General features: G+C 55.2%; 64 protein-coding genes and 1 pseudogene (1 of these 65 running past the window's edge). 9 read left to right on the forward strand and 56 right to left on the reverse strand.

Going from position 1 to position 57263, the window contains the following annotated elements:
• Window positions 1-84 precede the first annotated feature (84 nt).
• Together BAA01_14980 and BAA01_14985 are read right to left on the reverse strand one after the other, a co-directional pair.
• Complete coding sequence (locus BAA01_14980) at window positions 85-1362, reverse strand: aspartate kinase (GenBank protein OUM85956.1); 1278 nt, start codon at window positions 1360-1362, stop codon at window positions 85-87.
• Window positions 1363-1876: 514 nt separating this feature from the next.
• Window positions 1877-3679: an excinuclease ABC subunit C gene (locus BAA01_14985; protein OUM85957.1), complete on the reverse strand. Its 1803-nt coding sequence runs from the start codon at window positions 3677-3679 to the stop codon at window positions 1877-1879.
• A gap of 231 nt (window positions 3680-3910) precedes the next feature.
• Here BAA01_14985 and BAA01_14990 point away from each other — a divergent pair, with 231 nt between their 5' ends.
• Complete coding sequence (locus tag BAA01_14990; protein OUM85896.1) at window positions 3911-4669, forward strand: hypothetical protein; 759 nt, start codon at window positions 3911-3913, stop codon at window positions 4667-4669.
• A gap of 9 nt (window positions 4670-4678) precedes the next feature.
• Here BAA01_14990 and BAA01_14995 read toward each other — a convergent pair whose 3' ends face one another.
• From BAA01_14995 to BAA01_15035, 9 genes are all read right to left on the reverse strand, one after another.
• Window positions 4679-5209 (reverse strand): hypothetical protein, encoded by a 531-nt coding sequence (locus BAA01_14995; GenBank protein OUM85897.1) that lies wholly within the window; start codon window positions 5207-5209, stop codon window positions 4679-4681.
• 214 nt (window positions 5210-5423) lie between these two features.
• Entirely contained in the window at window positions 5424-6113 is a 690-nt protein-coding gene (locus BAA01_15000; protein ID OUM85898.1) for a cytochrome C assembly protein, read from the reverse strand.
• 1 nt (window position 6114) lies between these two features.
• Window positions 6115-6795 (reverse strand): hypothetical protein, encoded by a 681-nt coding sequence (locus BAA01_15005; GenBank protein OUM85899.1) that lies wholly within the window; start codon window positions 6793-6795, stop codon window positions 6115-6117.
• Window positions 6796-6798: 3 nt separating this feature from the next.
• Window positions 6799-7512 carry a hypothetical protein gene (locus tag BAA01_15010; protein ID OUM85900.1) on the reverse strand — a complete coding sequence of 238 codons (714 nt, stop codon included), beginning with the start codon at window positions 7510-7512 and terminating at the stop codon, window positions 6799-6801.
• Between the two features lie 11 nt (window positions 7513-7523).
• Window positions 7524-8519 carry a hypothetical protein gene (locus tag BAA01_15015; protein OUM85901.1) on the reverse strand — a complete coding sequence of 332 codons (996 nt, stop codon included), beginning with the start codon at window positions 8517-8519 and terminating at the stop codon, window positions 7524-7526.
• The gene (locus tag BAA01_15020) at window positions 8512-8829 is read right to left on the reverse strand and encodes a c-type cytochrome biogenesis protein CcmI (protein ID OUM85902.1); all 318 of its coding nucleotides are present in this window, start codon (window positions 8827-8829) and stop codon (window positions 8512-8514) included. The genes BAA01_15015 and BAA01_15020 overlap by 8 nt, the downstream gene beginning before the upstream one ends.
• A gap of 31 nt (window positions 8830-8860) precedes the next feature.
• Window positions 8861-10864, reverse strand: coding sequence for a hypothetical protein (locus BAA01_15025; protein ID OUM85903.1), 2004 nt, complete (start codon window positions 10862-10864; stop codon window positions 8861-8863).
• Between the two features lie 21 nt (window positions 10865-10885).
• On the reverse strand, window positions 10886-11332 hold the full coding sequence (locus BAA01_15030) for a hypothetical protein (protein OUM85904.1): 447 nt from the start codon (window positions 11330-11332) through the stop codon (window positions 10886-10888).
• A 177-nt stretch (window positions 11333-11509) separates the two neighbouring features.
• Window positions 11510-12202 (reverse strand): hypothetical protein, encoded by a 693-nt coding sequence (locus BAA01_15035; protein OUM85905.1) that lies wholly within the window; start codon window positions 12200-12202, stop codon window positions 11510-11512.
• Between the two features lie 169 nt (window positions 12203-12371).
• Between BAA01_15035 and BAA01_15040 the strand changes: the two genes are divergently transcribed.
• Window positions 12372-13238 carry a cation transporter gene (locus tag BAA01_15040; protein OUM85906.1) on the forward strand — a complete coding sequence of 289 codons (867 nt, stop codon included), beginning with the start codon at window positions 12372-12374 and terminating at the stop codon, window positions 13236-13238.
• 86 nt (window positions 13239-13324) lie between these two features.
• Here BAA01_15040 and BAA01_15045 read toward each other — a convergent pair whose 3' ends face one another.
• Together BAA01_15045 and BAA01_15050 are read right to left on the reverse strand one after the other, a co-directional pair.
• Entirely contained in the window at window positions 13325-14158 is an 834-nt protein-coding gene (locus BAA01_15045; GenBank protein OUM85907.1) for an MBL fold metallo-hydrolase, read from the reverse strand.
• A 188-nt stretch (window positions 14159-14346) separates the two neighbouring features.
• Entirely contained in the window at window positions 14347-15696 is a 1350-nt protein-coding gene (locus BAA01_15050) for a Ktr system potassium transporter B (GenBank protein ID OUM85958.1), read from the reverse strand.
• A 178-nt stretch (window positions 15697-15874) separates the two neighbouring features.
• Between BAA01_15050 and BAA01_15055 the strand changes: the two genes are divergently transcribed.
• Window positions 15875-16876, forward strand: coding sequence for a tRNA dihydrouridine synthase DusB (locus BAA01_15055; GenBank protein ID OUM85908.1), 1002 nt, complete (start codon window positions 15875-15877; stop codon window positions 16874-16876).
• Window positions 16877-16975: 99 nt separating this feature from the next.
• Here the strand turns inward: BAA01_15055 and BAA01_15060 are convergent, their stop codons facing one another.
• Complete coding sequence (locus tag BAA01_15060) at window positions 16976-17572, reverse strand: hypothetical protein (protein OUM85909.1); 597 nt, start codon at window positions 17570-17572, stop codon at window positions 16976-16978.
• Window positions 17573-18063: 491 nt separating this feature from the next.
• Between BAA01_15060 and BAA01_15065 the strand changes: the two genes are divergently transcribed.
• The 3 genes from BAA01_15065 (at window position 18064) to BAA01_15075 (ending at window position 20763) form a co-directional block, all read left to right on the forward strand.
• A complete protein-coding gene (locus BAA01_15065; GenBank protein ID OUM85910.1) occupies window positions 18064-18534 on the forward strand; it encodes a cytochrome C oxidase subunit II in 471 nt (156 codons plus the stop codon).
• 49 nt (window positions 18535-18583) lie between these two features.
• Complete coding sequence (locus tag BAA01_15070) at window positions 18584-20230, forward strand: cytochrome C (protein OUM85959.1); 1647 nt, start codon at window positions 18584-18586, stop codon at window positions 20228-20230.
• Window positions 20231-20370: 140 nt separating this feature from the next.
• A complete protein-coding gene (locus BAA01_15075) occupies window positions 20371-20763 on the forward strand; it encodes a hypothetical protein (protein ID OUM85911.1) in 393 nt (130 codons plus the stop codon).
• A 59-nt stretch (window positions 20764-20822) separates the two neighbouring features.
• Here BAA01_15075 and BAA01_15080 read toward each other — a convergent pair whose 3' ends face one another.
• Window positions 20823-21143 carry a branched-chain amino acid ABC transporter gene (locus tag BAA01_15080; GenBank protein ID OUM85912.1) on the reverse strand — a complete coding sequence of 107 codons (321 nt, stop codon included), beginning with the start codon at window positions 21141-21143 and terminating at the stop codon, window positions 20823-20825.
• A gap of 2 nt (window positions 21144-21145) precedes the next feature.
• A complete protein-coding gene (locus BAA01_15085) occupies window positions 21146-21892 on the reverse strand; it encodes a branched-chain amino acid ABC transporter permease (protein OUM85913.1) in 747 nt (248 codons plus the stop codon).
• Window positions 21893-22035: 143 nt separating this feature from the next.
• Between BAA01_15085 and BAA01_15090 the strand changes: the two genes are divergently transcribed.
• Window positions 22036-22464 (forward strand): hypothetical protein, encoded by a 429-nt coding sequence (locus BAA01_15090; GenBank protein ID OUM85914.1) that lies wholly within the window; start codon window positions 22036-22038, stop codon window positions 22462-22464.
• 185 nt (window positions 22465-22649) lie between these two features.
• Here BAA01_15090 and BAA01_15095 read toward each other — a convergent pair whose 3' ends face one another.
• The 34 genes and pseudogenes from BAA01_15095 to BAA01_15260 all read right to left on the reverse strand — a co-directional run bounded on the left by BAA01_15095 (window position 22650) and on the right by BAA01_15260 (window position 50801).
• A complete protein-coding gene (locus BAA01_15095) occupies window positions 22650-23480 on the reverse strand; it encodes a hypothetical protein (protein ID OUM85960.1) in 831 nt (276 codons plus the stop codon).
• 216 nt (window positions 23481-23696) lie between these two features.
• On the reverse strand, window positions 23697-24458 hold the full coding sequence (locus BAA01_15100; protein ID OUM85915.1) for a hypothetical protein: 762 nt from the start codon (window positions 24456-24458) through the stop codon (window positions 23697-23699).
• Window positions 24459-24471: 13 nt separating this feature from the next.
• Window positions 24472-25173 carry an ABC transporter gene (locus tag BAA01_15105; protein ID OUM85916.1) on the reverse strand — a complete coding sequence of 234 codons (702 nt, stop codon included), beginning with the start codon at window positions 25171-25173 and terminating at the stop codon, window positions 24472-24474.
• A gap of 55 nt (window positions 25174-25228) precedes the next feature.
• Window positions 25229-25813 (reverse strand): PadR family transcriptional regulator, encoded by a 585-nt coding sequence (locus tag BAA01_15110; GenBank protein OUM85917.1) that lies wholly within the window; start codon window positions 25811-25813, stop codon window positions 25229-25231.
• 146 nt (window positions 25814-25959) lie between these two features.
• Window positions 25960-26250, reverse strand: coding sequence for a hypothetical protein (locus BAA01_15115; protein OUM85918.1), 291 nt, complete (start codon window positions 26248-26250; stop codon window positions 25960-25962).
• Window positions 26251-26270: 20 nt separating this feature from the next.
• Window positions 26271-27029 (reverse strand): hypothetical protein, encoded by a 759-nt coding sequence (locus BAA01_15120; protein ID OUM85919.1) that lies wholly within the window; start codon window positions 27027-27029, stop codon window positions 26271-26273.
• Between the two features lie 16 nt (window positions 27030-27045).
• Window positions 27046-27309, reverse strand: coding sequence for a hypothetical protein (locus BAA01_15125; GenBank protein OUM85920.1), 264 nt, complete (start codon window positions 27307-27309; stop codon window positions 27046-27048).
• The gene (locus tag BAA01_15130) at window positions 27306-27995 is read right to left on the reverse strand and encodes a transcriptional regulator (GenBank protein OUM85921.1); all 690 of its coding nucleotides are present in this window, start codon (window positions 27993-27995) and stop codon (window positions 27306-27308) included. The genes BAA01_15125 and BAA01_15130 overlap by 4 nt, the downstream gene beginning before the upstream one ends.
• A gap of 202 nt (window positions 27996-28197) precedes the next feature.
• Window positions 28198-29150, reverse strand: a pseudogene (locus BAA01_15135) (short chain dehydrogenase).
• A gap of 293 nt (window positions 29151-29443) precedes the next feature.
• Window positions 29444-30139 (reverse strand): hypothetical protein, encoded by a 696-nt coding sequence (locus BAA01_15140; protein ID OUM85922.1) that lies wholly within the window; start codon window positions 30137-30139, stop codon window positions 29444-29446.
• Between the two features lie 140 nt (window positions 30140-30279).
• Window positions 30280-32547 carry a carbamoyltransferase HypF gene (locus BAA01_15145; GenBank protein ID OUM85923.1) on the reverse strand — a complete coding sequence of 756 codons (2268 nt, stop codon included), beginning with the start codon at window positions 32545-32547 and terminating at the stop codon, window positions 30280-30282.
• Between the two features lie 6 nt (window positions 32548-32553).
• Window positions 32554-32814, reverse strand: a complete 261-nt coding sequence (locus BAA01_15150; protein ID OUM85924.1) for an NrdH-redoxin — start codon at window positions 32812-32814, stop codon at window positions 32554-32556.
• 59 nt (window positions 32815-32873) lie between these two features.
• Complete coding sequence (locus tag BAA01_15155) at window positions 32874-33908, reverse strand: hydrogenase expression/formation protein HypE (GenBank protein ID OUM85925.1); 1035 nt, start codon at window positions 33906-33908, stop codon at window positions 32874-32876.
• Between the two features lie 78 nt (window positions 33909-33986).
• Complete coding sequence (locus tag BAA01_15160) at window positions 33987-35099, reverse strand: hydrogenase formation protein HypD (GenBank protein OUM85926.1); 1113 nt, start codon at window positions 35097-35099, stop codon at window positions 33987-33989.
• 2 nt (window positions 35100-35101) lie between these two features.
• A complete protein-coding gene (locus BAA01_15165; GenBank protein ID OUM85927.1) occupies window positions 35102-35383 on the reverse strand; it encodes a hydrogenase assembly protein HypC in 282 nt (93 codons plus the stop codon).
• A gap of 58 nt (window positions 35384-35441) precedes the next feature.
• Window positions 35442-36584, reverse strand: coding sequence for a hypothetical protein (locus BAA01_15170; protein OUM85928.1), 1143 nt, complete (start codon window positions 36582-36584; stop codon window positions 35442-35444).
• Window positions 36566-37414, reverse strand: coding sequence for a hypothetical protein (locus tag BAA01_15175; protein OUM85929.1), 849 nt, complete (start codon window positions 37412-37414; stop codon window positions 36566-36568). The genes BAA01_15170 and BAA01_15175 overlap by 19 nt, the downstream gene beginning before the upstream one ends.
• Window positions 37415-37419: 5 nt before the next feature.
• On the reverse strand, window positions 37420-37794 hold the full coding sequence (locus BAA01_15180) for a hypothetical protein (GenBank protein ID OUM85930.1): 375 nt from the start codon (window positions 37792-37794) through the stop codon (window positions 37420-37422).
• A complete protein-coding gene (locus tag BAA01_15185) occupies window positions 37781-39049 on the reverse strand; it encodes a hypothetical protein (protein OUM85931.1) in 1269 nt (422 codons plus the stop codon). The genes BAA01_15180 and BAA01_15185 overlap by 14 nt, the downstream gene beginning before the upstream one ends.
• Before the next feature lie 40 nt (window positions 39050-39089).
• Window positions 39090-39389 (reverse strand): hydrogenase maturation protease, encoded by a 300-nt coding sequence (locus tag BAA01_15190; protein ID OUM85932.1) that lies wholly within the window; start codon window positions 39387-39389, stop codon window positions 39090-39092.
• On the reverse strand, window positions 39379-39846 hold the full coding sequence (locus BAA01_15195) for a hydrogenase maturation protease (GenBank protein ID OUM85933.1): 468 nt from the start codon (window positions 39844-39846) through the stop codon (window positions 39379-39381). Before BAA01_15195 ends, BAA01_15190 begins: the two co-directional genes overlap by 11 nt.
• Window positions 39847-39872: 26 nt before the next feature.
• Complete coding sequence (locus BAA01_15200) at window positions 39873-41498, reverse strand: cytochrome-c3 hydrogenase (protein ID OUM85934.1); 1626 nt, start codon at window positions 41496-41498, stop codon at window positions 39873-39875.
• A gap of 26 nt (window positions 41499-41524) precedes the next feature.
• On the reverse strand, window positions 41525-42496 hold the full coding sequence (locus tag BAA01_15205; GenBank protein OUM85935.1) for a hydrogenase: 972 nt from the start codon (window positions 42494-42496) through the stop codon (window positions 41525-41527).
• Between the two features lie 41 nt (window positions 42497-42537).
• Window positions 42538-43269 carry a hydrogenase accessory protein HypB gene (locus tag BAA01_15210; protein ID OUM85936.1) on the reverse strand — a complete coding sequence of 244 codons (732 nt, stop codon included), beginning with the start codon at window positions 43267-43269 and terminating at the stop codon, window positions 42538-42540.
• Window positions 43205-43594, reverse strand: a complete 390-nt coding sequence (locus BAA01_15215) for a hydrogenase nickel insertion protein HypA (protein OUM85937.1) — start codon at window positions 43592-43594, stop codon at window positions 43205-43207. The genes BAA01_15210 and BAA01_15215 overlap by 65 nt, the downstream gene beginning before the upstream one ends.
• Entirely contained in the window at window positions 43560-44111 is a 552-nt protein-coding gene (locus BAA01_15220) for a hypothetical protein (protein OUM85938.1), read from the reverse strand. Before BAA01_15220 ends, BAA01_15215 begins: the two co-directional genes overlap by 35 nt.
• Window positions 44112-44505: 394 nt before the next feature.
• On the reverse strand, window positions 44506-44904 hold the full coding sequence (locus BAA01_15225) for a hypothetical protein (GenBank protein ID OUM85961.1): 399 nt from the start codon (window positions 44902-44904) through the stop codon (window positions 44506-44508).
• A gap of 323 nt (window positions 44905-45227) precedes the next feature.
• Window positions 45228-45740 carry a protease gene (locus tag BAA01_15230; protein ID OUM85939.1) on the reverse strand — a complete coding sequence of 171 codons (513 nt, stop codon included), beginning with the start codon at window positions 45738-45740 and terminating at the stop codon, window positions 45228-45230.
• Window positions 45741-45962: 222 nt separating this feature from the next.
• Window positions 45963-46892, reverse strand: coding sequence for a cysteine synthase A (locus BAA01_15235; protein ID OUM85940.1), 930 nt, complete (start codon window positions 46890-46892; stop codon window positions 45963-45965).
• Window positions 46893-47071: 179 nt separating this feature from the next.
• A complete protein-coding gene (locus tag BAA01_15240) occupies window positions 47072-47782 on the reverse strand; it encodes an amino acid ABC transporter ATP-binding protein (GenBank protein ID OUM85941.1) in 711 nt (236 codons plus the stop codon).
• The gene (locus BAA01_15245; protein OUM85942.1) at window positions 47779-48495 is read right to left on the reverse strand and encodes an amino acid ABC transporter permease; all 717 of its coding nucleotides are present in this window, start codon (window positions 48493-48495) and stop codon (window positions 47779-47781) included. The genes BAA01_15240 and BAA01_15245 overlap by 4 nt, the downstream gene beginning before the upstream one ends.
• Before the next feature lie 34 nt (window positions 48496-48529).
• Window positions 48530-49405: a hypothetical protein gene (locus BAA01_15250; GenBank protein OUM85943.1), complete on the reverse strand. Its 876-nt coding sequence runs from the start codon at window positions 49403-49405 to the stop codon at window positions 48530-48532.
• Between the two features lie 48 nt (window positions 49406-49453).
• A complete protein-coding gene (locus BAA01_15255; protein ID OUM85944.1) occupies window positions 49454-50260 on the reverse strand; it encodes a short-chain dehydrogenase in 807 nt (268 codons plus the stop codon).
• A gap of 16 nt (window positions 50261-50276) precedes the next feature.
• Complete coding sequence (locus BAA01_15260; GenBank protein OUM85945.1) at window positions 50277-50801, reverse strand: hypothetical protein; 525 nt, start codon at window positions 50799-50801, stop codon at window positions 50277-50279.
• A 362-nt stretch (window positions 50802-51163) separates the two neighbouring features.
• Here BAA01_15260 and BAA01_15265 point away from each other — a divergent pair, with 362 nt between their 5' ends.
• Window positions 51164-51379: a hypothetical protein gene (locus tag BAA01_15265; GenBank protein ID OUM85946.1), complete on the forward strand. Its 216-nt coding sequence runs from the start codon at window positions 51164-51166 to the stop codon at window positions 51377-51379.
• Between the two features lie 74 nt (window positions 51380-51453).
• On the opposite strand, the gene BAA01_15270 is transcribed toward BAA01_15265, so the two are convergent.
• From BAA01_15270 to BAA01_15295, 6 genes are all read right to left on the reverse strand, one after another.
• Complete coding sequence (locus BAA01_15270) at window positions 51454-52746, reverse strand: glutamate dehydrogenase (protein OUM85962.1); 1293 nt, start codon at window positions 52744-52746, stop codon at window positions 51454-51456.
• Window positions 52747-52885: 139 nt separating this feature from the next.
• On the reverse strand, window positions 52886-53608 hold the full coding sequence (locus tag BAA01_15275) for a hypothetical protein (GenBank protein OUM85947.1): 723 nt from the start codon (window positions 53606-53608) through the stop codon (window positions 52886-52888).
• 40 nt (window positions 53609-53648) lie between these two features.
• Window positions 53649-54305 carry a nuclease gene (locus BAA01_15280; protein OUM85948.1) on the reverse strand — a complete coding sequence of 219 codons (657 nt, stop codon included), beginning with the start codon at window positions 54303-54305 and terminating at the stop codon, window positions 53649-53651.
• Window positions 54306-54353: 48 nt separating this feature from the next.
• Entirely contained in the window at window positions 54354-55874 is a 1521-nt protein-coding gene (locus BAA01_15285) for a hypothetical protein (protein OUM85949.1), read from the reverse strand.
• A 50-nt stretch (window positions 55875-55924) separates the two neighbouring features.
• Window positions 55925-56410, reverse strand: a complete 486-nt coding sequence (locus tag BAA01_15290; GenBank protein OUM85950.1) for a hypothetical protein — start codon at window positions 56408-56410, stop codon at window positions 55925-55927.
• 112 nt (window positions 56411-56522) lie between these two features.
• Window positions 56523-56963 carry a CBS domain-containing protein gene (locus BAA01_15295; protein OUM85951.1) on the reverse strand — a complete coding sequence of 147 codons (441 nt, stop codon included), beginning with the start codon at window positions 56961-56963 and terminating at the stop codon, window positions 56523-56525.
• A 239-nt stretch (window positions 56964-57202) separates the two neighbouring features.
• On the opposite strand from BAA01_15295, the gene BAA01_15300 reads away from it, so the two are divergent.
• A protein-coding gene (locus BAA01_15300; protein ID OUM85952.1) for a hypothetical protein crosses the window boundary here: on the forward strand, window positions 57203-57263 show its beginning. The gene runs 290 nt beyond the window's last position; the window shows 61 of its 351 coding nt (coding positions 1-61); it begins with the start codon at window positions 57203-57205; its stop codon lies beyond the right edge, outside the window.

A 57263-nucleotide genomic window follows, 5' to 3' on the forward strand; every position in this document is an offset into this window, starting at 1 on the left:
GAGGAAGGTCATGGTCAGTAAGGGCAAGCCACCCAAGTATACCTCTTTGAGGTGAATGTTGGGTTAGATTTTCAAATGAGTGATCTATTCCGTCTTCGGTAAGATTTTTATATGGGTTGACACGGAAGCGCAGGAACCAGATTCCAGGCCGAACGCTTCGTGCAGGCGTTTGACCGCCGTTTCCATCCATTCCCGCGGGATGACGCAGGAGACCTTTATCTCTGACGTGGTGACCATTTTGATCGGAATGCCGGCTTCCGACAAATAACGGAAACACATGGCCGCCACTCCCGGGTTGGTCATCATCCCCGCGCCCACGATGGACACCTTGGCCAACCCCGACTCGAAACTTGCTTTGCTAAATCCCAGCTGCTCCTGGTTGGCTTTCAGCACTTCCTCGGCATTGAGGCGATCTTCTTCCGTGATGGAAAACGCGAGGTTGATCTCGTCTTCCCCGCGCTGGCTTTGGACGATCACATCCACATTGATTCGCTCCTGTGCCAGCAAGGTAAACAGCTGGGCCATCGCATCCACCCGGTTCGGCAACCCGTCTACCTGGACCTTCACCACTTCATCGTCAAAGGCGATCCCTGTCACCACCAGCGCCTTTTCCATATCCGACACCCCCTGAATCATTGTTCCTTCTTCATCCGTAAAGCTGGATCGCACCACCAGCTTCACGTTGTACAACTTGGCACACTCTACGGCCCGCGGATGAAGCACACCGGCACCCAGGATGGCCAATTCCAACATTTCGTCGTATGAAACGGATGGCAGCTTCCGTGCCCCCGGCACCACGCGCGGATCCGTGGTAAACACTCCGGTAACATCGGTGTATATTTCGCACAGATCGGCTTGCAAAGCAGCCGCCAGCGCTACTGCCGTCGTGTCGGAGCCGCCCCGGCCAAGCGTGGTGATCTCTCCCGCTTCGGTCACCCCCTGGAAACCGGCCACAATCACAATTTGCCCATCATCCAGCGCCTTCATGATTTTTTCCGTGTTGATCTCTTCAATTCGCGCCTTGCCGTGCACCGCTTCTGTGCGAATGCCGGCCTGCCAGCCGGTATATGAAGTGGTCCGCTGTCCCAATTCCTGCAAGGCCATGCTGAGCAAGGCAATCGACACCTGCTCGCCGGTGGTCAGCAGCATATCCATCTCCCGCCCGGAGGGACGCGCAGTGATTTGCCGGGCCATCTCCACCAGTTGGTCGGTGGTGTCCCCCATCGCCGAGACGACCACCACGCAGCGATGGCCTTCGGCCACCGTATCGGCAACCCGCTGAGCCACCGCCTTGATCCGCTCCACACTTCCGACGGATGTTCCCCCATACTTCTGAACGATCAGCACCTTCCCGCCTCCCATCTTAAAACAAAATAAAAACAGCAGGGTGAGCCCTACTGTGCGTAGAACCTCCACCTCCCCCCGCACGAAACAACGCTCCGCAAATCCCGTGGGGAAGAACTTGCGGCAGTGCTGCACTTCTTCAATGCAGCCCCAGGCCGGACCGCCAGGAACCGATCCGCCTTCGGCAACATCCCCTTTCCCGTCCCTTCCGCCGGATTCCTGTCCGTCCAGGACGGTACTGATGGATGCCGCGCCTTTGTTTCGCGCCCTCAAGCGAGGCACTTCGTATGCAGGTTTTTCAGACAGGTTCTCTACGAATCCACCGAGTTTGCTGGCCTTAGTGTAGCATAAGGTTTTGTGGCTGGCAAGAGGCAAGCCCTGATACGCCAACGCTTTTCTACGTATGGGGCTGCGACGGATCGTTATGCTGAAGCAACCGGCCACAGGCAAACCAAGCCACCAGATAATAAGGTAACAAATGAACACGGCAATCAAAAAAGCCCGAATCATAAATTGTCACTCTTATATATATTTACCGCACCTCATCCCGCTTGCCTCCGCCGCTCCTCAAATGACGCAGGATCTCCCGCGCCAGCTTGTCGCCGATGCCGATCTGCCGGTACTCCTCCACGCTGGCCTCCCTCATGCGCTCCAGCGAGCCGAAGTGCTTCCAGAGGAGACGCTTGCGCTTCTCGCCGACCCCGGGAATCTCGTCCAACTGCGACTTTAACATGGTCTTGCCGCGGCGCTGGCGGTGGAACGTGATCGCGAAGCGGTGCACTTCATCCTGGATCCGCTGCAGGAGATAAAAGGCCTGGCTGTGCCGGTCCAGCGGGATCTCCTCGGGAGGGTCGCCCATCCAGAGACGCTCGGTTCGGTGGTGCTCATCCTTGGCCAGCCCGCAGACCGGAATGAAGAGGCCCAGTTCGTTTTCCAACACATCCACCGCCGCCGCGATCTGCCCCTTGCCGCCGTCCACCACGATCAGATCAGGCAGCGGCAAGCCTTCCTTCAGCACCCGGATATACCGGCGGCGAATCACCTCGCGCATCGTCTCATAATCATCCGGTCCCTGCACCGTCTTGATCTTGTACTTGCGGTACTCCTTCTTGTCCGGCTTGCCGTCGGTAAAGACCACCATCGCCGAAACCGGATCGGCGCCCTGGATGTTGGAGTTGTCAAAGGCCTCGATGCGGTGCGGAATGCCAATCCCCATCGCCTCGGCCAGCGTCTCAAGCGCCCCGCGCGTGCGGGATTCGTCCCGCTCCTCGAGGCGAAACTTTTCCTCAAGGGCAAGGCGGGCGTTTTCCTCCGCCATCCGGACCAGCTGGCGCTTGCTTCCCCGTTTGGGAAAGGTGATTTTGACGCCCAGCCACTCTTGCATCGTCTCGGCTCCCTCTTCCACCGATGCGGGAAGCAGGATCTCCCTCGGCAACACTTCCTGCCGCTGATGGTAAAACTGGGTGACAAAAGAGAGGAAATCCTCCTCCGGCTCTCCATAATGGGGGAAAGTGGACACTTCCCGTTCAATTAGCCGTCCCTGGCGCATGAAGAACACCTGCACGCACATCCAGCCGCGATCGGCGGCATAGGCCAGCACATCCCGGTCCATGCCGTCCGTCAGCGAGACGTGCTGGGGTTGCATGATGGCGGTGATGCTCTGGATCTGATCGCGCAGCTCTTTGGCCCGCTCAAAATCCAGGTTTTCAGCCGCCTCCTCCATCTCCCGCCGCAGCCGTTCCTGAATCTCCTTGTACCCCCCCTGCAGGAACCGGGTGATCTCCTCCACCATCTGCTCAAAGACGGCCGGATCCACCTCTTCCACACAAGGCGCCAGGCACTGGCCAAGATGATAGTACAGGCAGGCACGGTCCGGCAGCGTGCGGCACTTGCGCAAGGGGTACAATTTGTCCAGGAGGCGCTTCGTTTCCTGTGCCGCCCCGGCATTGGGATAGGGGCCGAAATATTTTCCCCGATCTTTTTTTACCTTCCGCGTCACTTCGAGCCGCGGGTAAGGTTCCTTTGTCACCAGGATGTACGGATAGGATTTGTCATCCTTGTACATGACATTGTAACGGGGCTTGTATTGCTGGATCAGATTGTACTCCAGCACCAACGCCTCCTGGGGCGAGCTGGTGACAATATATTCAAAATCCCGGATCTCCCGCACCAAACTTTGCGTCTTGTTGTCATGGCTGCCGGTGAAGTAGGAACGAACCCGGTTTTTCAGCACCTTGGCCTTTCCCACGTAGATCACATTGCCCGCGCCGTCTTTCATCAGATAACAGCCTGGCTTGTCTGGCAAGAGAGCCAGTTTTTCCTTCAGCTGTTCCATCTCCATCCCTTCTTTGCGGCACCCCTTTGTAACGGCGACGCATCAACTCTATACATCGCACGGAATCTCGTACCGATATGTTTCAAAACGATTGTATCATGAATCTCCGAATACGGCAGATGATCATGAACGGAAATACATCTCCATATCATGTTGCAAACCAAAGAAAATATGATACAATCCTATTAAAATCGGAATGATTCCGTTTTAAATTCGGAAAGGGGATTGGACATGACACCCTTACTGGTACTCTTGAGCGCCCTGGCCAACGTGATGGGTGGCCTGTTAGTTGTCGCCCGTAAAGCTTGGTCGCACCGGGCAATGGGAGGCATGCTGGGATTCAGCGCCGGCTTTTTGCTTGCCATCGCCATCCTGGACTTGATTCCAGAGTCGTTGGAGATGGATGAGTCAAATGCTTTTCTGATTTTGCTGGGGTTGCTCAGCGTCTATTTTCTGGGGTTATTCTCTTCCGGACATCACCATGGAGAGGCATCGCTTCATCACGCCCATCCAGCCCCGCGTGCCGGGGCCGGCCTGTTTGTCGGCATGTTGATCCATACCTTCTTTGACGGAGCTTCCATCGTCGCGGCTTTTGACGTCGATGTGGAGATCGGCGTGCTGGTCTTTTTCGCGGTGATCCTTCACAAAATCCCGGATGGATTGACGGTCGCCTCCATGGTCCTGGCCAGCACGCGGAAGCGGAACAGGGCCTTGTGGGCCAGCTTGGCGCTGGGAGCTTCCACCTTGCTCGGCGCATTGGCAATGGCCGCGCTTCTGTCCATGGACGTGCAGTGGAATCAGGAACAAATTGCGGCGATGGCCCTGGCCTTTTCAGCCGGCGCCTTTCTCTACGTGGCGGTCGGGGATGTGCTTCCCGAAATCCACCACGAGAACAAAACGCTCAGCACAATCACGGTGGTGATGGGCATTTTGGTCTACTTCCTCACCACATCGCTGTTTTCGTTGGGCGGTATGATTCACCATCACTGAACCGGAATCTCACGGCTCTTGCAGCGTCGTGCCGGTCAACTCTTCCACCAGCTGAACCATCCCTTCCACCGTCAGCGGACCCTTCTGGTGATACTTCAAAATTCCGTTCTCATCAATGACCAGCGTCTCCGGTTGAGCGATAATCCCGTAGCGCTTGCTGACCTGGTTATTTTGATCCAGCAACACCAGTGACTTCAACTGATTTTCCCGTACAAACTCCTCCACCAGCACGGCCGGTTCGGCGCGGTTGACGAGGAGGAGTTTGACCTTGTCTCCGTATAATTCCGCAAATGTTCTCAGGTGAGACGCCTCCTCCTTGCACGGCTCACACCAACTGGCAAAAAAGTTGACGAGCACCGGCTGCCCCCGAAACTGGCTGAGGCTGTGCGGCGTACCGGACAGATCCGGCAACGTGAAGTCGGCAGCCTCTTCCCCCACTTTCACCGGCGTGACAGCCTTGCCAAATGCCGCCACAGCCACGGCCAGGCCCACACCCAAAACCAGGACAATTGCCATCACGGCGAACAATCGGCCTTTCATCCAAAAGCCTCCTCGTCAACGCTTGTCATCCAAAGCATTGCTCAGCTCTTCCAACCGTTGCTGCAGTTTTCGCTGCCGCGACGCCAAGGACAACGTGTATAAAAAGATGGCCACCCAAACCACCAGGGTGCCAATGGCCAAATAGGTCATTGCTATCCCTCCTCCACCTTTCGACATCGGTTGGCTGCAAAAAGTTCGGCCGTTTGGTCCGCAATCAGTCTGCCGAATAAAGGCGCTCCTCCAAGCGGGCGGCGGCCGTAGCCGACTTTTCCAGATTGACCCGGGCCAGCAGCAGGAAAAAGAATAAAACCATGAAAGCAAGGGAGGTAAAGACAAGCGTCACCACCATCTCGCCGGTCATGTTGACCCCCTGGCTGCTGATCACCTGGGGATGAAAAGAAGACCACCATTGGACGGAAAAATGGACGATGGGCACATCCACAAAGCCAATGATGCCGAACACCGCCGCAATCCTTCTCCCCCGCTGCCCTTCAATCGATGCCCGCAAAATCAAATAAGCGATATAGACGAGCCAAAGGATGAGCGTCGCTGTCAGGCGCGGATCATCCCACTTCCACCAGGCGTTCCAGACCGGCCGCGCCCAGAGCGGTCCCGTGATCAGCACCAGGGTGGTAAAGAGAACGCCCACCTCGGCTGCGCTCGCCGCCCAATGGTCAAAGCGTTCCTCGCGCCGCCAGAGGTACAGGATGCTGAAAATCAGCACCAGGCCAAAAGCCAGGTATGCGTTCCAGGCGGTTGCAACATGATAGTACATCAGGCGCTGAACATCGCCCATATACTTTTCCGTCGGCGCATAAAAGAAGACGAAATACACATCCGCCGCCACCATGAGCAAAGCCAGCCAGCCGAGGACGCGCTGCCAGAGCAATAAACGGTTGTTCATCTCACACCTCCAGCAAATATTCAAACAACAGAATCGGTAGGAGTGTAAAAAGGATGTCGTACGCTCCCAACACCGCCAGCCAGACCCATTCCTGACCGGGCATGGTCGGAAACAGCGCGATTTGTGTGAGCCGCACCACTGCCAGAACGAGCGGCACAGAAACGGGAAACAGCAGGATGGGCAGCAGCAAGTCACCCAGGCGGCTGGCTTGTGCCATGACGGAAAAAAGACAGGCCAACGACACATAGCCCCAGGTTCCCATCAGCAGGCAGCCGATGAGCAGTGGCAATGACTGGGGTGCAGGCGGGTTAAAGAGAATGAAAAACAGGGGCACCGACACCCATTCCACCAAAAATACCAATAAAAGGCTACCCAACATTTTCCCAAAAAAGATGGAACCGGGATCGACAGGGGCTGTCCACATCCCTTCCCAATTCCACTCCGCCTCTTCGATCGCCATCAACCGGCCGATGCCAAGCAAAGCCGAAAGAAAGATCGGAAGCCAGAGCAAACCTGCAGCCACATGGTGCAGGGCCGCCTGATTGGCCTGAAAAGAAAAATGGAGCAGAACCTGTATCAACAGCGCAAAAACGATCATCGACAGCAGCAGGCTCTTCTGGCGAAACTGGATGCGCAAATCTTTCTTCACGATGGCCAGGCTGCTGCGCAAAAAAAATCCCAACCGTCACACCCTCCCAAGCCAGTGCCCGTACCCTTGCTCCCAGAGTGACGGAGGCACTTCGTCCCGCCGCCAGCTCTGGACTATCCGTCCCTGATCCATCAGACAGACCCGCTGGCACAACGGCTGAATCAATGACAAGTCATGGCTGATGAGAACGAGCGTGCACCGCTTTGACGCCAATTCTTCAAGCCACAGCTGAAGCTCGCCGATCGAACGCTCATCCAAGCCATCAAAAGGCTCGTCCAAAAGCAACAGGCGGGGCTGGTGCAAAGTGGCGCGAACGATGGCCAGACGCTTGCGCATGCCCTTGGAAAGCGTATCCACCCGCTTGTGGCGGACCGACGTCAACTCCATTCGCGTGAGGCCTTCCTCGATCCGCCGCTTCAGATCAGGGACATCGAAAAGGACGCCGTAAAACTGGAGGTTTTCCTCCACGGTAAGCCCCTCATACAGATAGCTTCCTTCCATCAACACGCCGACGGCGCTGCGCAAACGGCCGCGTTTTTGCATCTTGGGTTCATCGGGAAACAACGTCACTTTCCCTGCGTCCGGACGCAACAGCTGCGCCATCAGGCGGAGCAATGTCGTCTTGCCGGCCCCATTGGGGCCGATGAGCGCCAGGTGCTGGCCCTCATGCACCATCAAATCCAGCTCCCGGATGATCCGCTGTACCCCCCGCTTGACTGTGGCTCCTTCCAGATGCACCAACACACTCATCCTGTTCTCTCCTAATCCCTGGCCTGACGCAACGGTTGCTGCCCGTCCTGTTCAAGGTGGTAAATCGGCAGCAATGCCTCTTCCAGTTGCTGTCGCCTGCGCTGGTATTCTTCGTCCGAAATCTCTTGTCTGCGATGTGCCCGCTCCACCTCCACCAGCCGGTTGAGCAGGGTTTCCCGCTGCTGGCGAAGCGTTTCCGCCGCGTTGCGCCGGCTCATGACCTGGGCCCGCCACATGGAGGTCCGCACGCCGATAAAGCCCAGAAGCAATACGACCACGACAAAGAGAATGTTGAAGATGGCCTGGTTGACCCCTTTCTGGTAATCATGATACACCACGGGCAGGCCGCTGGGATGGACCGATTTGTCCACTTGCTGCGGAAGAGCCTTTCCATCCAGCAACGTAAAGTGCAATGGCCACTGTTCACCGGGATGCAGGTTCAGTCGCGTGAAGCGGCGCAAATTCCGGCCGTTGAACTGCAGCACCTCCGACTGGGTGAGAAAATCTTTCGCCTCCACAGCCAGCCGCTCGGGGGGAACCAGAATTTGCACCGACTCGCTCAGGTAGGAGACCGGGTAGTTTACGACGGGCCGGTTCCCTTCGTAGGGAACCAAGTAGGAATAAGCCAGTACCCGCTTCTCCCCCGGCCCGATGCCGGCGCGCTCCACCACACCTCCATCGCGCATCTCATGCCCGCCCCAGCCTTCAATCGGCGTGAACTTCTCTGCTCCTTCGGGAAGAGCCAGGTAGATTTCCTGTTCCGCCGCCTTCCCCCTGTTTTCAAGCGTGGTCAGGACGACAAACTGCAGACGCTGATTTTCCACGGGCAGGACAACCACTTCCTGGTTGAGGATCCGGACGCCAGTGGGCGCCGCAGCAGCCAGAGCGGTACCGCTCATCAGCGTCCAAACCCAGAGTACAACCCACAGGAGCATCCCCATCCGCCGCAGGCGCCGCCGGCTGATCCGGGTTTCCGTCTCGGCTTCGTATCTGAGCCCTCTAGCCATGGCTCATCCCCTTTTCCAGCCTAGCCTGCACCTCGGCGCGCAACTGAAGGCGAAGTTGCTCTTCCCTGAGTTTATCTTTGGCGTGCAGCCGAGACAGTTGCCGAATGATTTCCTGACGCATCTCTTCGTAATCCTGCCGGGTGATTTTGTCCATATAAAAATCGTATTCCAAATCAGCCAGCTGCGAAAACAGGCGGTCCCGCTCCTCCTGATCATCCAGCAGCTCCTCCTGGCGCCTGCTGTCGCGAAGGAACGGAAAAATCATGATGAAAAGCGTGATTGCAGCCATCAGCACAATCCAGAATGTCATGGCACCAGCTCCTGTTCCACCATTCATCCAATTACCGGCCGCGCGCGGCCGCCCCCTGTAACGTCTTCGGCAAGCCCGGGTCTCTGCTCTCCTCAAGACGGGGACGCTCAGGCCAGAGGGCAATGAGCGTACCGGCAATCATCACATACGTCCCGACCCAAACCCAATTGATCAGAGGAAAGATCATGGCCTGGAAAACGGCGGCATCGGTTTTTTCATCCCAACCGCCCAGCACCAGATACAGATCACCCAGCCAGGTGTGGTAAATCGCCACCTCTGTGGAAGGCTGCCCCCCCAGCGTGTAAAACACCTTTTCCGGCCGCATCACGACCAGCCGCTGGCCCTCCTTCTCCACGATCACATTGGCAAAGATCTCCGTCCGGAAGGCATCACCCGTCTCCTCCAGTCCTTCGTAGGTCAGCGTATAGGCTCCCACTTGCATCTGTTCACCGGGATGCAGCATCCGTTGGACATTGACTTCGTAAGCGCTGGCGCCCGTGTAGCCAAAAACGATCAAGAGGATGGCCAGATGGACCAGATACCCCCCGTAGCGACGCCGGTTCCGCTGAAAGAGCCGGAAGAAGGAGAGAAGGAGCGGTTCTCCGGTCATCTTCTGGCGTGCCTGCACGGCTTTGACGAATTCCAGCACGATAATCACGGCGACAAACAGGCCGCTTGCAAATGAAAAGAGAGACAACCAGCCTCTGAGACCCAGTATGTATGCAATCAGGAGAAAGGCAACTGCCAGTGCCGCCGGCAGTATCAGGTTCTTGCGCAACAGCCGGAAGGAGGAACGGCGCCAGGCCAACAGGGGGGCGACGCCCATCAACACGATGACACCGATAAAGATCGGGACATTGACCCGGTTGAAAAACGGTGCGCCCACCGTCATCTTCTCGCCGGTAACGAGCTCGGAGATAATCGGGTACATGGTCCCCCAAAAAACGGTAAAGGCAGATCCCAAAAGCAGGAGGTTGTTGATCATGAAGCTGCTCTCTTTTGAAGCGACGGCTTCCATCTGGTTTTCCCCCTTCAAAAGGGGCCATTTCCAAACCAGGACCGCCAGTGAAAAGATCACAATCAGTCCGACAAACGTGAGAAAATAGGTGCCCATCGGCCCGTTGGCGAACGCATGGACAGAAAACAACAACCCGCTGCGTGTCAGAAAGGTGCCAAAAATGGTGAGCACAAACGTCACCATGATCAGAATCATGTTCCAGCCTTTCAGCATCCCCTTTTTCTCCTGGACGATCGCGGAATGCAAAAAGGCTGTCGATGTCAGCCAGGGCAACAGCGCCGCGTTTTCCACCGGGTCCCAAGCCCAAAAGCCACCCCATCCCAGCTCTTCGTAGGCCCACTGCGAGCCGTAGAGAATCCCGACACCCAGGAACAGCCAAGAGACCAGCGTCCAGCGACGGGTCACTTTCAGCCAGGTGGCGCCGGTCTGGTTGGTCAACAGGGCGGCGATGCCATAGGCATAAGGAACAGCAAAGCCGATATATCCGAGATACAGATTGACCGGGTGCACCATCATCGACGGATTTTGCAGCAACGGGTTGAGGCTGTTGCCTTCCGACACCTGCACCCTGGCCAATTCAAAGGGATGGGCAATGGTATTCATGACCAAAACGAAGAAAAACAAAATGGCACTGAGCACAGCGGTGACGACAGGCTGCATCACTTCCCGCTGCCGGTGTTTGAGGAAACTGGCCAGCACGCTGTAGATGGAAAGCAGCCAGGACCAGAACAACAGGGAACCGGCGCTGCCGCCCCAAAATGCCGCGATCTTGTAAATCAGCGGCAAATTGGAGCTGCTGTAGTTGACCACATACTGATAACGAAAATCGTCTGTAACCAGCAAATACAGCAACGAGACGGATGCCACGGTCGCGAGGAAAACGGCTGCCACCATCCCGGCCCGTCCAGCGGCAGCCAATCGCCGGTTCTTCAACCATCCGCCCAGCGCACTCATCAGGAAAGTATAGGGTACGACAAATAGCAAGAACAGAATGGCCCAACGCCCGATTTCGCCCATCATCAACTTCCTTTCATTCCACTACCGTTCCCCCATGGGCAACCCTTGTTCCTCGTGGGGATTGGCCACGCCCGCTTCCTCCAGCGCCTCATACTTGGACGGACATTTGACATACAGCTGCTCGGCCTCGAACACTCCCTGGGAATTCAAGCGCCCCTCGACAATCGCTTCCCAGCCATCATGCATCGTATCCGGCTTCATCCCCTGATACCGGACCGGCAACAGGCTACCGGCCTCAGAACGCAATTGGAAGCTCAATTCCATCTTTTCCTGGTTCCACTCGATGGAATCGCCCACGATCAGGCCGCTCAGCTTGACCGCTTTCCCGACAGCCTGCTCCTTTTGCTGAACGATTTCGTCAACCGTCCAGTAAAACGTGTTGGCCTGCGACATGCCCACCGCCACCAGAGAGATCATCACCGCCAAAATGATGCCAATTGCCAGGGTCAATTTTATTTTTATCCCCACACAAATCCCCCTTCCAACAGCAGTTGCCATCATCAAGCTGTATCATACCCCAATCGTTAAACAAACTTCCTCGTTTGTTAAGTTTCGGCCATCTTTTCGCTTTCATCTTACCTTATTTTCAAGAACAAGGACATCTTTCAAGGTTTGACATTTCTGTGAATCTCCCTGCGGCATCCCCTACACCATCATCAGCCGGCGGAATCCATCCAGGACTGGCAATCCCGCCTTCTCGGCCATCCGGACCACCTGCTGCCGGTCATATGGAATGCGCCGTTGCGTGACGCTGATCGCCCCATCCCGCGCCAATTCCAGGAGCGTGTATGCCGCTCGCGGATCGCCGTCCAGGTGGAGGCTGCAATAACCCACGGAAATCAGCGCCTTTCCGTCCAGCCAGCGCACGTAAGGCCGGTGAATGTGGCCATAGGCCACAATCGCAGCGCCGGATCGCATCTGCCGGGCAACCTCGGCTGGCGAAGCGTCCGGAGGCACCACATCCATCACATTTTCCGGATTGGCATGAAACACCTCAAGGCGCACGCCGTCCCATTCCCACTCCCGCTTCAGGGGCAGTTGCGCGAGGTAGTCGAGATGTTCCGGTTGGAGCCGCTCCCGCGTAAACCGCAGGTGCTCGCGGACATAATCATCTTCTTTGAAAGGGGTGTTTTTCACCACCGCTTCATCCCAATTCCCCCTGACCACCGGGATATTCAGTTCTCTGATGCGATCCACCACGGCCGCGGGGTCGGGACCTGCTCCCACCAAATCTCCCAGACAGATCACCTGATCTGCCTGTCGCTCGCGGATATCCGCCATCACTGCCTCCAGGGCCACCGGATTGGCGTGCACATCAGAAATCAGGGCAATCCGCATGCACATCATCTCCTTCATGATAAAATCTTTAAAGTTTAGTAGAGTGAAACTTTCTTCCCGTCAGGCAATCTCTTTTCTCTAGACTAAAACACGGCCGCTGACGTACGCTAAAACAAGAAGCATGGCTTCGTAAACAAGTTTTCCGAAAACCACCCGGGGAGGTCATCTGATGCGTCCGACACAAGTCGCCAGCTTGTCCATCTTAAGCAATTCCTTCGTCACCCTGCTCAAGCTGGTGGTCGGATTTCTCACCGGCTCTGTGGCCATCTTATCCGAGGCGATTCATTCTTCCCTGGACCTGGTCGCCTCCATCATTGCCTACTTTTCCGTAAAAATCTCCAGCAAACCGCCCGACCGGGAACACCCATACGGACACGGCAAGGTAGAAAATGTGTCGGGAACGATTGAAACCCTGCTCATTTTCGTGGCGGGCTTTTGGATCATTTACGAATCGGTAAAAAAACTGCTTCACCCTGAACCGATTCAACTGCCGATGCTAGGCGTGGCCATCATGCTGCTCGGCGCCGCCATCAACCTGGCCGTCGGCATCGCGGTCAAGCGGGTCGGGGAAAAGATGGACTCGGTCGCCATGCGCTCCAATGCGCTGCACCTCCTCACCGATGTCTTCTCCTCGCTGGGAGTCGCCGTAAGCCTGTTGCTGGTAGCCCTGACCAACATCACAGCCATTGACCCGTTGATCGGCATTGTCATCGCCATCTATATCATGAAGGAAGCCTACCAGCTCGGCAAACAATCCTTTTCCCCGCTGCTGGACGCCAGTCTCAGCGAGGACGAAAAAAACGCCATTCGCCAGATCATCGAATCCTATCAGGAAGAATTCATCGAGTACCATGATCTGCGCACTCGCCGGGCGGGGCCGGAAAAACATATTGACTTCCATCTGGTTGTCCCGTCCCATCTGCCCGTCGAAAAGGCGCACGCCCTCTGCGACCGGATCGAAACAGAGTTAAAGCAAAAGATCAAACCTGCGCGGGTGCTGATTCATTTGGAGCCCGAACATGAAAAGTTGCGGTGAAAAGCAAACCGGAAGCCGCGGAAAAAAGCCGGTACCCTCGATTGTAAGTTGGGACCGGCTTTCACCTGTTATTGCGAGATGTGCCATCAGACTCCCTGACCGGCTTGCTCCGCCATTTCACGGACGACCGTGCGGACAATGTGGATCGAATCAAACTCTCCACCGGACACCTCGATAATCGCCAAGGATTCCGGGAACAGTTTCGCATTGATCTCCTCGATCGTCAATCCCCGTCCGTACAGGTGCAGGATCTCGCCACTGAGATTTTCCAGTTCTTCCAGCTTCATGGCCAGCATTCGCTTGCCGTCGGGCAAATACCCCGCATGGCAACAGTACATCGATTGAAAATCATGCTGCAACACCTTGCGGAGCGAATCCATGATGGTCGGTACCGATTCTTGCCGCATGATCACTCTGGTTTTCGGCGAGAGGAACAGATCGCCGGAAAAAAGCCTTCCTCTCTCCTCATCCAGCAACACCACATGATCTTCAGCATGACCAGGCGTATAAATGACTTTCCAGAGCCGGCTGCGGGATGCTGCCTGCTCTCCCAATGGCTGCGCTGTGAAAGGTTTCCTGATGCCCCAGACCGCCTGGCGATATTTCGGATACTCCGGCCAGGAGGCACAAAATGCCACCCCCGCCGGATGGATCGAAAGCGGCACGTTCAGGTGCCGTTCAATCCAGGCGGCTGTCCCCACGTGATCCTCGTGGCTGTGAGTCAAGACAACCTGATCGAACGCTCGCGCATGTTCCTTGAAAAAGGCGGCCAGGTCCCGCTCGGCGCTTGCGCAGCCGGTATCCACCAGCATGCCGTCGGTCAAAAACACGTACACGGAGGCACTGCGCCTGTCTGTGGCAAGGTTTACCCGGACACAGGTCACATCTTCGTGCACGGACAGGTCGATCGCCGTTTTCATGAGACACCTTCCTTTGTGCCATGATGCCATTGTGCCAGGATGCCATCCCGGCTCTTTGGTCTGCAGAAAGCAATCCGGTTCAGCCTTGAAAGAATTTCGATCATCTAAATATATTCTGACAAGTGCCATTTTACCATTCGTCCGCAAGGCTGACAACAGCGTCTCTTCTTTTTTGACCCACTTCTTCCTTAACCGATCAGCACTTTTTCCTCCGGGTACCGGTAGGACTCCTTGCGCTGCATCTGTGCCAGGGCATAGGCCACGGTGAGCGGCCCCACCCGTCCAGCCACCATGGTCAGGGTGATGATCACCTTGCCGACAGGGGACAACTCGGGCGTCAATCCCATCGACAATCCGCAGGTACTGAATGCCGAAGTGGCTTCAAACAGCACCTCCAAAAAATTGTCCGTCCGCTCCCGTTCGGTAAAGGACAACACGACCGTCACCAGGATCACCATGGTCATCCCGATCATTACCATGGCCAAGGCACGGAAGATCTGTTCCTGGCTGATCCGGCGCTGCATCACCGCCACTTCCCGCCGTCCCCGGACCACGCTGTAGGCCGTCACATACAGCAAAGCGAAAGTCGTCGTCTTGATCCCTCCGCCTGTCGACCCTGGGGAGGCGCCGATAAACATCAGCAGGATGATCAATAACTGCGAGGTGGGCAGCATCGCTCCGATGTCAAGGGTGTTGAATCCGGCGGAACGTGCAGTCACCGATTGAAAATAAGCACTCCAGAAGCGTTCTGACAGCGTCAAGGTTTCATTGGTTTGAGGATTAAACCATTCGATAAAAAAGATCAACAACACCCCGGCCACGAGCAGTCCCGATGAAGTCAGCAATACAAGTTTGGAGTGAAGGGACAACTTTTTCCAACGCCGGTGTTGCCAAACGTCTACGATCACGATAAATCCCAAACCGCCCAGGATCACCAACATGCTGATGGTCAGGTTGACCACCGGGTCGCCGACAAACTGCATCAGGCTGTCGGACCAAAGGGACATGCCCGCATTGTTGAACGCGGACACCGCATGAAAGATCGCAAAGAACAGCGCCTCCAAACCCATTTCCGGATACCAGTGAAGAAACAGGACGGCCGCACCCACTGCCTCGACGGAAAAAGCAATCAAAGCGACATATAAGGCCAGCCGAACAACGCCTTCCACTGCTTGCTGGTTAAACGACTGCTGGATGTACAGGCGCTGCTGAAAGGAGATCTTGCGGCCCAATATCAGGAATATCAGGACGGCAAACGTCATAAATCCCAGCCCGCCGATCTGGATCAAGGTGAGAATCACCACCTGTCCAAAACGGGAAAAGGTTGAACCGATATCCACTGCCGTCAAACCGGTCACACAAGTGGCAGAGGTGGCCGTAAACAACGCATCCAAGAAGCCCACGCTACTGCCTGTCGCCGACGCGGCCGGCAGCATCAAGAGGAAGGTCCCGATCAAAATGATGGCCACAAACCCCAGCAGGAGCACCTGACTGGGATTCAATCGCTTGTTTCGTTTAAGTACTGACAACCCATCCACCTCATCCAACACAGGATCGTCATGGATTCCGTTTGGCACGCCCCTTAGCCCATGGCGGGTTAATTTGTGGCACGCCTGATTTGTGGTACAATGGTGTAATGATTAATCATATGCAGGTGATGCAACAAGCCTATCATAGCAATTGGAAATGATAACAACAAGAATGAGGTGAGATGGAATGAGCCTCAAAATCGGTTCCGTGCAGCTGAAAAATAACGTCGTCCTGGCCCCGATGGCGGGCGTCTGCAACCCGGCTTTCCGCTTGATCGCCAAAGAGTTCGGCGCCGGTCTGGTCTGCGCCGAAATGGTCAGCGACAAGGGGATCGTCTACGGGAACCAGAAAACCTTGGACATGCTGTACGTCGACGAGCGGGAAAGGCCGCTGAGCCTGCAGATTTTCGGCGCCGACATCGAGACGCTGGTCCAAGCGGCAAGCTACGTGGATAAATACACCAATGCCGACATCATTGACATTAACATGGGGTGTCCCGTGCCAAAAATCGTCAACTGCGATGCCGGCGCCCGCTGGCTGCTGAAGCCGGAAAAGGTGGAAGAGATGGTCCGGACCATCGTCCGTCACGTTTCCAAGCCGGTGACCGTCAAAATGCGCATCGGCTGGGACGAAAAGCGGATCGTGGCTGTAGAGGTGGCACAGGCTGTGGAAGCGGCCGGCGGGAGCGCGGTCGCCGTGCATGGCCGCACGCGCGTGCAGATGTATGAAGGCAAAGCCAACTGGGAAATCATCCGCAAAGTCAAGGAGGCCGTCAACATCCCTGTGATCGGCAACGGGGACATTTTCACACCGCAAGATGCCAAACGGATGCTGGAGATGACCGGCTGCGACGGCGTGATGATCGGCCGCGCCGCGCTGGGCAACCCCTGGATGCTGTACCGCACCGTCCAATATTTGACGACCGGGACCCTGCCTCCCGAACCGACGCCGCGTGAAAAGATCGAGATCGCCCTGCTCCATTTGGATCGCTTGATCAAGGTGAAAGGCGAAAAAATTGGTGTCAAGGAAATGCGCAGGCACGCGGCATGGTACCTCAAAGGCCTGCCGCGTTCTGCCGAGATACGGGTCGCCGTCAACCAGCAGGAAACGCGCGAAGGCATGCGCCAGTTGCTCCTCTCGTACGTGGAGGAACTGGAAAAGCGGGAGCAATGCCGCACAGCCAGTTAAAAGTCACAAGTTCGTTCATAGATCAAAAGCCGCTGCCCGAAAAACCGGGCAAGCGGCTTTTTTGCTGCCAAATGCTTTGTGACGCAACCACGATCCCATTTACAACAACCGTTCAATGTCCTTGACCACCTGGGCGTCATCTGCTTCCAAACCCATCTCGTATAACGCCCGGATTTTGCGATCTTGATCGACGAGGAAGAATCGGGAGGTGTGTGCCACCAGGCCATTGTCCTGCTTTTGAAAGTAAAAACCGTAAGACCGAACGATTTCCTGAAGTTTCGCTTCCTCGCCGCGCAAAAACACCCAATTGTCCAGCTCGGCTCCCACACGCTGGCTGTAGGCTTGCAGGACTTCCGGCGTATCCACTTCCGGATCCAATGTGATGCTGATGAATTGCACGCGATCTGACAATCCTTTCGCTTTAATCGCTTCCTGCATTTTGGCCATGGCCATGGTGGTCGGCGCGCACACATCCGGGCAGCTGGTATACATAAATTCGACCACCCGCACCTTGCCGTCCGACTCATGAAAACTGACCTCACCGCCATGTGCCGACTCCAGGGTGAAATCAGAGGCTGTACCCAAAACGGGAAGCGCATTGGCCCGCCACCATAACGTGTACGCCACCATCCCGAGAATTGCCGCCAAAAGAACGGCGATGCTGATGACAAACCCTTTCCTTTGAAGAATAGACACCTTAACCCCTCCTGTTCACTACACGCCTCGCGGCCACCGCTGTCCGGTTATTCTAACCGACAATCCCCTATGCATTCGTTTAACACGATCAATGACACAAATGCGCCTTGATTGCACCCCTCCAACAGGGCGAATGTGTGACATTCTTGTGAAAACATCTGTTCGACAACAATTTTTCAAACATCTCTCAAAATGTTGTCAGCGAATGGGCCCAAAAAGCTATTTCAAATTGCAAGAGCAAGTACTACGTTAAAAATAGATACACCCCACATCCATCAAGAAAGGAGGGAGCGCAAATGGCCAAACCGGGCGCCAAGATCTCAGCCAAGGCAAGGACGGACGATCATGAGCCGAACCTGAAAGGAACGTTGGCCTCCGTCATGCTGCTCGGTGCGACGCTGATCGTCGTTTGGGGAATGATTTTCGCAGTTTATATGAACCGTCTTTAACACTGCCAATCCCTTGTTCTGGGAAAAAAGGAGTGAGTCTGCATGCACATGCACCGCTATGAACGCATCTGGCTGATTTTCGGCGGCGCGACCCTGATTGCCTTTTTGGCCGTTCTGGCCGTGCAAACGTTTGCCCTCGGGCTGACACCGCCGAGCGATCTTGATCAGGCCTGTCTCGACAACCCCAATGAACTGGCTCCACCCTACAACAAACCGGGCGTATATAAGGTAGGAGACAACGAGTACGACGTGGTCATGGTCTCATTTGCCTTCGGATTTCAGCCTGGGACGATCGAAGTGCCGGCCGGCACGAAAATCAACTTTAAAGCCACCAGCAAAGATGTCGTCCACGGTTTTCAGATCCCCGGCACCAATGTGAACATGATGTTAATGCCGGGACACGCCAACACCGTCAGCTATACGTTCAAAGAACCGGGTGAATATCTCATTTTATGTAACGAATATTGCGGCATCGGTCACCAGGCGATGATGGGCAAAGTGATTGTCAACTAGTCAGCCTCATGTCAGTCAGCTCATGAGAGGAGTGGAGACAATGGATGAGATGGCGAATCCTTCGGGATATGAATTGAACCGTCATGAAGCCAGATTGGCAATGGCACATTTCTACGTGGCGTTTCTCGCTCTCTTCTTGGGCGGCATTGCCGGTCTGCTCCAAGGATTGGTGCGTGGAGGAGTGATCGTTTTACCCGGGGGCATCAGTTATTATCAGTTGCTCACCGCACACGGCGTACTGCTGGCACTTGTCTTGACCACTTATTTTATTATCGGATTTTTGTTTGCCGGTGTGGCCAAAACGACTGGCGGATTATCTCCCGTCGCCAAAAGACTGGGGTGGTCCGGTTTTTGGTTGATGACGATTGGCACCGCGCTGACCACCGTGATGATTCTGCTGAATGAAGGAACCGTTCTTTACACATTCTATGCACCAATGAAAGCCTCCCCCTGGTTTTACATCGGCCTGACCTTGGTCGTGGTGGGAAGCTGGCTCAGCGGCATCGGCATTTTTGCCAACTATGCCAAATGGAAAAAAGCGCATCGCGGCAAGCTCTCTCCGCTGTTTGCCTTTATGGCCGTCGCCACCTACATCTTGTGGTTCGTCGCCACAATAGGCGTGGCCGTGGAAGCCTTGTTCATGCTCATCCCTTGGTCATTCGGCTGGTTGGACACGATCAACGTCATGCTCAGCCGGACACTGTTCTGGTACTTCGGTCACCCGCTGGTTTATTTCTGGCTGCTGCCCGTCTACATGGCCTGGTACCTGTCCATCCCGAAACTATTGGGCACCAAGGTATTTAGCGATTCCCTGGCGCGGATGGCATTTGTCCTGTTCATCATCTTTTCGATCCCGGTCGGTTTTCACCACCAACTGCTGGAACCAGGGATTGAACCGGGCTGGAAATTCCTGCAGGTCATTTTGACCTTGGCCGTCGTTGTGCCTTCCTTGATGACCGCCTTTGCCATGTTTGCCACCTTCGAAACGGCCGGCAGGGCCAAAGGAGCCAAGGGAGTGTTCGGCTGGGTGCGGACGTTGCCATGGAGAGACGCCCGTTTCCTGGCTCCCTTTGTCGGGATGCTGTTTTTCGTTCCGGCTGGCGCCGGCGGCATCGTCAATGCCAGTTTTCAGTTAAACCAGGTTGTCCATAACACGCTCTGGGTAACCGGTCATTTTCACTTGACCGTCGCAACGACGGTGCTGTTGACCTTTTTCGGTGTCGGATACTGGCTGATTCCCTACCTGACCAAACGCGCCTTCACCCCGGCGATGAACCGGCTGGCCATCATTCAGACCGTCGTCTGGACAATCGGCATGCTGATCATGTCGGGAATGATGCACCTGACGGGATTGCTGGGCGTGCCGCGCCGCACCGCCTTTACTGACTATCAGGGCATGGCAGCCGACTGGATCCCCATGCAGGCCGTAATGGCCATCGGCGGTGCCATCCTGTTCATCGGCATCATTCTGGAGCTCGTCATCGTGATCAATCTGATGTTCTTTGCGCCCAAAGGTGAACCCCAGTTTCAACTGGCGGAGGTATCCGATGAAGCGGTTGACACACCGCCCATCCTGGAACGCTGGGGAATATGGGTGGCAATTACCGCCGTTTTGGTCGTCGTTGCATATACTGTCCCGATTATTGACATGATACAAAATGCACCGCCTGGTTCGCCGCCCATTCGAACCTGGTAAGTTCGTACTTGGCAAAATAAAACGGTTTCACGCAAGCAACCTTTTCAACAACTTTTTTACAAGCGATGCCATTGGTTGTTTAGCCAGCAAGATTATGGTAATGATAAGATGGAACCACTCTTACGAAGGGGGTAACATTTTTGAAGTTAAACAAGAAAATCATCGGTATCTTCTCTCTGGCAGCCATCCTGGCGCTGGCCGGATGTGGAGCCGCTTCCGAGAACAACGACACCAACCAGGGTGCAAATCAACCGCAGCAAAATGAACAGCAAAACGGCACCACCGGCGGCAATGCCAACGTGGCTTTTGACGAAGCCAAAGCCAAGGAAACCTATCAAGCCTCCTGCCAAGGTTGCCACGGCGCCAATCTTGAAGGCGGTTTCGGCCCAGCCCTGAACAATGTGGGTTCCAAGATGGATGCCAACGCGATTTATGATATCATTAAAAAAGGTCGCGGACAAATGCCGCCCCAAGGCCAAGTCAGTGATGAGGATGCCAAAAACGTGGCCGAGTGGCTAGCCAGCTTGAAGTAAAAAATCAGCTTGAAAAAACCGCCCCGCTGCTGCAAGTGGGGCGGGATTTTTTTGAGGACTTACATCCAAAAGCGCACCAGCATCATCGCCACGATGCCGGTCAGAACCGTTGCCAGCAGGCTGCGGGTAAAATATGCCACCACAAAGGCCGGCAAAGCCGCAAGCAGTCCGTCGGTCTGCGGCAAAAACGTTCCATCGGACACGAAAAGTTCCTGACCCAGCAATGCGGCCATGACGGCCACCGGAATATATCCAAGCCAACGGAGCCCCCAGTCCGGAAGGCGAATCCTGTTCAACACGATAAACGGAAGAATCCTCGGAATCAGCGTGACAAGCGATGCGCCCAGCAGCATCCAAAGAAAGCTCCATCTCACTTCCACGTTTATTCCCCCGTTCCCGCGCCTTTTTCCAACCAGACGCCAATCGTTGCGGCAAGAATCGTCGCCATCAGCACGCCGATGCTTTCCGAGACAAACACGCTTCCGACGATGACCAAAATCACGGCGCTGAGCGCGACGACAAGATCGATTCCCACTTTTGAACGCTCCATCAGCTGCAACATGAGCAAGCCGATGAACATGGCGGGCAAGGCAAAATCCAGCCCCAGCCGTTCCGGTTGGGTGATCCACTCGCCGAAGATGCCACCGGCCATGTTGGCAAGAAACCAGTTGAGGTAAGCGGTCAGATTGAGCCCCAACATCCACCAATAGTTCCCCCGGTTCTTCCCTGTCAGACGGGTCACGGCGACGCCAAACGTTTCATCCGTCAACTGGGAACCGATCACCACGTTTTTCCATACCGGCAAATGCCGGAAAAAGGATGCCAGCGCCGCACCCATCAGGAGGTGGCGCAGGTTGACAAAAAAGACTGTGACGATGATGGCCGTCGCAGGCGTCCCGGCCATCATCATCCCCGCGGCGATGAACTGTGCCGAACCGGCATACAGCAGCAGGGACATCAGCGCGATTTCGGCCAGGGACAGGCCCGCGGTGCGCTCCACCACGCCCGCCGCAAACCCGATGCTCAAGTACCCGAGCACCGTCGGCAAACAATCTTTCACTCCCTGGACAAACCCCTCATCTCGGCTTTGGCCGGCTGCACGATCCAGCCCTGCTTTTTGTTGGTTCATTATTCCTCCAAGATTAAAACATTACTTTTCTAGTCTAGTACCGTTATTCATTAAAAATAACATGAAACACATCACAAGAGAAGGCTTGGTGAACAGAATGAAGAAGTGAAGGGAGCATGATTTCAACGAAGGAGAACGTTCGTTTGCAGCGGTGCCGATCTCGACAGGGGCGGGCGGCAGTTTGCGTTCATCGTTTCGTCATTGAAAAAAGCTGCGGTTACTGCTATCATGAAACAAACATGGAGGGACAAGATGTGAAAAAAAGTTTGCCTGCTCTGTTTATCACACTGATCGCAATGCTTGTCATCTTGTCCGGCTGCTCCCCTTCGCAGGCGGACACACAGGACATGGTTACGTCATCGCCACAGGAGCTGCCCTCATATGTCAAGCGTTTTTCCTCAGAGATTCAACAAACCTATCTGTTGGCGGCAGAACATGCCGAGACGTTGTCCTACATGCCCTGTTATTGCGGTTGTTATGAATCGCACGGACACGTCAGCAACCTCGACTGTTTTATCCAGGAGGTGAAGCCCACCAGGGAAGTGGTATGGGACCCGATGGGCGCCACCTGAGGGGTCTGCGTTGAGGTGGCACGGGATGCCATCCAGATGAAACTAGACGGCAAGCCGTTACCCGAAATTCGGGCAGTCATTGAGCAAAAACATGCGGGGGAAAAACCGACCCCCACGCCTTATCCAAAGGCATAAACACAAAAAACCCGGGGCTTCCCCCGGGTTTGGTGTTTTTCACGGACTTTTCAGTGACGGAGCCTGGGTTTCGTCGGATCGCAATCAGGTTGTTGTGCGGCCGAACTCTCCGCCAGTTTGTGCAGATAGTAGCATTCCTCGCGAAACATGTGGTCCGCCATCAAAGGAGACAAGGTGCCTAGGACCTGATCATCCAACTCCATCTCCGCCAATTCGTTCAAGAAGGTTTGAAACAAACGAATTTCCAAATCCACCTGCCGGTTAAAACGGGACAACGCGGGAAAGTGGTTCAGGTTGGTCCTGAGATATCCTGCCATCTCCACCGCTTTTAGGTAAAAGTTCTCAAATTTTCTTGCGAATTTTTGACTTTCTTCCTTCAACCGCTTTTCGGCCGGATCAAGTTCGCAGGTAATCGTGGCGGCATGGCCCGCGGCATCCAGCAGCCAAAGCAGGTGATGGTGCACGGGATGAAAGGCGGGAGGCTCATCACCCATGATGAAAGAATCAAGGATTCGCAGGTATTCCTCCAACTCGTTCAACATGTGATTCAAAAACGTTGGAGGCAATCCGATGCGAATTTTTCCCGCCAGATGCCGTCGCAGGAGGTGAAGCTTAAATTCCCTCAGCTGTTGGGAATAAACGCGGGCCTCTTGCGCCAGCTCGGTCAACGCCGGGCCGGACAAAGGTTCTCTTGCCCTCTCCAGCAACCTGTCAAATACTTGGATAAAATACAGCGCCCTTTGCATCTCAACATGCTCTTCCGGAGCCAGGCTGTCCCTGATAAATCGGGCGTGATCCCCAAACACCTGCAGCCAAAAGCGATGCTCAAACAAGGCTCTTTTTGCATACCCGTCATCCACGGCATACCCTCCCAAACTCATCCCCTGCCATTTGGCAGGGGATATTTCGCTCATTTGCCCATAACATATGTTCATTTGCCCGGAAGGTGAGGGTTTGCCGATGAACAGGAAAGACAACATTCCTTAACATCCGAAATTATCCAAGAACCGCGACAACCTGCTTCAGCTTTTTTTGTCAAAAGATGAGCCTGTTATTATTTGTAAAAGGCAGAGCGAAAATAAAGGATCGAACTTATGTCATCGGGAATCGCTACGCAAACGCAGCGGCCGTCTGAGATAGGAAAAATCAGGATCCCAGCGGAAGGTGGCCACTGCGACAACCAGTATGCCAACGGTAAATGCAAGCAAAATCAAAAACGGTTGGAACAGTTCCATGAACTCACCTTGCTTGGCAGCGCGCAATGCTTCGACAAAATAGGAAAAGGGCATCAGTTTTCCGATGACTTGAATCCACTGCGGGGCATTCTGCATGCTGTAAAACGCTTCACTCGTGAAGACCATCGGCAAGGACAACAGATTGGAAATCATGCTCGTTTGCGCCTCGTTGCGGGCGAAATTTGCAATGAAGAAACTGAGACAGGTAAAGCAGAGCGTCCCTAATGCAAGAACTGTCAGCACCAGCAGGAAGGCGGGCCAAGTGAGCAAAATCCCGAATACAATGGCGCCAGTGAACCATATCACCAAACTGACCAACAACATGATGACGGTGCGCGCCAGCGAAAAAGCCAAGACAAACTGGACGGTGGGAACCGGCGTTGTCCGGAGCAGCTTGTATACCCCGCGGTTGCGATGCCACATGATGAAAAAAGCGGACGTAATGCAAGCGCCAAATAAAACGCTCATCGACACTGTCCCAACCAGAAGCTGTTCCCGGTACCCTTGCGAATCAAAGTAATATCCCAATCCCAACAACAGTCCTATCGGAAAAGCAATCGACCAGAATAGCAAATATCCGTCACGAAACCCGCTGACCAAAAATGTCCTGAAAATCGTACCCATTCACCTTTCCTCCTTATCGGGTCAGTTGTAAGTAAAGCGCTTCTAAAGACTCGCTTCCAAACTTTCGCAACAGCTCATCCGGACTCCCCTCCGCCAGGATTCTCCCATGGGAAATGAAGATGACCCAATGAGCCAGTTTGCTCACTTCCTCCATATCGTGCGAAGTGAAAACAACAGCGGTTCCCGCACGGGCGAGATCACCGATCAATGACCGAATCTCGCTTCTCGCCCTTGGATCGAGCGCCGCGGTAGGCTCGTCAAGAAAAATCAACTTTGGCTGGTGAATCACGGTCACCGCGATGGCAAGACGTTTCTGCTGCCCTCCGGACAGGCGGGACGCATAGACGCGGCTGACTTCCCTCAACCTGCATTTTTCCAAGACCTCCTCCAATTGTTCCGTGGACAGACGGATGCCATAGAGGGATGCAAACAACCGCAAATTCTCCAGCACAGTCAGTTCCGGAAAAAATGGCGTCGATTGCAACTGCACGCCTATATGCTTGCGGTAATCCGCAGCCCAGTAGACCACTTTTCCCTCATCGGGGTCCCGCAAACCCAAGACCAGATCAATGAGCGTCGACTTTCCGGCGCCGTTCGGCCCGATGATGGCAACCACCTCCCCAGGCGAAACGGAAAAGTTTACGCCGTTTATAACAATGCGTTCTCCATACTTTTTCATCAATCCCTCAGCCTCAATGAGATGTTGCATCGGCATGATCCTCCTTTATCCAAGAATGAATGTCCAACATTGGATATTTGCTCAAAAAAATTTAAGGCTCTTCCCACTTCCTTTCTTTGATATATTGTGAACCCTTTTCCGTCCCGGCCTGGTCTTCTTCCACCAGCTTCATCAAGCGGTATAACAATTGGATGTCGAGATCCATCATTTGAAGACTGTTTTCAAAGAGAAGCCGGGACGCTTCTGACAGGCCGTACTGTTTCTTGATGGAATAGCCTTGCTGCCAGAGCGCTTTTGTTTCCTCCAGCTGCTCCATATTGCGTCTCAGCAACGACAGCACTTCTTCCTTCGGCAGCGTGTGGATGAGGTTCACCGCCAGCAAGAAGTCGGATTTCAAGCTATGCGGCGGCGTAACCAGCGATTCCCTGAGCAGCTCATGGTAGACCTTTTCTCCTTCCGGCGTGATGCCGTAAATCTTCCTCAGCCTGGCGCCGGTTCGCTCTTCTGCCTCGGCACGGATCAACCCCTCTTCCTCCATCTTGTTCAAGGCGTAATAGATCGAGCCCGACAACACATTGGCCCATTGATCCAGCCGGCTTTCCTGGATGAACTGCTGAATTTCATAGCCGTGCATCGGCCTTTCCCGCAACAGGCTAAGGATAATCAGCCGCGTCACAAGATCCCTCCTAAGCTTATATATCCAACATTGGTTATCCAGATTTGATTATGCGATCTCCTCGTCGCTTTGTCAACACCTTTTTCCCTATTCCTTGGCTCTCGCTGAAAAACAATAATGAAAGGGAATGCGCCATCACATTCCCTCTAAGGCATTGACCTTTGAATTTCCTCAATGACCAGCGAAAGAACAGCCAAAAAAATGGTGATCAAAGTTGAACCGCATATCGCTCTTCTGCTGACAACAGCAAACGTTTGATTGCCCAGAAACTTGCGGTACGCAAAATAAACCAGGATGCCCGATATCATGGAGCCAATCCAAGTCGCCAAACCGGCTGGTGTCACCAATTGCCGATAATCGACGATCCAAAAGTACAGGATGCCAAAATGAATGATGATCAAGAAAATCGCAATGAGTGTCAAAATTGGCTTTAACATCAGCTTCCCTCTCATTGGCTTCATGTTTTGCGGTATTTTTTCAGTGCCAAGGTATTGAGCGTCAGGAAGAAAAGCGCAAATCCCAACAAAACGCAAATGTGCAACCGGACATCATCGAGATGGTATCCGCGGATCATCACGTCGCGCAGTGCCTCTGCCGCATACGTAAGCGGAAAAACCTGTGAAAGCGCCTTTACCCAATTCGGCGCCTCTGCAAGATCAAAGATGCCGCTAAACAGGAATTGAGGAACGATGACCACGGGAATAAACTGAAAGAGTTGAAATTCGTTCCTGGCGTATGCAGACAGGAAAGTGCCCAGCGACAACGCTACGGTGGCCAGAAGCAGGTTCAGCAAGAGCAGCTCCCAGAAACTTCCCGCCATTTCCACATCCAGTCCATACACGCTGAACAACTGGATGATCAGCGTCTGGATGGCCACGAAAAGGCCAAACCCCAAAAAATATCCCAGCACGATTTCCCAACGCCGCAGCGGGGTTGCCAGAATCCGGTCCAGCGTACCGCTGATCCGTTCCCGCAAAAAGGAGATGCCCGAAATGATGAAGACAAAGAAGAAAATGAAGAATCCCATAAATAAGGGCGCAAAGGCATCAAATAGATCAAACGCTTCATCGCCGTAAACATAGTCGATTTCCGGTTTTTGAGGCGACGGATTCCCCATGTGCTGCTTCATCTGTTCCGGAACCATCCCCTGAAGCGTCTGCTGGACGGCAAAAATCACCAGCTTGGTGACATTGGGATCCGAACCTTCCACCGTCAATTTGGGAGCTGTGCCTTCAAAAAGAAGATAGGAACATGCCGATGTCCAAATCGCCGACAGCGAGGTGGAGGCGATCCCTGCCCAGGACCTTCACCTTGCCGGAGGTGGGTTTCCCCATGCCGACAATCGCTTTGACCAAAGTGGTCTTGCCCGAACCGGAAGGCCCAAGCAAACCCAAAATCTCGCCCCGTTCAACATCAAGATCGATGCCTTTCAGCACCTCCAGTTTTCCAAACTGTTGTTTCAGATCCCGGATTTCAATCACGGCCTTCTGACTCATGGACTCTCCTCCCCGGAATGGTTTTTCCGCAAGATGCCGTGCAAAAGAATGTCGACGATATCCTCCATTTCTTTTTCATCGTCGTCCAAAGAGAACAGTTCAGGAAACATTTGGGTTAAAATGATATAGCCCATCAGCATGCTGACAAAGCTTCGCGCAACCAGCCTCGGGTTCAATGGCCGGAAAACCCCTTCATCCATCTTTTGCTGAACAAAGCCCTCCAAAAGGCTGACAACCCGCGGAACAATTTCTTCCCTCAAAAGGTGCAGCATCTCCGGATGATACGACGATTCAACCAGTACCGTTTTCAACAGCGGAAGATGGTTCCTGACCAAACGGAGCCGGTCCAGATAAATCTCCTTCAACACTTTTTCAATCGGCAAATGCTCTTGATTCTCCATGATTTTCTCAACCGGCCGCAAATAGAGGGGGCGAAATACTTTAACGACCAGCGGGAAAAAAAGCCCCAGCAACAGATCTTTTTTCGTTTTAAAGTAGCGGAAGATGGTTCCCTCGGCGATTTCCGCCTTTTTTGCAATCTCGCTCGTGCGGCTTGCTTCAAATCCCTTTTCGGCGAATACCGAGATGGCCGCTTCAAGGATCTGCCACTGCCGTTCCGTCAGTTCATCCTCCGTCAAATGGGGGTCGTTCAATAACTTGTCAAGAACCTCTTTAAATTCATCCACTCCTCACACCTCTTGTGCTTTTGATGAGCGATATACAGGGCATGGTTATAATAAAAGTGAGTAATCACTCAATGAGTGATTGCTCACTTTTATCTTATGGCTGCATCTGTCTCTTGTCAACCATTTCTTCCCGAAGCATCAAAGGTCCGGAAAACGCTGGAATCTCGCATCCGGACCTTTTAAGATGGTCACTCTTTCGCGTTTACGGAGTTGCCCTGTTGACTTTCATGTATGCCAAAGTTTTGCGCAAGCCTTCTTCGTAAGGTGTTTTGGGAACCGGACCAATCAACCGTTCGTATTTCTCGCCGCTCAACACGACCGGCTCCTCGGTCAGATACAACATTTCGGCCACTTCCCTCATGCCTCGGTTAAACAATCCCAAAAATGAAATCATCCCCTTTCCGACGGTGCTCACCTTTTTCCGGTTGCCCGTGATCTTTCTTGCCATCTCAATCAATTCGTGCCCGGAGATCACGCCATATCCCGGGATATTCCAATGCTGGCCGTAAGCGGATTCCCGCATGGCCAATTCCACTGCCGCCTTTGCTCCGTCAGGGGTGTATATGTATTCGCGTTTGACATCCAACGGACCGACAAAGCGTGGGGAGCGATTGGCAAGCATCGAGCTCAAGGTAAAGTTCAAAATGGTGTTTTCCGCATTCGGGCCGTAAAAGTCCGGAAAATGGGCGATGAGTGCGGGAACGCCCTGCCGGTGGGCGTCCATCACTTTTTGCTCCTGCTGCAGGCGAAGCTTGCTTTTTTTGTGTGCGGCCGTTTGGGCGTCTCTTCCGTGACCTTTTCTCCAGGGCTTCTGCCATAAGCATAAATGTTGTCAATGTAGACAACCCCAGCCTGGTTGACGGCTGCACTCTTTAAAATGTTTTCCATCAATCTGGCCAGCCCGTCGTACCATTGTGGATAAGGAATGCTGACGGCATGAAAAATCACATCCGCCCCCTTACCCGCCTCAATGAATTGATCCAGGTGAAATACGTCGCCTGCAACGATGGTAACCCGGTTCATGTCCCCAAACAAACGCTGCAGTTTATCCTTGGATCGGGCAAAGGCCACCACTTCCATGCCCCTCTCCGCCAACTCGCAGGTCAATGCGTATCCCATGCCGCCGCTGGCACCCAATACAAGCGCTTTTTTCATTTCTTTGTCATCTCCCTTTCCCGCCGTCAAATCTATACTTTTCTTAAAATTTATTAGAATTTCTATATCTGAAAATGGCTTATGCTTGCCAGTACAATGACAATGTAACACATCCGGGAAAACAAGGGAACATGCAAGGAACAAACAAAAAAGCGAGTTCTGCGCAACAAGGCAAACTCGCTCAGGGGATTCGTAAAGGGATGATGCCTTTGATGCCTTTGAATATGTGTAATGAATCGAAGATGATGGCAACACGGATATGAAGAAAGAAGATTCCGAACCATAAGATGTCTTCAAGCGATCGCCAAGCTTTCGTATGCATAATAAGCACCGTAAATAATGGACAAGAAACCGGTCGCCATGCCGAGGAGCTGAACCGTTTTTTCCGAGTAGTTGGCGAATAGAATGAAAGGCAACCCCAGGAGTACGGTAAAAAGGAGCATCCCCAAGATCGTTCCCAAGCCAAACAACAAGATATAGATGAACGCTTGCACGGTGGTTTCAATGGATGCCATCGTCATCATCGCCAGCGCCCCGCTGCCGGCAAGACCATGGATCATGCCAATCCAAATGGACGCTCGTTGCGGGTTTAGATCGTGGTGATGTTCATGATCCCCTTGGTGCCTGTGCGAATGAAAGTGTATATGGCGCTCCCCGTCATGTTCATGCGCGTGGACATGGACTTTCTCTTTCCGTATCGCACGCACGCTCATCCACCCGAGAACGATCAACATCATCCCCACGCCGGCTTCCATCCATTGTTCCACGGTGGGAGGGATGGTCACCCGAATGCCGATTAACAGCATGCCGACGATGAGTAACGTCATGGTGTGCCCGATCCCCCAAAAAATTCCCGCCATCGCGGCCTTGTACAAACTCCCTGACCGGCTGGCAATTGTTGAGACCGCGATCATGTGATCCGGTTCCAAAGCATGGCGCAATCCCAATAAAAAACCGACTCCAAAAACGGCCATCATGGCTACTGACATCCTTTTTTCCTCCTTTGAATTGATGGGTACTCATCTGTTGCGCGCTCATCGCCGGCCACCCGCCGAAAGGGGGATTGACACCGTACCATGTGTCGCGACCGCCGATTCCAGCAGGATGAAGACAGCCGGGTGTTTATCATTTACGCCGTACCATGTGTCGCGGCCACCAGCGCCGCTTGCCCGAGACTGATGCCCCCGTCATTGGCAGGAATTCCCCTTCCCATCCACACCTGCATCGCACTTTCCCCGAACAACTCCCGCAGATCGCTCAATAAGAGGGCGTTTTGAAAGACTCCGCCAGACAATACGACCGTATCGATCCGATGCGCTTCCCCCAACGCAAGGACGCTTCTATAGATCCCCTCAGCAACGCTCCGGTGAAATGAGCGGGCGATCGCGCCTGCCTCCCGCCCGCGCAAACGGTCTTCCGCCATCGCCATCAACAGAGGGCGATAATCAAGCTCCCCCTTCTCTTCGTCCCATGGAAACGGATATACCGTCTCCAATGGGCTTGAGCGGGCGAGATGTTCCAGCCAGATGGCTGCCTGGCCCTCAAAGGAAATGCTCCCGGCAAATCCCAGTAAGGCAGCCGCAGCATCAAACAGGCGGCCAGCGGATGTGGTGGGAAACGCGCGCAGTCTTTTTTCCGCCAGTTTTAACGCTGTAAAATACCGTTCAGGCAACGCCAACCGCTTGCCGATGTCCTCCGCCCAAGCCGGCAGGTCCTGGAAAAATCCGGCCAACGCCTGCAGCGGCATGCGCGCCGCCGCATCGCCGCCGGGAAGCAGCGCTTGGCGGAGATGCCCGCACCGTTTGAGCCCTTCGGCGGCGCTTCCCACAAACCATTCGCCACCCCAGATGGTCCCATCATCGCCATACCCCGTCCCATCAAACGCCACTCCGATCACCTGCTTGTCCAACGCGTTCCGTTCCGCCAGGACAGAGGCGATATGGGCGCGATGGTGTTGGACGGTGACGTGTTCTGAGGCCGCCAATTGCCGCGCAAAACGGGTGGAGTGATAGTCGGGATGAAGATCGCAGACCACAATCGCTTCTTCTAACGGGACATCGTACATGGACAGGAGATCACGGACCGTTTGCGCAAATGCCGTGTACGCTTCGTATTGTTCCAGATCTCCCAAATGCTGGCTCATGATCGCCTTCCCCTTGACGACCAACGTGACGCTGTTTTTCAGGTCGGCTCCAACGGCGAGGATGGGCCGTTCACCAGGCAGTTCAGCGACAGGAAGCGGAGCCGCACCCCGCGCCCGGCGGAGGACAGCCGTCCCGAAAGCGCTTAAACGAACCACCGAATCATCGACACGCCGGGCAATCGGCCGCTCGCCGATCAGCCAGGCGTCGCAAACCCCTTTGAGCGCTTCCAAAGCTTCTTGATCTTTGTAAACAATCGGTTCTCCGGAACGGTTGCCGCTGGTCATGACGAGCACCGGTGGCGCATGGTAGTGAAACAACAAATGATGCAGCGGCGTATACGGGAGCATCACGCCCAGGTCGGAATTGTCCGGGGCCACGTTCGGGAGGAGCCGGCGGGCACGGGCCAAGACGATTGGCCGGGCGGGAGAAGTCAGAAGAGCCTCTTCTTCGGGAGCCAGTTCGACAAGCGTACGCGCCGTTTCCAAGTCCTTGGCCATCAAGGCAAACGGTTTCGCGCCGCGGCGCTTGCGCTCTCGCAGGATCTTCACGGTCCGGGAGTTTTCGGCATCGCATGCCAGATGGTACCCTCCCAGCCCTTTGATGGCCACAATGTATCCTTCCCGCAACAGCTGGGCCGTTTTTTCGATGGCTTGGACATGGTCGCGAATCGTTTCCCCTTGCCAATGCAGTGCATATTTGGGACCGCACGCGGGGCATGCGTTCGGCTGTGCATGAAAGCGGCGGTCTGTCGGTTCATCGTACTCTTTTGCACAGTCCGGGCACATCGGCCAGGCTTTCATCGTCGTATGCGGGCGATCATAGGGCAGGTTTTCGATGACGGTATAGCGGGGCCCGCATTCCGTACAATTGATGTAAGGATAGAGGTAGCGACGGTCTGCAGGGTCGAACAGCTCAGACAGGCAAGCCGAACAGACGGCCATGTCGGCGGCCATGTACACGGTGGGCCGGTCATCACGCGTGCTTTGAAGAATCTTGAAACCAGGCCAGCCTTCCACCGTCGTGTCTTCGATTTCGACCGCGGTCACTCGAGCCGAGGCGGGGGAATGCGCGGTCATCTCCTGTAAAAAGGTCTGAACGGCCGCCGGCTCCCCTTCCACATGCATCTCCACCCCATGTTGATCGTTAAGCACCCAGCCGCCCAAATCCCAACGTTTGGCCAAACGAAAGATGAATGGGCGAAAGCCTACCCCTTGAACGACGCCGCGAACGCGAATGCGCCGTGCCGTTTTCACGTTGTCTCACCCTCTCGGAGATGCGGCATCTTCCTGCGAAGAAGGCGGTGAAACGATACAGCCCCGTCCTTGAACCCCGATTTGGACGACACATCCGTCCCGGACGAGAACAGGCACCGTCCGCCCGCCCGTCAAAACGATGAGCCGCCTCAGCGCCTCTTCATCCTCTTCTACGTCGTATTCCACGAACGCTTCCCCATCCCATAGCAAAGATTCTCGCAGCTCCCCTGTGTAAGGGCATCCTTTTGCGCCATAAAGTTCAAGCATCCCTGTTCAGCACCTCCAGAACTTCGCGGATGATGGGTCCTAAAAACTTGACAATGGGTTCAACAAATGCGGGGCAACGGATCGCCGACCAGCATATCGATGACCCACGATCCGCCGTACGGCGAATGGGCCAACACCACATTTTTCGGCTCCTCCCGAATTTCTCCGATGCGTCGTGCTTCTTCCCCTCCCGGTACCTTTCTGATCGCTTCCAGCGCCGCCTCCGCGTACTCCGGCGAGACGACGGCGAGAAACTGTCCTTCGTTGGCGATGTGCAGGGGATTCAAGCCCAATATTTCGCAGGCACCGCGCACCGCCGGCCGAACCGGAATCGCCTCTTCGTTCAAGACCACGGCCACGTTGGCGTCCCTGGCCAGCTCGTTTAACGCCGTGGCCACGCCGCCCCGTGTCGGATCGCGCAACCAGCGGAGGCCCGGCGCGGCGGCGTCGATCAGCGCGGAGACGTACGGCCACAGGGGACGCGTATCCGAGGTGAGGTCGGCCTCCAGATCCAATTCCCCCCGAGCCAACAGGATGGTGATCCCATGATCGCCGATGGGTCCGGAAAGCAGCACTTGATCACCTGGCCGGACGTTTTTGGCCGCAAGGCATACCCGTGTATCGGCAAGGCCTATGCCGGCCGTGGTAATGTAAAGCCCGTCCGCTTTTTCGTGTTCCACCACTTTCGTGTCGCCTCCGACCACCGGCACCCCGGCGCGTTGCGCCGCGTTGGCCATGGCCGCCACTTCCCGTTCCAACTCCTCCCTCGTCAAACCCGCCTCAATGATCAGCGTCGCCACGAGCGCCAACGGCTTTGCCCCACCCATGGCCAAATCGTTCACCGTTCCGTTGACGGCCAGTTCGCCGATCGATCCGCCCGGAAAGCGGAGCGGCTTGACAACGAAACTGTCTGCCGTAAAGGCCAAACGATGATGAGCCGCATGGATATACGCCACGTCCTGCAGCTCCGCCGCCGGATCGCTGGCCAAATAGGGAACCAACAATCCTTCGATGAGACGGCGGCTGGCCTTGCCGCCTGCGCCATGCGTCAGATCGATATGGGTATCGGTAAAGCGCACTTTGGTGGTCTTCATCTATTTCCCTCCATATGTCAAATCGGCCATTGCGTTGCCTTGCAGGCAGGCAGGTCAGGCAGGCGTCCCGCGGAAAACCTATCCGCCGCTCGCTTGGCTGACGTAGACATGATTGAAATACGCGGCACACGCCCCCTCCGAGGAAACCATGAGCGCTCCCACCGGATGTTCCGGCGTGCACTCTTTGCCAAACAATTTGCATTGATGCGGCTTCAGCACCCCTTTTAACACATCGCCGCACTGTGCGGCTTTGGGATCGGCCACGCGAGCCCCTTCCACCCGGAAGTGAACTTCCGCGTCCCACCGGGCAAATTCAGGCTTCAGTTTCAACGCCGATTGGGAGATGAAGCCAAGGCCGCGCCATTCAAAGACGGGACGAACCTCAAAGACTTCCTCCATCGCCTGAAGCGCAGCGGCATTCCCCTCCCACGTGACGACGCGATGGTACTGATTTTCCACTTCCGCGCGACCTTCACGCAATTGTTTGAGTAGCATCAGGATCGATTGCAACAAGTCGAGCGGTTCAAAACCGGAAATCACGACCGGTTTATTGTAATGTTTCGCGACAAATTCATAAGGCCGGGCGCCGATCACTGTAGAAACATGACCGGGGCCAATAAACCCGTCGATGCGCATGTCCGGAGAATCCAAAATGGCGCGAATGGCCGGCAAAATGAGGACGTGATTGGAAAACACATAAAAGTTTGGCACATCCAGTTCACGCGCCTGCAACAGTGTCAGCGCTGTCGAAGGGGCCGTCGTTTCAAAGCCGATGGAAAACAGCACCACCTTCCGCTCGGGATGGTCAAGGGCCAGTTTCAACGCATCCAAGGGAGAGTAGACCATGCGGATGTCGGCCCCTTTGGAGCGAAGTTCCAGCGGCGTCCCCTGCCGTCCCGGAACCCTCATCACGTCGCCAAAAGCGGTAAAGATCACTTCCTCCTGCCGGGCGATGTTCAAGCCGTCATCCATCCGCCCCATGGGCAGGACACAAACAGGACATCCTGGGCCATGGACCAACTCGATGTTTTGGGGAAGCAAATCCTGCAGTCCAAAGCGATAGATGGAATACGTATGGCCGCCGCAAACCTCCATGATGCGATAATGGGCATCGGGATCGACGATGCGGTGGATCTCTTCCGCAGTTTTGCGAATCAGTTCCGGATCGCGAAACTCGTCGACGTATTTCATCGTCATTTGCCCTCCTCTCCGAACCGGTACCCCTGCACTTCCTGCAGCGCCTCTTCCGACTCACCCAACATGTGCAACAGCCGCAATTGTTCCGCGGCTTGTTCTTCGCTGATCTTGCTCATGGCGAATCCGACGTGGATCAGCACCCAATCGCCCACTTGGGCGCCCTGGTTTTTCAAGAGACCGATGTTGATTTTCCGCCGCACGCCGGAAACGTCGACGATGGCGTAATGGTGATGTTCGTCGAGCAGCTCGACGACTTGTCCCGGGATGGCCAAGCACATGGAAGCCTCCCTCCCCCATACTGGTATCACGCAGTCAAAACGAAGCTTGCAAAGGAAGTCACCGCATAAAGGCCACAACGCCTTCTTCTTGCGGAGAATATCCAAGGCGCTCAACGCGCCACACCATCACCCGGTTGTTCCCCGAATCGGCAATCGCCAAACGGTCCTGATGGAACCAAACCCCATACGGCCAGCACAAACTCTCCCGTTCCACCGACCGCCAGCGGTTTTCTCCAGAACCGTCAAAATCGGTCTGGCCGATGACGCCGGCCGCCGGATGGCCAGCTCCCGTGCGCGGCAAGCCGGAAAAAAGGAGCACGCGGTTGTTGGCCGTATCGGCCACTGCCAGCGTATTTCCCGACACCGTGACGCCGTAGGGGAAACGCAGCCGCCTTGGCCCCTGAGGGATATGCGGAAGTTCAAACGCCCGGGTAAAGTCTTCTTGTCCGAGGACCAAATCGGCTGGCCGGTCAGCGGCCGGAAAAGGCGTGTAACCGAGGACGCGATGATTGCCGGCGTCGGCGATGTACAGCGTCCCCCCGTCACCGGCAATGGCGTGAGGCCAGCGGAACGTGTCCGGCCCCACTCCCCGACCGCGGTTTTCCTGGTTTGCGTAACCATCGGGTTGACCGAGGATCAGATCGGGCAGGCGGCCGTCTTCTGGAATCCCCTTCCATCCCAAAACCCTGCGGTTCCCGGTATCGGCCACATAAAACCAGCCATTGGCATAGGCAAAGCCGTAGGGCCAGTAAAATCCGGTCGGTCCGACCTCCTTCCCCCGGTTGGGAGAAATGCCCGTCAGGTCGGACTGGCCGAGGATCCGATCGGGCGGCTGGTTGCTGTCCTTCGGCAACCCTTCCCAGATCAACAGGCGATGGTGCCATGCATCCGCGACGAACAAGCATCCTTCGTACACCGCCACGCCGGTCGGGAGATGGAACAATTTGGGCCCCTCCGCCTCAAAATCCTCCTGTCCCAACACGATATCCGCAGGGGCGTGATCCCTCTCTGGCCAACCGTACCAAATCAGGACGCGATGATTGCCGCTGTCGGCCACGACGACGACCTCATCGTCCAAATATACTCCCCGCGGCGCATACAAGTTTGTGCGGCTCGGCCCGGCAGGCGGGAGAGCAAGACCGCCGGGCGCCGGTCCCCCCAGCCATCGCTCGGGGTGGGCAGTCACGCGGGACGCACCCATATCTGCTGCTCCTCCACCCGGACCGGAAACAGTTCCAGCTGCACATGCGGCGCCGTGATGCATTCCCCGGTGGTTAAATCGAAGCGAAAACCGTGTCCCGGACAGGCAATGAAGGAGCCGTCCACAAGCCCCCGCTCGAGGGATATGCCCATGTGGGGACACTGATTGCGAAAAGCCATTACCTTTCCATTGATGCGAACCAACAGCACATCATGCCCTGCCAGGACAAAGCGAACCGGCCGTCCTTCTTCCAGTTCCGCAACCGAGGGGCCCTTCAGCCAGCCGCTCTGCTCCAAGTCACCCGCAACGCCCGTGCCATGGAGCGGCATATAGCCGGAGGTGACCTCATCTTCAACCATCACAACATGGCGAATTTCCGGGATGCGTGCTTTTATCGCCTCTTCCACGCCGTTTTTCAGCGTCATAGCCGACATCGAACAACCGGAGCAGGCGCCGTGCAAGCGGACATGGACCGTCTCTCCCTCCACTTTGACCAATTCCACGTCCCCGCCGTGAGATCGCATATAAGGACGCACCTCTTCGAGCACCGCGGCAACACGGGCAAACAGGTCTTGCTTAATGATGCCGTGCAAAAGGAACAGGGCATAGATGGAGGGTTCATCCACGGCCTGATACAAGAGCTCTTTTCCTTCCTCCGATGCGCGCAGCAGACGGACCAGCCTTCTTAAGGCATGTCCATGGAACGCTTCGATGGCCTGCTTCAACTCCATCGCCTTTGCGCGCGCATCATCCGGAAGCTCATTCAGGGCGGCTCGCGCCCGATCCACGCGCTCAGCCAAAGCCTGGAAGTCCTCTTCGACCGCATTCATCTCGCTCACCCCCCAAAAGCCAATGTCTGCTCCAGCACTTCTTCTGTTTTTTGCCGCAACAGGACGGCAAAGGTTTGCGCAGCCATTTTTTGCAACACATCCCCGACTATGGCAGATGCAAAAAGGCTAGCGGGATCCATTATCTTCCGGTTGGCCAACGCTTGCAGAATGAAGCAGGCCCCTGCCGGGTTGTCGAGAAGAGCTTCGCGAAAAAACGCAGACACGAACTCATCAAGCCATACGCCCTCTCCTTGAGGGTTGGTGCGCAGCCGTTCCAACGCATGTTCCACCCCTTCGTTGCGCTGGACGATGCGTTCGCTGAAACGCTCGACGGCCATGCTCAGCAAAACGTTGAAGTATTGCTGTTCATGCGCTTCCATGCCGCGCGATCCCCCTCTCTGCCGCCGCTTGTTCCCCGGCCGGTTGCTCTTTCGCTGCATGTTCCTGCCGCCTGCGGGCAATCTCGGCCAAAATGTCCGCCACCGCCTCCGCCGCATCGTCTTCACCGTGTTCTTGAAAAGAGCGGCGGGCCTCTTGCAAACGGGGCACGGCGCGGGAAAACGCCCCCAGATGGGCCAACGCGTTCCCTTGATTGGCCAGGACGCGGGCATATGCCACCGGATCCTCCTCGGGCCGGCGGACCTCAAGCACCTCTTCGTAAAGGGCGACCGCTTCCCAAAGGTTTTCTTCCTGGTGGGAGGTGTCCGCGTGCTGCAACGCGTTGGCGAGATTGACGGTCGCACTGGCCCAATACTGCGGATGGGTCTCTTTTTGAAAAATCCGTAACGCTTCGCGCAGTGACTGGATCGCCACGGCCGTGCGCAGCCGGGCGCCGCGATCCCGTGAAGGCATGGCCAGGTACGCCAGCGCCATGTTCATATGGGCCATGGCGTATTCCTCCGGATGGGTATTCCTTTGATACACTTTGAGCGCCTCATGGTAACACTTCACCGCTTCCATGAGGGTATTGCCGCGGCCCTCCGCGCCGTTTTGATAGGCGGTGCCCAATTGAAACCAAAGCTCCGCCCGCGCTTCCTGGAAAGGAGACGTCTCAAGCAGCGCAAGAGCGGTTCGATACCCCGCCACCAGATCTCGCCCGTAAGCGCCGAGCATCTGTTTCGTCGCCGCCCATTCGGCAAAAAGACGCGCAGAGAATACGGGCGAAACATGCTTGACCGTTTCCGCCGCCTCCCGCATGGTCTCCAGTCCGCGGGACCAATCCTTTTGCTGAAACCGCGCATAAGCCTGCGTCGCCAGAAGAAAAGCCCGCACTTCACCGTCGGTGTCTTGAAGCGGCGGAGGCGCATCGCAGATCCCCAGCCGCCACGCGACCGCATCCAAGAGAAGGGAAATCTCCCCTTCCACCCTTTCCTTGGCCCATGCGTATGTGTCGGACTGGGGGGTCAGCACAAAACGGTTGTAAAGCCCCTCAGGGCCTTCCGGCAATAAGGCCGTCACCTCCTCCTCGCTTCTTCCCGCAATCGCCGCAGCAAAAAACTGCCAGCTCTCAGGCCACGCGTCGGGAAGATGGCCGCGAAGGAGCAACGATATGCGAGGCGCTCCCTCCGGAACCGGCGGCAGGAGAAAAAATCCGGCCATTCCGGGAAACACACCAATCGGTTGCGGACGTAGCATGGCTCCCCCTCCTTTATCTCTGGAAAACCGCACACGTCTCTCACTTCACCGGGGTATTGGAACGCAATAGCGGGATGCGCAGGGCGCCATTCTCTTCATCCCAGACGGCATCGCGAACGCCAGGGGGCACCTCTTCAGGCAAAAATTCCCGGACCAGCACACTGCGATCGCCGCGAGGATTGCGGTATTTCAACAACAATCCTCCCGCTCCCGGGTGGCTCACCGGCATCAGCCACAGCTCGTCCCCACGCAACAAGACGATGGCCGTCCCCATGGGGAAGCGCTCCGCGATTTCCTCGGAAATGTGGAGATAACCGGTCGAGGTCAGTTCAACTTGCACTTTTCTTCCCTCCCAGGCGTCGCAGCAACTCCTCCGCCAAACGCTCCATGGCCGCTTGCACCACAGGGGACAAGCCGAATCCATGCGACACGTTTTCCGCCTCGATGAGAAAGACGGTCACTTTCTTGGGAAAGCGTTCTTTCAGCAACCACTTTCCCATCGCTAAAGCATGATCCCAGCGGAATGCATGAAGGTGAATGCCTTTTAGCGGCGGCGTCTCCACCTCTTCCCCCGGAATCTCGAAAATCGTGCCCGGTTCTCCCCCGGTATGGCAGGCATCGACGACGATCAACTCTTCCGCGTCGCCAATTTGAAACGCCACATCCATGCCGGCGGTCCCGCCATCGGCCAGGCGGACGCCTGGGGGGAGGCCCATGTCCCACAATTTGCGGATTAAAAAGGGCCCCACCCCATCATCGCTGCGGAGCAAATTGCCGCACCCGATGATCACGGTCATGATTGCGTCACCGTCCTTTTCACTCTTTAAAACGATGTGACCGCGTACCGGGCCAACTCCTTGTGCGACTTGGCATCATAAGCATGCACCGTGCAGACGAGGCACGAATCGTAGCTTTGTGCAATGTGGGCCAATTCCACGGGATCGTTGGGGTTTTTGACCGGCACACCGATCATCGCCGTCTCAATGGGACCGCGCTGGCCGTGACGATCCCGCGGGCCGATGTTCCACGCCGTCGGGGTGATGACTTGATAGTTTTCGATCTTGCCATCCTTAATCTCGATCCAATCGGCCAAGGCGCCGCGAGCCGCTTCGGTGGCCCCGAATCCTCGCCCTTCCGGGAGTTCTTGCGGTTTGATGTAAAATTTCTCATTCAAATCGATCAGTTTGAGCCATTCACGCACGCGCAAGTAGTACTTGGCCGCTTCGTGCAGGCGTGCCAGTACCCGTACCATCACGCTGGGGCCGATTTCCTTCACGATATTGAACATCAGCGGATCGTAATCCTGCCAATCCTCCGCCCCCGGACGGCCGGCGATCACTTGACGGGCCAGGGGTCCCGCCTCCAACGGCACTTCCCCGCCAGGCAGGAGGTAGCGCGGCGCCTTGGCCCACGTATACTTGCCCTCTTTTTGCCCTTCTTCCGTATCGAGCGGATCGGTCACCCCTTCAAACGGATGGAGCGATCCACTGCCGCGGAAGAAGGAATAGGTGTGATCCTCCCGGACCTGTCCTTGATCAAAATCGTGGAAATGTTCACCGTCGTATACCCCCGAGCGGGCAATCAACGCAGCGTTGCGGCCTTCGATCGTCGGATAGCGGTATTTTTCGTGATGGAAAAAGGTTCCTGTCGCGATATATCGTCCCGGACCGGCCCCGTATTTGTCCAAGCCATTCTCCATGCAGAAGCGGAGAAATAAGCCCATGTCAGAATCGCGATGCTCCGGCTTTTCATCCAGCCACTGGAGGACATCGTGCCAAGTTTTGTTTTCCAGCCAGCGTTCGACAGAACAACCGAGGAGAATTTTCTCCAGCCAGGCCTCCCGGTAATACTCCAAGATGGAAGTGGAACGCGTAATGTCCGACAGTGTCGGAGCGCACACCACGCCGCCGGGAACCATGAAGCTGGAGTGGGGCCACTGGCCGCCGAAGATCGCGTAAATCTCGACCGGCTTGATCGAGACTTCGACGCCGAGTTCATAATGTACGCCTGCAAAGGGCGCCCAACGCCGAACCACCTCGTCGTACAATGCAGAGGATGCGTAGTTCTGATGGGTCAAGCCGATGGCGAACAAAGCGTAAAACCAGCGGGGAATGCTCTGAAGCGTTTCTGCCGCCTGGGCGATGTTGCGGATCAACGTGGCATTGGGCGGCACTTCCGTTCCCCAGGCCGTATCCAAGGCATAGACCGCCTTGTAAAGGTGGCTGCCGCCGCAAATGCCGCAAATCCGCGGGGTGACAATGAGTCCCGCCTGCGGGTCTTTCCCCTTTAAGATGATTTCAAATCCGCGGAACATCGTGGCCTCCGTCCACGCATCCACAACAACCCCGTCTTCAATGTCCACTCTGACGTCCAAGTCCCCCTCGACGCGCCCCAACGAATGAACTTTGAGACTCTTTTTCTTGCCTGTGGAGACAACTTGCTGACTCATCTTCGCTCACCCTCCTTTTTGTTTTCTTAGGGCACAAACATTTCTTCTTTCGCCCACTTCGGAGCCACCGCCCGGGCCAATGCCGCATGGGCAGAGTAACTCAACGGATCAATGCCTTTTGGAATCTCTTTCGGAATCGAACCGAGCACCTTTTGTGTCTTGAACACCGTTCCCGGCGCCAGATCGAAGAAGGGAAACTGAGGTTCTGTACAACCGATACAGGGCATCCCGGCCCGGGTTTTCGAAGATTGACGGTTCCAAAGAATGCGGTTACACGGCGAATGGGTCATCGGACCGCGGCAACCTTGTTCGTAGAACAGGCATCCTTTGCGTGTGCCTTGCCCAAACTCTTCCACCGGTTCCTTCCACTCAAAGTACTGCACGCGTGTGCATCCGGTCTGGGTAAACGTGGTAAAAAACGTTTTCGGCCGTTGCAAGTCGTCCAGCAGAACGTCTTCCGCGCGTCCGGTGGCAACGGCGACGAGAATCTGTGTCACCCAGTCCGGGTGAGCCGGACAACCGGGAATGTTGATCACCGGCAATCCCGCTTTCGAACGGAAGTGAGCGCCGAGAAAGCCACCTTTTTCTTCCTTTAAGTACTGAAGACCGATGGATTCGGACGGATTGGGCTTGGTCGCCGGAATCCCGCCCCAGCATGCGCAGTCCCCGATCGCAACGACGTACTGCGCTTTATGGGCAAATTCCCAAATCCAGTCTTTTTTGGGCCGATCCATGAGCATGTCATAACGGCCCGTTCCGTTGGGTCCTTGGATAACCGTGCCTTCAACCACGAGGATGTCCAAAGCGATCTCGTCATTGAGGATTCGCTCGAACAAATGGCGTACCTGTTCCCCAAATTCCATGGATAACGAGTGATGGTAAAGGATATTGATCCCGAAATCGGTCACCAAATCGACCACGGTCGGTTCTTCGGCGTTCAGAACCGACTGGGTGTTTCCGTTGCACGCACCGCCGTGCAGCCAAAGAAGATTTGCCACTCTCCCCACCTCCAATGTATCTGGCTTGCATTCCGATCCATTTACTCGAACATTCCCGCAAGATGTTGCTGCAGATGGGCTTGGCCCGCCTCCAAACGGGAAATCCACCCGTCGATTCCTTCTCCTGTGCGAACGGAGACTTCCAGAATAGGAATGCCTGGTCTTACCGCATGCAGCGCTTCGTAAAAGTGCTCCCGCTGAAAACCCACCGCATCGGCCAGGTCCATCTTCGTAATGACCGCCACATCGGCGCTGTTGACAATGGTGGGGTATTTCACCGGCTTGTCTTCCCCCTCCGTCACGGAAAAAAGGACGACGCGTTCGTTTTCGCCCAAATCATAACTGGCGGGACAGACGAGATTGCCCACGTTTTCAATAAAGAGAAAATCTATCTCCGCCAGATCCCATCCGTCCAAGGCGTTTTCAATCATATCCGCCTCCAGGTGACAAACTGTGCCCGTCGTAATTTGCCGAACTTGTGCGCCGCTTTGGCGCAAACGCTCCGCGTCGTTTTCCGTGGCCAGATCACCGACCAACGTGGCCACCCGGTACCGCTCGCCAAGCCGGATCAGCGTTTCCGTCAGCAAGGTCGTCTTTCCCGCTCCCGGACTGGAAACCAAATTGACGACATAAACGCCAGCCTCTTGAAACCGCTTCCGCAAGTCACGAGCAAGAAGGTCGTTTTTCTTGAGAACATTCTGGCGTATTTCAACAATCCGCGGACTGGATGTGATCTGCTGCACCCTGCTCCCCCTCCTCTGCTTCCAAGGCATACAATTCGATTTCGCGTCCTTCCAGCACTTCGCCGGTTCGCGCTCCGCACACGCCGCAGCGCATGGGATACGGCCGGCATAAGGTGCTCACGGTTTTGCATGCGGAACAATACACTTTCACCGGAACTTCCTCAATGACCAGCCTCGCCCCTTCAAGCGGCGTTCCTTGAATGGCCACGTCAAAAGAAAACTCCAGCGATTCTTTGACCACGCCTGACAGAACGCCGAGTTTCAGGTAAAGGGCCCGCACCCGCTTGATCCCCGAATCTTTCGCAGCGTCGACGGCAAGTTCAACCAGATGATGAGCGATCGACAGTTCGTGCATCTACGAACTCCTTTGACAGATGCCGCGCGAAGTGCAGGAAGAAGTTAAGCGCCGGCTGCACCTCCGGATCGGTCAACATGCGCATCAGGCCGACAATCCCGACGCGTTTTGCGCCCATTTCAGCCGTTTCTTCGGAGGCTTTGATCATCGAGCGGGATACCTTGCCGACCACTTGCACCGCGCGTACATCAAGAACATCCGATTTAAACAGTTCCTGGACTTGCGGGGAATCGAGGAATTCCTGCATCCGCTGCAAGGCGGAGAAAACGTTTTCAAAGCGTTTCAGGGTTTGGGGCTCGAAATAACTCTGGCGCAATAAAACGACCAGGTCGTTGATCGAATCGGCGATTTCAGGCCCCCGGCGGAAAAAATGCTCCAGCATCTCGACGAGATACGTCACATTTTCCAATTTGTCAAGCAAGTGGATCAACTGCTCGGCTGTTTTGGTATCCAAAAGCTTTTCCGTCAATGTGTGGTCAATCGCCTCCGCGACGGCTCCTTTTCCCGTTTGTTCCACAAGCATCCCTCCTTTCGTGGTAACCAAAGATATGCAGATGAAGCACGCTACATGTTTTCTCTCGCCTCCTCTTTTGATCATTATATTGGCAATATATTTATATATTAATGGTTTGGCATTATTATAACATGAATTCATCTTAATTTGAATATGAAAAATATAATACTTATTATTATTAATAACTTCATACTTTTCGTGACGTCCCATCTTCCGTCCATCGCCGCATGCTGCAAGCCTTCACGGTCCCCTGGCCGGGCTGAAAAGAACAGATGCCCGGAAAGTGCGGGACATGCACTTCCGGGCCTTGACGATGACCGGCTTTCCATTTGCGAAATCAACTGGCCGGCTTTCATATGCGCCATGGTCTTGCCAATCCTGCTTCATGCGATGCATCTCATCGCTCTGGCCTCGTGTCCGGATAGCCGTGCTTTTGCCGGTACCACTTTCGTTCTTCCGTAAAGTCCCACCATCGCTTTCCGCTGCACGGCGTTTCCGCATGGTGCACCATCAGCCGGATGCCGTCTTCGACGCAAGGGTCGATTCGAAAGCCGTACAACCGTTCCAATTGATCAAACAATTCCGCCGGGTCCTTTCCTTTCAACTCGGCCAATGAATAAACCCCCAAATCGATGACATGTTTTGCCAAATCGGGGCCGGCGGACGGAATCGTCTGAAATTGAGCGAGCGCAATCAAAAGCTTTGCCCTCTCTTCCGTGCAGCCTAACACGCGAGCCAAATCATGCGTTTGAAAGCTTGCAATCGCCGCCAATTTTACTTTTTGTTTTCTTAACATGCCGCGTTCTTCGGGAGTCAAAGGGAGTTTGGGCGCGATGCCTTTCACAAAGAGATCCCCCTTCCGTCTTGTGAAACCAACCCGCCATCCTTAAACGTTTGCGCCGTCCCCAAGAGATTTCCGCTTTCCGCACAATGTCAACGGTCCACGTCGGAAAACATGCGGAAACGTGCAAAAAAGGACGTCCGTTATAAAAAAGGGATGTTCACATACCATTCGAGGCATGCAAACATCCCTTCGTTCCTTGCTTTCCCTCAGTCCTGCGTGACAGTTCATGTCAATCATGCATCAAATGGAGCGAATTCCCGGAACCTTTGCTTCTTCTATTGGGACAAAGCCTTCCGGATCGCGTCGACAAACACCTCGTTGTCCTGCGGCATCCGGGAGGTGATCAGGTTGCCGTCGACGACGACAGGACGGTCCACCACTTTTGCCCCGGCATTTTCCAGATCATCCATCACGCTTTTGTAGCAAGTCATTTCCTTGCCCTTGACCACCTTGGCCGAGATGAGCAGCTGCGGCCCGTGGCAAATGGCTGCAACCGGCTGGTTGGCCTCCATCTTCTGCTGGACAAAACGTTTCATCCCTTCATCGATCCGCAGCCGGTCCGGGGAGAAGCCGCCGGGGATGACCACCGCGTCAAAGTCCTCGGGACGGACCTCGCTGATGGCAGCGTCAGCCTTGTAAACCGCCTGTCCCTTCTTCCCCCTTAGCTCCTCACCCTTCTGGAAGGAGATGATCACGCATTCGTGCCCGTCTTTTTTCAGCTCCTCGTACGGATAGGAAAGCTCGGAATCCTCGTATTCTTGCGCGACCAAAAAAGCGATCCTTGCCATGGATACCACCTCCTGCATGGGTTTGCAGATTTCAGGCAGTTACATTATACCATAGCTGGAACCCCAGAGCATAAAAACGGACGAAAGCCGCCAAAGGCTGCCGGATGCCTTGCGAGCCATGACCGCATCCATGATTCATCAATACGGAAAAAGGCCGCTCGGTTCACCATCCCCGTTTCGTAACGGGTTGTCAACCAAGGGCCTTTTGGGCATTGCGGAGAATCAAGCTTCCTGCCACAACGCCGTGGACAGATAACGTTCGCCTGTATCCGGAAGGATGACAACCATGACCTTGCCTTTGTTTTCCGGCCGGCTGGCCACCACTTTTGCCGCATGCAACGCCGCGCCGGAGGAAATGCCCAGCAGGATGCCTTCTTCCCGTCCCAGTTTGCGGGCTGCGGCAAACGCTTCTTCATTGGTGACCTGAACCACTTCATCGTAGATGGAAGTGTTCAATACGTCGGGCACAAATCCGGCACCGATTCCCTGAATTTTATGCGGTCCAGGCTTGCCGCCGGAAAGCACCGGCGAGTCGGCCGGTTCCACGGCAACCGCGTAAAAGGATGGTTTGCGTTCTTTGATCACTTCGGATACACCGGTAATCGTCCCGCCCGTACCGACGCCGCTGATCAGAATATCCACCCGGCCGTCGGTATCATTCCAGATCTCTTCTGCCGTCGTTCTGCGGTGAATGGCCGGGTTGGCCGGGTTTTTGAACTGCTGCAGCATATAGGCGTTGGGCGTTTCCCTCACGATTTGCTCGGCCCGTTGGATGGCGCCCTTCATCCCTTCGGAGCCGGGCGTCAGCACCAGTTCGGCCCCGTAGGCCTTAAGCAGGTTCCGGCGTTCCAAGGACATGGTCTCCGGCATGGTCAAAATCAGCCGGTATCCTTTCGCCGCGGCCACAAAGGCGAGGGCAATCCCCGTGTTGCCGCTGGTGGGTTCCACCAAAACCGTTTTATCCGGCGAAATCAGTCCCTTTTTTTCGGCGTCTTCAATCATCGCAAAACCAATCCGGTCTTTCACGCTGCCGGCTGGATTGAAATACTCCAGCTTGCCGTAAGCCTCCACCCCTGTCTCTTCGCTCAGCTTGTTCAAGCGGACGAGCGGCGTGTTGCCAATCAATTCAATAATATTGTTTGCCACTTTCATCCTTGCGTTCCCCTTTCACATCTCAGTTTCTGACCGCTTTTTGCTTGCTCTTGATCACAGTATAACATGTTTTTTTTAAATATCAACATTTCCGAGATAAATACTTAGATATAAACCGAGTCTTTTATCCCGCCATTATCCCGATCCTTTTGTTTCGTGGTTTTTCAAGGGCATTCACATCATGTGCCACCGGTGGTTTTCTTTTTCTTCAACACATCTTCCGGCGATCCTTCATCCACAATCCGGCCATCGGCCAAAACAACCACCCGGTCGGCCACCTCTCTGGCAAAATTCACTTCATGCGTGACAACGATCATGGTCATGCCCTCTTTTGCGATTGCCCTCATCACCAGCAGCACTTCTTCCACCAAATCGGGATCCAAGGCGGACGTCGGCTCATCAAACAAAATCACTTTCGGATTCAAGGCCAGCGCCCGTGCAATGGCCACTCTTTGTTGCTGTCCGCCCGACAGTTGCGACGGGTAAAAGTGCAGCCTGTCCTGAAGACCGACTTTTTCCAGATGTTCGGTACTGATCCGGACAGCCTCGCTGCGGCTTAAACCCTTGACAGTCACCAGGCCTTCCATCACATTTTCAAGCGCCGTTTTATGTTTGAACAAATGGTAGTGTTGAAACACCATGCTCGTGAGCCTGCGGAGTGCAAGGATCTGTTTGCGGGTGGCGTTCTCTGCCGAAACAACCAAATCGTCCACTTGAATGGTTCCCTTGGAAGGCCGCTCCAAAAAATTGATGCAACGGAGGAGGGTCGACTTTCCCGCTCCACTGGGACCCATGATCACGACCACTTCACCGGTATGGACCTCCAAATCAATCCCTTTCAGCACATGTTGATCGCGGTAAACTTTATGGATATCCCGAAGCCGGATCATGAAACGATCTCCCTTTCATAGCGCCGCAACCTTCTCTCCGCAAACAGCATCATTCTCTCGATGAGAAAACAGACAAACCAATAAATCAAGGCAGCGACAATGTAAACCTCGAAAAAGTGCAGGCCTCTTGCACCGACGATTTTCGCGGCCCCCATAATCTCAACGACGGAAATGATGAACGCCAACGAAGTGTCTTTGACAAGGCTGATGAACAAGTTTCCGAAATTCGGAAAGGCGACGACCAACGCCTGCGGCAGAATGATTCTCCGCATGGCCTGAAACGATGTCATCCCGATGGCGTACGCCGCTTCAATTTGCCCTTTATCTACGGACAGGAGAGCCGACCGGATCGATTCAGACAGGTAGGCTCCCACGTTGACGGAGCAGGTCAAATAGACAAAAAATAAGGCGGGGATGCTGTCAACGTTTAAATTCCAGCCATTTGCTTCATTCAAAGCCCCCAAAATCTTGGGTATGCCGTAATACGCCAGGTAAATCTGGACCAATAGCGGCGTGCCGCGGATAAACGAAACATACACGACGGCCAAGCGGTTCAAAACCGGGATCTGGTAAAACCGGACCAAAGCGGTCAAAAACCCGAGAAACAACCCGAAAATCATCGAAATGACAGCAATCCCCAGCGTGACCGGAAGATACCTCACAATCTCCGGAAACGACTGTACCATAAATCCCCAGTCGAAAAGTTCCCCCATCCAGCCTCATCCTTCTTCTCGTAATCAACCGCCGCTATTGAACGGGTTTCGTGTAATCTTTGCCAAACCATTCAATAGACATCTTGGACAGGGTTCCGTCCTGGATCATTTCCGCCAACGCCTTGTCCACTTTTTCCTTCAGGGCTTGGCCTTCTTCATCTTTCCGGAAAACAAAGTAAGCAGGAACCGCTTCCACCGGCTTTTCCACGATTTCCACATCAAGCCCCAGTTTCTTGGCCGTTTCCGAAGCCATAATCGGATCATTCAGGTAAGCGTCGATTCTGCCTGCAGCCACATCTTGTAGGATGGTGGTCGGATCCGTGCCGTCATAATACTTGATGTTAATCGCGTTGTTGTGTTCTTTGTTGTAATCCTCCAAGATCTTGGTAAACGAATCCCCCACCGCAGAACCGACCGTCTTTCCTTGCAGGTCGTCCAAAGACTTGATGTCTTTTCTGCCTTTTTTGACAATGATCACGGACTGGCATGTAAAATAGCTGTTGTCGGTAAACAAATATTTCTGTTCCCGTTCAGGATTTTTGGTGATCTGGTTGGCCACGACCTGGTATTTGCCGGCTTCCAACCCCAAAAACATGCTGTCCCACGGGGTCGGCTTAAATTCAAACTGGATGCCTTCAACCCGTTTTTCGACTTCCCTTAAGACTTCAATGTCAAAACCTGTCACGCGGCCCTTCTCATCCACATAGGAAAAAGGATAATACGTCCCCATCGTTCCGACGCCGATTTTCTTGACTTCCTGCTTGCCGGCGTCCGTCTCGCCGGATGCAGGCTCACCCGTCGCCGGCGTGCCGGACTGGGTAGGTTGTGAACCGCATCCCGCCAACGCCGCCACGAGCAGCACTGCAAGCAGCAAAGGAATGGTTTTTATGTACGAAGAAACGAATCTCATCACTTTTCCCCTCTTTCGATGCTCTTTATTTATCGATGTTCTGTATCCTTATCTGGTCAACAGTCCTGCGTCCAGGACAAACTGAGAACCGGTCACATATCTTGCGCGGTCACTGGCCAGAAACAACACGGCATCGGCTACATCCTCCGGTTCGATCCAGGGAACCGGAAGCAAATTTCCCGCGGAACGTTCGGCGATTTCTTCCGGTGTTGTTCCTTCCATGGCGGCCAATCCGTCGTTCATGGGAGTATTCACCCCGGTCGGATGGATGCTGACGACGCGAATATTGTACGGAGCCAACTCAATGGCCCAAGACTTCGTCAAGCCGACCAGCCCCCACTTGGAAGCGGCGTAATGGGAAAGCCTGTTCATCCCGCGCAATCCGGCAATCGAGGAGTTGTTGATGATGACGCCGCTCTTTTGCTTCATCATGTGCGGAATGATTCGCCGGGCGACCAGCCATGCCCCTTTGAGATTGATGTCGATCATCGCGTCCCATTCTTCTTCCGTTAATTCATGGGCATACCCGTAAGCGCAAATCCCCGCATTGTTAAACAGGACATCAATCCTGCCGAATGTCCGGATTGTCTCTGAAACCGCCGCTTGGATGGCCGCATCGTCTCTGACGTCGCCTTCAAAAACGAGGCATCTTGAACCGAGGGATTCCACCTCATCCTTGAGCAATTGCAGTTCACTGGCCGTCCCAAATTCATAAGCCGGATAGCTCAAACGTTTGGCAATGTCATATCCTGCCACCCAGGCTCCCTCCCGGGCGAAAGCCAAAGCAACCGCCCGGCCTTGGCCGTGAGCAGCACCAGTAATAAAAACCACACGGTTGGCAAACTCTTTCCCCATCGCTCTTTGCCGCCCCCTACTTCGCACGGTAGTTTTCCAAATAGTCGTCCAACGGGATACGCAACGCGTTGTTAAAAAGATTTGTCGCGATCATCAAACCGGCGAAGGCCGTCAAAAGCACAATCTGCCGTTCATCAAAAAAAGCCTGCAGGCGAGAAAACAGTTCATCCGATACCTGATTGGCGTCTTTCGCCAGTTGCCTGCCGAAATCCACAAGCACCTGCTCTTTTTCGTCAAGCTCCAATCGATCGGGATCCTCGACGCTTTCAATCAGCAACCGCCGGAAAAACGTGGAGCAGATCAAGCATTCGTTTTGAGTCGAGATGGCATGGGAAAAAACATATACCCCTCGTTTGCCGATAAACGGTTCGATTTGATCCCGCAACGTGTACCATTCCATGTATGCCTGGAAGGCGGGCACTGCATGCAGGAGCGTGCGTTTCATATTGGTAATCCGCCCGTATTTCTGCTCATGGTCAGCCGCTGCCTGCTTCACGTCGTCGGCGGCTGCACCGATGTCCACCAAGCTGATCCTGCTCACCTGCATATCCTCCCTTGTTCTATATAATCCACTAAATCATACTTCTATTATCAGCATTATAGTTTTCCGATAAACGAGGTGTCAATAAAGGAACAAAAAAAAAGAACCCTCCAAATCCCACGTTCCGGATCAACTGGGTCATGTATTTGCAGGATGCTTTCCAAAGAATTTCTCAAAAAAGGGAAGATATGAACGAAAAAGACACAAATCCGCCACGGTGAATGTTGCATTTGCCGCAAGCAGCCGCAAGTGCGGTGATTGAAAAAAAGGCCGCATCAACGTTCATCAATGTGACTGCAGTCCAAACAGGGCTGGCCGGACTATCGTATACTATCTCAGACTAAATGAAGAAAGGGGTGTGAATGGTGTTTCACAGACCGATGTGTTGTTCCCCGCAAAGCGTCACGAATCAGCCGGCAAGGGTCTATCGCAACGTATACCATCCGCATTTCGTCAATGTGATTCAACCGATTGAAATCGTCACCCGGCATCATTGTTGCCCCATCCCCAGACGGGTCTTTGTGTATCAATACCGCGATGAATTCGTAACGGATCCCAGAAGACGCCGGTTCTATTAGCCCCATCAAATAGGGAGCTCAGCCTGTAGACTAAACGCCAACCGGGATTAGTCTACAGGTTTCTTCATTTTTCTTTAATGAAACAGGGACCCCCTCGACATCTTTCCCTTTTTCACCCATCCGCGCGCAAACAAGGCTTCCGCCAGGCGGCTGACGCCGACCATATATGCAGCCGAACGCATGTCCACCTGATGTTCCAGATGCATCCGGTAAACCACGTCAAATGCCTGGCGCATCTTGGCGCAGAGTTTTTCATTCACTTCCTCTTCCGGCCAATAGTAGTGCATCGCGTTTTGCACCCATTCAAAATAGGAAACGGTCACGCCGCCAGAATTGCAAAGGATGTCCGGAATCACAAAGCTCCCCTTCTCGCGCAGGATCTGGTCGCCTTCCGACGAAGTCGGGCCATTGGCCGCCTCCGCTACAATCTTGGCCTGAAGAAGCGGTGCGGTTTCGTCTGTAATCTGGTTCTCCAAGGCAGCGGGCACAAAAATGTCGGCTGGCACCGCAAACAATTCGTTCCCACGCAGCGGCCGCGCACCGGGGAAACCGGCCACGGTGCCTGTTTCCCGGGAAAACGTGAGCAGCGCCGGGATGTCCAGGCCTTCTTCCTTAAAGACGCCACCCAACGCGTCATTCACGGCGATGACCTTAATGCCTTGTTCGTGCAGGAAACGGGCCGTCATGCTGCCGACATTGCCAAATCCCTGAATCGAGGCGGTCAGTCCCCATGGGTTCAAGCCAAGCCGTTTGACCGCCTCCAGAATGGTGATCACCACGCCCCGGCCGGTCGCCTCCAGCCGGCCCAGAGAGCCACCCAGGATGATCGGTTTCCCGGTTATCATCCCGGGCATATTCTGACCGCGCAAGCGATCGAATTCGTCCAACATCCAGCCCATGATCTGCGGGTTGGTGTTCACATCAGGGGCCGGAATATCCTTTTCCGGCCCGATGATGGCCTCCAGTTCGCGTATGTACCCGCGGCTCAGTTCCTCCAGTTCCCGCTCCGATAACTCCCGGGGATTGACAATCACCCCTCCTTTTCCGCCCCCGTAAGGCAGACCGAGAATGGCGCTTTTCAACGACATCCAGATGGAAAGCGCCTTTACCTCATCCTCGTTCACCTCGGGGTGGAACCGCACCCCACCCTTGGTCGGCCCGAGGATGTCGCAATGTTGTGAACGGTAGCCGGTAAAATTGCGGACGGACCCATCATCCATCCGTATCGGGATGGAAACGGTCATAAACCTGCGCGGTTTTTTCAGAATTTCATACACGGACAGCGGCAGTTCCAGCGTTTCAACCGCTTTCTTGAGGAGACGCTGGACCACGACATATGGATTTTCTTCCGCTTCGGGCAGGTTCATTTCCGCCTTCGGGCGCGGAACCTCCGCCGTTTCATCGGGCCGGCTCTGCAGTTCGGTCATCCTCTTCACCTCTTTGGGTTCAGGCTAACTGCCAGTGGACATGCTTTACCTAGTATGTACCCATCCATCAGGGTTCATGTCAGGCAAAGAAGGTGACCGCCCACAGCAGAAGCGGCGTCATCAACAAAGCCGGCAAAAAGTCTGCCACACGGATGACACACAGGCGAAGGAGATTCAGCCCGATCATGATGACCATCACCCCGCCGGCGGCCGTCAATTCGCCAATCACCAGGTCATTCAGCCAGCCGTGGAAAAAACCGGACATCAGGGTCAAGCTCCCTTGAATGACCAGAACGGTCAGTGCCGACATCATGACCCCGGCCCCCAGGGAGGCGGCAAAGGCGATGGCCGAAAATCCATCCAGCACCGATTTGACCGCCAGCAGCTCAAAGTCACCTGACAATCCGTCCTGAATGGCTCCGAGAAAGGTCATTGGCCCAATACAAAACAACAGACTGGTGGTGATAAACGCTTGCGCAAAACGGCCCGCATCCCGCCCCCGCACCTCCGCCGCTTGTCCGCGGGTCTGCCGCATGACGCGCCGCTCCACCCAGTTCCCAAATTGATTCAATCGTTCATCCAAACGCCACCAGGTCCCGATCACCCCTCCCGTCAAAATACTGCCGAGAATGACAAGCACATGCTGCGTAGACAAAGCCATTTGCAAACCAATGAGCACGGTGACCACCCCGATGCCCTGCATCACCGTCTCCCGCAACCGCTCCGAAATCCGTGAACCGAGCAGCAGTCCGATGCCGCTGCCCAGCAATACGGTCCCCACGTTGATCCATGTCCCTAACACGTTTCTCCTCCATCCCTGCATGAGCCATTCTTCATCCGTCTCACTCCCTGGCGCGGCGGAAACCGGCGGCCTGCGCCTCTTCCTCCGTCTCAAACCAGACTTCCGGTTTTGTCACATCGTAGTATCGTCCGCCAGGCACATGGTAAATCTTTTCCCCTTTGCTGTTGATGTTCCCCTTGATCAGGCCTTTGCGGGGCTGTTCTTCCAGTCCCCACAGCCCTCGCCCTTCTTCCCTCGCCTGCCGTTCAGCGGCCAGCAGGCGTTCGGCATACTTGACGTTGGGAGGAATCGTCAACACGCGGGCGTAGCCCTCGGCGACCAGTTTTTCGTTGACAAAGGTGCCATCCTCCAGGTAGACATACGCCAGCAGGCGCCCATACTTGTCCCTTTCCGCCACATCAAATTCCAGCCGTACTTTTTTTCCCGCCAGCATCTTTTTGGTGTATTGGCTGGCCTCCTTCCCATACGGTTCGGGCGCGGTCCCCGGTTTGACCGTCTCCGGCGTATCCACCCCGATCATCCTCACCCGCTCTCCCCCTGCAATGATGAAGGTATCACCGTCAACCACCCGCTCCACGCTGTGCCAGTCTCCCGCAGCCGTCTCCGGGGAGCAGCCGGCCAGCAGGACGATGGCCACAACGGCCAAGAGCAACCGATGCCACCGAAACCGGCATCTCCTGCCTTTTTCTCCTCTCATCCACTCCCACCCTTTGTCTGCTCATCCTCTTGGTTTGGCAATCATTTCTCAATAAAACAGCCATTCCATCTCGTAGCCCCCGACATGCCAGGTCAGGCGCCCCTCCTCCGCTTGCCAGCGGAAGCCCAGATGACCGTCCAGCCGTTCCATCCATCCAGCCAAGCGTTCCTGCGACAGGGAAACGGGAAGTTCAAATGACAGCGGCCACTTTTTGAGCAGCGGCAGATCCGACCAGAAGGTAATATGCGTGATCCGTCCGGTGCCATCCGATTCGGCGCCGGCTTCATCCGGTTCTGTCATTGACTCCGGCTCCTCCATACCGGCGGCCGGCGCATGCAGCTGCCGTTTTCCTTCGCCAGGGCGCCGTTCCGTCTGAAACGACCAGACGGTATTGAGCGGATGTTCCCTTCCGTCATTCTCCACCGCCACCCACTCCACCCGGACCTGGTAGTGCATGTTCGGCTTCAGCGGTTTGACGGGAATCAGGATCAGTTCCTGCTTCAAATGTTCATCCGTCTCGGGAGTGTTGATATACAAAGCCTGTTCTCGCCCCTCGCCATCCCGCAAGACGGCCTGGGACAGGCGTACTTCCTTGACCCGGTCCCCGAATGCTCCGATCACGATGGGATACCCGACCGGCCAGGTGACTCCGGCATGCAGCCGGAGGGGATCGGGTATCTCGTTCCCCTGCCACTGCATCGGCACCCCTTTTTCCCCATCCACCGGATAGTGGACCACCTTGAAATTCTCCATGGGTACAATCCCCACATTGATCACGTGGTACAACCCCTTTTGTCCGTATCCCCAATCCGATGCGTGGGGAAACATCAGCGGAATCCGGTGGTATGGCGCATCAAACAGGCCATCCACGGCCACGGCCGGATCCTTCTCCGGCTGCTGGCTGATATCCTCGGCCACTCCCTGGAAATATCCCGCCCGTTGCGCCCGTTCCTCCACCGTGCGCCCGGTGAACCGGGGCTTGCCCGGTTCCTGGTAGTGGGACAAGAGCCCGTTTTCCTCCAGGTAGTTTGCATGCTCCTCCGCCGCCAGCATCAGGGAAGGGTGGACCTGAAAAGGTGGCAGTCCCAGACGCTCGCGGTAGTCATTGGCCGCTTGGAGCGCCGCCTGCTGAACCGGCGTGCCAGCCCGTTCCATGTACGGATGCAGCGAGACGGCATCCGGATGGATCACGAAAGACCAGCGTTGCTCCACCGGCTGGTAAGGTCCCTGAAAATCCAGGCGGATCCGCGCCTGGTACTCCCCGGAAGGAAGGATTGCCGGCGGCCGGTACACATACGCCCCTTTCTCCTTGTCGTATCGTACCGCGACAGATTTGCCGTTCAAATACAAGGTGGCCTTCTTCACCCTTGCGCCATGTACGCGGACCGGCCAGCCGATCTCCGGCTGCCTCACCATCACCTCCCCGCGCGGATAAGGAGGCAGGTAGGTAATCCCTTCTTCCGCCGCCACCGGTACCAGAAACAGGGGCGGACCTATCGCCCCCAGCAGCACGGTGAAGGCCACGACCAACAAGATGAACCTCGTCGAGGCTGGCCGGTGTCGCCTCATCTCCCGCCTCACCTCCCCCTCTGCCTCCCATCCGCTCCCGCTTAAGAACCTCATCTTCGCAAAACCGCGTCCTGTTGCTCGTCCAGCATCTCCGACAGCGTCTTCGCCAGCAACGTCATCAGCCACACCTCACACCGGGCCCGCAGCCAGACGTTCTGAAAGCGCATCGTGTACACCCTGCCGCGCAAGCGCGCCCACACCTCGCGGGCCACCGGGTCCTGCCTTTCTTCCGCAATTTGTCCGCCGATGCGCCCGATCTCCTGCCGCAGCCGGTGCCGTTCCTGATTCGCCATTTCCGCGACGCGCTCGAGGAGCTGCCGGTAAACGCGGGAAAACTTATGTCCCTCAGACAATCGCTCCGCATCGCGAAGAACGGCTCGGTGTAAAATCGATAATACCACATGTTCCCGTATCATACGCACAAATCTTTCATAATCAGCAGGGGCCATCCACGGCCGTTTTTCCGTCTCCATCATTTCCGACATCCTTTCCTTCATGTCGCTCCCATTTCCCTCATGTCGTTCCCATTCCCTCATCTCCAGTTTCCCTCATCATATCACGGGACCGCCCGATAAGCAAACATATGTTCCCTGTTTGGGAATCAAAAAACCTCTCCACATGGGAGAGGTCATGCAGGGGCATCGTGCCCTACATGGGCCTGGCAGGCTCAGATATGTCGCTCAACGTTTGCCCGGCTTCATCCATAAAACGGTCGCGAACCGCCAGATCGCCGAGCGAAACAATCCCGACAAGGCGCTGGTTGTCTACGACAGGCAGGCGACGGATCTGCTCCCGGGACATCAGTTGGGCCGCCTCATCCACCGACATCTCGGGCGTTCCGACGACCAGCTTCCGATCGCTCATCACTTCGCTGCACGCGGTGGAGTTCGGCTTGTTGAGCGCCACGCACCGGATGCAGATATCCCGGTCGGTAATCATCCCCAAAAGATGCGGAGCACCCGTCTGCTGCTCGACGATAGGAACCGCTCCTACGTTATGATCCCGCATGATCTGCGCCGCCTTGGAAACAGGATCCTGGGGCGAACAGGTATACAATTCCGTGGTCATCACGTCTCGCAATGTTTGCATCCCTATCCCTCCTTCCATAAAGGTATGGTTTCCGAAAAAACGGTTCCTATTCCCAAAAACCTCTCCTGTTTCGAAACGGTTTCAAAAATGTGGATCACATTGCAATGAATAGAAAAAACGTCTATGATAGAAACGAAAACGAAGCGATCATGACAAACAAAAAATGATCATGGAAACGAAAACGAAGCTGAAAAACAAAAAGCGATCATTGCTGTGAACATCCAAAAGGAGGAGCAACAGTGGTTTTCAAGGACTCAGGCCTTGCCGGTACACAAAAAACGTTTGCTGAACTGGAAAAAG

The sequence above is a fragment of the Bacillus thermozeamaize genome, from assembly GCA_002159075.1.
Classification (GTDB): domain Bacteria; phylum Bacillota; class Bacilli; order ZCTH02-B2; family ZCTH02-B2; genus Bacillus_BB; species Bacillus_BB thermozeamaize.

Bases quoted from the DNA above. Each gene is read 5' to 3' on its own strand.
- BAA01_14980 (OUM85956.1), bottom strand. From the start codon at position 1,362: ATGGGAGGCGGGAAGGTGCTGATCGTTCAGAAGTATGGGGGAACATCC.
- BAA01_14985 (OUM85957.1), bottom strand. From the start codon at position 3,679: ATGGAACAGCTGAAGGAAAAACTGGCTCTCTTGCCAGACAAGCCAGGC.
- BAA01_14990 (OUM85896.1), top strand. From the start codon at position 3,911: ATGACACCCTTACTGGTACTCTTGAGCGCCCTGGCCAACGTGATGGGT.
- BAA01_14995 (OUM85897.1), bottom strand. From the start codon at position 5,209: ATGAAAGGCCGATTGTTCGCCGTGATGGCAATTGTCCTGGTTTTGGGT.
- BAA01_15000 (OUM85898.1), bottom strand. From the start codon at position 6,113: ATGAACAACCGTTTATTGCTCTGGCAGCGCGTCCTCGGCTGGCTGGCT.
- BAA01_15010 (OUM85900.1), bottom strand. From the start codon at position 7,512: ATGAGTGTGTTGGTGCATCTGGAAGGAGCCACAGTCAAGCGGGGGGTA.
- BAA01_15015 (OUM85901.1), bottom strand. From the start codon at position 8,519: ATGGCTAGAGGGCTCAGATACGAAGCCGAGACGGAAACCCGGATCAGC.
- BAA01_15020 (OUM85902.1), bottom strand. From the start codon at position 8,829: ATGACATTCTGGATTGTGCTGATGGCTGCAATCACGCTTTTCATCATG.
- BAA01_15025 (OUM85903.1), bottom strand. From the start codon at position 10,864: ATGGGCGAAATCGGGCGTTGGGCCATTCTGTTCTTGCTATTTGTCGTA.
- BAA01_15035 (OUM85905.1), bottom strand. From the start codon at position 12,202: ATGCGGATTGCCCTGATTTCTGATGTGCACGCCAATCCGGTGGCCCTG.
- BAA01_15040 (OUM85906.1), top strand. From the start codon at position 12,372: ATGCGTCCGACACAAGTCGCCAGCTTGTCCATCTTAAGCAATTCCTTC.
- BAA01_15045 (OUM85907.1), bottom strand. From the start codon at position 14,158: ATGAAAACGGCGATCGACCTGTCCGTGCACGAAGATGTGACCTGTGTC.
- BAA01_15055 (OUM85908.1), top strand. From the start codon at position 15,875: ATGAGCCTCAAAATCGGTTCCGTGCAGCTGAAAAATAACGTCGTCCTG.
- BAA01_15065 (OUM85910.1), top strand. From the start codon at position 18,064: ATGCACATGCACCGCTATGAACGCATCTGGCTGATTTTCGGCGGCGCG.
- BAA01_15070 (OUM85959.1), top strand. From the start codon at position 18,584: ATGGCGAATCCTTCGGGATATGAATTGAACCGTCATGAAGCCAGATTG.
- BAA01_15085 (OUM85913.1), bottom strand. From the start codon at position 21,892: ATGAACCAACAAAAAGCAGGGCTGGATCGTGCAGCCGGCCAAAGCCGA.
- BAA01_15095 (OUM85960.1), bottom strand. From the start codon at position 23,480: ATGAGTTTGGGAGGGTATGCCGTGGATGACGGGTATGCAAAAAGAGCC.
- BAA01_15100 (OUM85915.1), bottom strand. From the start codon at position 24,458: ATGGGTACGATTTTCAGGACATTTTTGGTCAGCGGGTTTCGTGACGGA.
- BAA01_15105 (OUM85916.1), bottom strand. From the start codon at position 25,173: ATGCCGATGCAACATCTCATTGAGGCTGAGGGATTGATGAAAAAGTAT.
- BAA01_15115 (OUM85918.1), bottom strand. From the start codon at position 26,250: ATGTTAAAGCCAATTTTGACACTCATTGCGATTTTCTTGATCATCATT.
- BAA01_15125 (OUM85920.1), bottom strand. From the start codon at position 27,309: ATGAGTCAGAAGGCCGTGATTGAAATCCGGGATCTGAAACAACAGTTT.
- BAA01_15140 (OUM85922.1), bottom strand. From the start codon at position 30,139: ATGTCAGTAGCCATGATGGCCGTTTTTGGAGTCGGTTTTTTATTGGGA.
- BAA01_15150 (OUM85924.1), bottom strand. From the start codon at position 32,814: ATGCTTGAACTTTATGGCGCAAAAGGATGCCCTTACACAGGGGAGCTG.
- BAA01_15155 (OUM85925.1), bottom strand. From the start codon at position 33,908: ATGAAGACCACCAAAGTGCGCTTTACCGATACCCATATCGATCTGACG.
- BAA01_15160 (OUM85926.1), bottom strand. From the start codon at position 35,099: ATGAAATACGTCGACGAGTTTCGCGATCCGGAACTGATTCGCAAAACT.
- BAA01_15165 (OUM85927.1), bottom strand. From the start codon at position 35,383: ATGTGCTTGGCCATCCCGGGACAAGTCGTCGAGCTGCTCGACGAACAT.
- BAA01_15170 (OUM85928.1), bottom strand. From the start codon at position 36,584: ATGGGTGCGTCCCGCGTGACTGCCCACCCCGAGCGATGGCTGGGGGGA.
- BAA01_15175 (OUM85929.1), bottom strand. From the start codon at position 37,414: ATGAATGCGGTCGAAGAGGACTTCCAGGCTTTGGCTGAGCGCGTGGAT.
- BAA01_15180 (OUM85930.1), bottom strand. From the start codon at position 37,794: ATGGAAGCGCATGAACAGCAATACTTCAACGTTTTGCTGAGCATGGCC.
- BAA01_15185 (OUM85931.1), bottom strand. From the start codon at position 39,049: ATGCTACGTCCGCAACCGATTGGTGTGTTTCCCGGAATGGCCGGATTT.
- BAA01_15195 (OUM85933.1), bottom strand. From the start codon at position 39,846: ATGACCGTGATCATCGGGTGCGGCAATTTGCTCCGCAGCGATGATGGG.
- BAA01_15200 (OUM85934.1), bottom strand. From the start codon at position 41,498: ATGAGTCAGCAAGTTGTCTCCACAGGCAAGAAAAAGAGTCTCAAAGTT.
- BAA01_15210 (OUM85936.1), bottom strand. From the start codon at position 43,269: ATGCCTTGGAAGCAGAGGAGGGGGAGCAGGGTGCAGCAGATCACATCC.
- BAA01_15215 (OUM85937.1), bottom strand. From the start codon at position 43,594: ATGCACGAACTGTCGATCGCTCATCATCTGGTTGAACTTGCCGTCGAC.
- BAA01_15225 (OUM85961.1), bottom strand. From the start codon at position 44,904: ATGTTAAGAAAACAAAAAGTAAAATTGGCGGCGATTGCAAGCTTTCAA.
- BAA01_15230 (OUM85939.1), bottom strand. From the start codon at position 45,740: ATGGCAAGGATCGCTTTTTTGGTCGCGCAAGAATACGAGGATTCCGAG.
- BAA01_15235 (OUM85940.1), bottom strand. From the start codon at position 46,892: ATGAAAGTGGCAAACAATATTATTGAATTGATTGGCAACACGCCGCTC.
- BAA01_15240 (OUM85941.1), bottom strand. From the start codon at position 47,782: ATGATCCGGCTTCGGGATATCCATAAAGTTTACCGCGATCAACATGTG.
- BAA01_15245 (OUM85942.1), bottom strand. From the start codon at position 48,495: ATGGGGGAACTTTTCGACTGGGGATTTATGGTACAGTCGTTTCCGGAG.
- BAA01_15250 (OUM85943.1), bottom strand. From the start codon at position 49,405: ATGAGATTCGTTTCTTCGTACATAAAAACCATTCCTTTGCTGCTTGCA.
- BAA01_15255 (OUM85944.1), bottom strand. From the start codon at position 50,260: ATGGGGAAAGAGTTTGCCAACCGTGTGGTTTTTATTACTGGTGCTGCT.
- BAA01_15265 (OUM85946.1), top strand. From the start codon at position 51,164: ATGGTGTTTCACAGACCGATGTGTTGTTCCCCGCAAAGCGTCACGAAT.
- BAA01_15270 (OUM85962.1), bottom strand. From the start codon at position 52,746: ATGAACCTGCCCGAAGCGGAAGAAAATCCATATGTCGTGGTCCAGCGT.
- BAA01_15280 (OUM85948.1), bottom strand. From the start codon at position 54,305: ATGAGAGGAGAAAAAGGCAGGAGATGCCGGTTTCGGTGGCATCGGTTG.
- BAA01_15285 (OUM85949.1), bottom strand. From the start codon at position 55,874: ATGAGGCGACACCGGCCAGCCTCGACGAGGTTCATCTTGTTGGTCGTG.
- BAA01_15290 (OUM85950.1), bottom strand. From the start codon at position 56,410: ATGAGGGAATGGGAACGACATGAGGGAAATGGGAGCGACATGAAGGAA.
- BAA01_15295 (OUM85951.1), bottom strand. From the start codon at position 56,963: ATGCAAACATTGCGAGACGTGATGACCACGGAATTGTATACCTGTTCG.